General features: G+C 72.4%; 42 protein-coding genes (1 of these 42 running past the window's edge). 28 read left to right on the top strand and 14 right to left on the bottom strand.

The genetic code is table 11. The annotated features are described in order from the left end of the window. From ACH4MY_RS26040 to ACH4MY_RS26015, 6 genes are all read left to right on the top strand, one after another. On the top strand, positions 1-873 hold the 3' portion of the coding sequence (locus ACH4MY_RS26040; protein ID WP_398006133.1) for a DMT family transporter. It extends 306 nt beyond the left edge of the window; the window shows 873 of its 1,179 coding nt (coding positions 307-1,179); its start codon lies beyond the left edge, outside the window; its stop codon occupies positions 871-873. 52 nt (positions 874-925) lie between these two features. Beyond that, the gene (locus tag ACH4MY_RS26035) at positions 926-1,933 is read left to right on the top strand and encodes an SPFH domain-containing protein (RefSeq protein ID WP_398006132.1); all 1,008 of its coding nucleotides are present in this window, start codon (positions 926-928) and stop codon (positions 1,931-1,933) included. Continuing rightward, a complete protein-coding gene (locus tag ACH4MY_RS26030) occupies positions 1,930-2,838 on the top strand; it encodes a hypothetical protein (RefSeq protein WP_398006131.1) in 909 nt (302 codons plus the stop codon). Before ACH4MY_RS26035 ends, ACH4MY_RS26030 begins: the two co-directional genes overlap by 4 nt. A gap of 270 nt (positions 2,839-3,108) precedes the next feature. After that, entirely contained in the window at positions 3,109-3,975 is an 867-nt protein-coding gene (locus tag ACH4MY_RS26025; RefSeq protein WP_398006130.1) for a GNAT family N-acetyltransferase, read from the top strand. A 600-nt stretch (positions 3,976-4,575) separates the two neighbouring features. Next, positions 4,576-6,276, top strand: a complete 1,701-nt coding sequence (locus tag ACH4MY_RS26020) for a S8 family serine peptidase (protein WP_398006307.1) — start codon at positions 4,576-4,578, stop codon at positions 6,274-6,276. Positions 6,277-6,502: 226 nt separating this feature from the next. Next, positions 6,503-9,400 carry an AAA family ATPase gene (locus ACH4MY_RS26015; protein WP_398006129.1) on the top strand — a complete coding sequence of 966 codons (2,898 nt, stop codon included), beginning with the start codon at positions 6,503-6,505 and terminating at the stop codon, positions 9,398-9,400. A gap of 20 nt (positions 9,401-9,420) precedes the next feature. On the opposite strand, the gene ACH4MY_RS26010 is transcribed toward ACH4MY_RS26015, so the two are convergent. Then, entirely contained in the window at positions 9,421-10,245 is an 825-nt protein-coding gene (locus ACH4MY_RS26010) for a caspase domain-containing protein (RefSeq protein ID WP_398006128.1), read from the bottom strand. A 114-nt stretch (positions 10,246-10,359) separates the two neighbouring features. Between ACH4MY_RS26010 and ACH4MY_RS26005 the strand changes: the two genes are divergently transcribed. From ACH4MY_RS26005 to ACH4MY_RS25995, 3 genes are all read left to right on the top strand, one after another. Next, positions 10,360-11,247, top strand: coding sequence for a DNA/RNA non-specific endonuclease (locus ACH4MY_RS26005; RefSeq protein WP_398006127.1), 888 nt, complete (start codon positions 10,360-10,362; stop codon positions 11,245-11,247). Positions 11,248-11,387: 140 nt separating this feature from the next. Beyond that, a complete protein-coding gene (locus ACH4MY_RS26000) occupies positions 11,388-16,796 on the top strand; it encodes a trypsin-like peptidase domain-containing protein (protein WP_398006126.1) in 5,409 nt (1,802 codons plus the stop codon). A 6-nt stretch (positions 16,797-16,802) separates the two neighbouring features. Next, positions 16,803-17,882 carry a trypsin-like serine peptidase gene (locus ACH4MY_RS25995; RefSeq protein WP_398006125.1) on the top strand — a complete coding sequence of 360 codons (1,080 nt, stop codon included), beginning with the start codon at positions 16,803-16,805 and terminating at the stop codon, positions 17,880-17,882. Here ACH4MY_RS25995 and ACH4MY_RS25990 read toward each other — a convergent pair. Beyond that, positions 17,869-18,549, bottom strand: coding sequence for a 1,4-alpha-glucan branching protein (locus ACH4MY_RS25990; RefSeq protein WP_398006124.1), 681 nt, complete (start codon positions 18,547-18,549; stop codon positions 17,869-17,871). The two genes, ACH4MY_RS25995 and ACH4MY_RS25990, sit on opposite strands and share 14 nt — an antisense overlap. Positions 18,550-18,684: 135 nt before the next feature. On the opposite strand from ACH4MY_RS25990, the gene ACH4MY_RS25985 reads away from it, so the two are divergent. Together ACH4MY_RS25985 and ACH4MY_RS25980 are read left to right on the top strand one after the other, a co-directional pair. Further along, complete coding sequence (locus ACH4MY_RS25985; protein ID WP_398006123.1) at positions 18,685-19,923, top strand: serine hydrolase domain-containing protein; 1,239 nt, start codon at positions 18,685-18,687, stop codon at positions 19,921-19,923. An 88-nt stretch (positions 19,924-20,011) separates the two neighbouring features. Further along, a complete protein-coding gene (locus ACH4MY_RS25980) occupies positions 20,012-20,479 on the top strand; it encodes a GreA/GreB family elongation factor (RefSeq protein WP_398006122.1) in 468 nt (155 codons plus the stop codon). Between the two features lie 22 nt (positions 20,480-20,501). On the opposite strand, the gene ACH4MY_RS25975 is transcribed toward ACH4MY_RS25980, so the two are convergent. The 4 genes from ACH4MY_RS25975 to ACH4MY_RS25960 all read right to left on the bottom strand — a co-directional run bounded on the left by ACH4MY_RS25975 (position 20,502) and on the right by ACH4MY_RS25960 (position 24,490). Next, positions 20,502-21,911, bottom strand: coding sequence for a phytoene desaturase family protein (locus tag ACH4MY_RS25975; protein ID WP_398006306.1), 1,410 nt, complete (start codon positions 21,909-21,911; stop codon positions 20,502-20,504). 79 nt (positions 21,912-21,990) lie between these two features. Continuing rightward, entirely contained in the window at positions 21,991-22,626 is a 636-nt protein-coding gene (locus tag ACH4MY_RS25970) for a DUF1345 domain-containing protein (protein WP_398006121.1), read from the bottom strand. 32 nt (positions 22,627-22,658) lie between these two features. Beyond that, the gene (locus tag ACH4MY_RS25965; protein ID WP_398006120.1) at positions 22,659-23,501 is read right to left on the bottom strand and encodes a family 1 encapsulin nanocompartment shell protein; all 843 of its coding nucleotides are present in this window, start codon (positions 23,499-23,501) and stop codon (positions 22,659-22,661) included. 5 nt (positions 23,502-23,506) lie between these two features. Then, positions 23,507-24,490 carry a Dyp-type peroxidase gene (locus ACH4MY_RS25960; RefSeq protein WP_398006119.1) on the bottom strand — a complete coding sequence of 328 codons (984 nt, stop codon included), beginning with the start codon at positions 24,488-24,490 and terminating at the stop codon, positions 23,507-23,509. 260 nt (positions 24,491-24,750) lie between these two features. Between ACH4MY_RS25960 and ACH4MY_RS25955 the strand changes: the two genes are divergently transcribed. Both ACH4MY_RS25955 and fdhD read left to right on the top strand, forming a co-directional pair. After that, entirely contained in the window at positions 24,751-27,081 is a 2,331-nt protein-coding gene (locus tag ACH4MY_RS25955) for an FdhF/YdeP family oxidoreductase (RefSeq protein ID WP_398006118.1), read from the top strand. Positions 27,082-27,287: 206 nt separating this feature from the next. Then, on the top strand, positions 27,288-28,124 hold the full coding sequence (gene fdhD, locus ACH4MY_RS25950; RefSeq protein ID WP_398006117.1) for a formate dehydrogenase accessory sulfurtransferase FdhD: 837 nt from the start codon (positions 27,288-27,290) through the stop codon (positions 28,122-28,124). Between the two features lie 62 nt (positions 28,125-28,186). Here the strand turns inward: fdhD and ACH4MY_RS25945 are convergent, their stop codons facing one another. Next, on the bottom strand, positions 28,187-30,739 hold the full coding sequence (locus tag ACH4MY_RS25945; RefSeq protein WP_398006116.1) for an ATP-dependent Clp protease ATP-binding subunit: 2,553 nt from the start codon (positions 30,737-30,739) through the stop codon (positions 28,187-28,189). 197 nt (positions 30,740-30,936) lie between these two features. On the opposite strand from ACH4MY_RS25945, the gene ACH4MY_RS25940 reads away from it, so the two are divergent. Next, positions 30,937-32,214 carry a YhgE/Pip domain-containing protein gene (locus ACH4MY_RS25940; RefSeq protein ID WP_398006115.1) on the top strand — a complete coding sequence of 426 codons (1,278 nt, stop codon included), beginning with the start codon at positions 30,937-30,939 and terminating at the stop codon, positions 32,212-32,214. A 28-nt stretch (positions 32,215-32,242) separates the two neighbouring features. Here ACH4MY_RS25940 and recQ read toward each other — a convergent pair whose 3' ends face one another. Further along, positions 32,243-34,351 carry a DNA helicase RecQ gene (gene recQ, locus ACH4MY_RS25935; protein WP_398006114.1) on the bottom strand — a complete coding sequence of 703 codons (2,109 nt, stop codon included), beginning with the start codon at positions 34,349-34,351 and terminating at the stop codon, positions 32,243-32,245. Positions 34,352-34,552: 201 nt separating this feature from the next. Here recQ and ACH4MY_RS25930 point away from each other — a divergent pair, with 201 nt between their 5' ends. After that, positions 34,553-34,804, top strand: coding sequence for an EF-hand domain-containing protein (locus tag ACH4MY_RS25930; protein WP_398006113.1), 252 nt, complete (start codon positions 34,553-34,555; stop codon positions 34,802-34,804). Positions 34,805-34,956: 152 nt separating this feature from the next. Here ACH4MY_RS25930 and ACH4MY_RS25925 read toward each other — a convergent pair whose 3' ends face one another. After that, positions 34,957-35,250 carry a hypothetical protein gene (locus ACH4MY_RS25925; RefSeq protein ID WP_398006112.1) on the bottom strand — a complete coding sequence of 98 codons (294 nt, stop codon included), beginning with the start codon at positions 35,248-35,250 and terminating at the stop codon, positions 34,957-34,959. Positions 35,251-35,534: 284 nt separating this feature from the next. Between ACH4MY_RS25925 and ACH4MY_RS25920 the strand changes: the two genes are divergently transcribed. Beyond that, entirely contained in the window at positions 35,535-36,263 is a 729-nt protein-coding gene (locus ACH4MY_RS25920; protein WP_398006111.1) for a YoaK family protein, read from the top strand. Here ACH4MY_RS25920 and ACH4MY_RS25915 read toward each other — a convergent pair. Then, positions 36,253-36,768, bottom strand: a complete 516-nt coding sequence (locus ACH4MY_RS25915; RefSeq protein ID WP_398006305.1) for a carboxymuconolactone decarboxylase family protein — start codon at positions 36,766-36,768, stop codon at positions 36,253-36,255. The two genes, ACH4MY_RS25920 and ACH4MY_RS25915, sit on opposite strands and share 11 nt — an antisense overlap. A gap of 77 nt (positions 36,769-36,845) precedes the next feature. Here ACH4MY_RS25915 and ACH4MY_RS25910 point away from each other — a divergent pair, with 77 nt between their 5' ends. Both ACH4MY_RS25910 and ACH4MY_RS25905 read left to right on the top strand, forming a co-directional pair. Continuing rightward, positions 36,846-37,769, top strand: coding sequence for a pirin family protein (locus tag ACH4MY_RS25910; RefSeq protein ID WP_398006110.1), 924 nt, complete (start codon positions 36,846-36,848; stop codon positions 37,767-37,769). Between the two features lie 58 nt (positions 37,770-37,827). Beyond that, complete coding sequence (locus tag ACH4MY_RS25905; protein ID WP_398006109.1) at positions 37,828-38,184, top strand: GNAT family N-acetyltransferase; 357 nt, start codon at positions 37,828-37,830, stop codon at positions 38,182-38,184. 97 nt (positions 38,185-38,281) lie between these two features. Here the strand turns inward: ACH4MY_RS25905 and ACH4MY_RS25900 are convergent, their stop codons facing one another. Beyond that, entirely contained in the window at positions 38,282-39,079 is a 798-nt protein-coding gene (locus tag ACH4MY_RS25900; RefSeq protein ID WP_398006108.1) for a VOC family protein, read from the bottom strand. 315 nt (positions 39,080-39,394) lie between these two features. After that, positions 39,395-40,738, bottom strand: coding sequence for an ROK family protein (locus tag ACH4MY_RS25895; protein WP_398006107.1), 1,344 nt, complete (start codon positions 40,736-40,738; stop codon positions 39,395-39,397). 134 nt (positions 40,739-40,872) lie between these two features. Here ACH4MY_RS25895 and ACH4MY_RS25890 point away from each other — a divergent pair, with 134 nt between their 5' ends. The 5 genes from ACH4MY_RS25890 (at position 40,873) to ACH4MY_RS25870 (ending at position 46,632) form a co-directional block, all read left to right on the top strand. Next, positions 40,873-42,177, top strand: coding sequence for an ABC transporter substrate-binding protein (locus tag ACH4MY_RS25890; RefSeq protein ID WP_398006106.1), 1,305 nt, complete (start codon positions 40,873-40,875; stop codon positions 42,175-42,177). Positions 42,178-42,188: 11 nt separating this feature from the next. Continuing rightward, on the top strand, positions 42,189-43,181 hold the full coding sequence (locus tag ACH4MY_RS25885) for a carbohydrate ABC transporter permease (RefSeq protein WP_398006105.1): 993 nt from the start codon (positions 42,189-42,191) through the stop codon (positions 43,179-43,181). Between the two features lie 34 nt (positions 43,182-43,215). Continuing rightward, the gene (locus tag ACH4MY_RS25880) at positions 43,216-44,055 is read left to right on the top strand and encodes a carbohydrate ABC transporter permease (protein WP_398006304.1); all 840 of its coding nucleotides are present in this window, start codon (positions 43,216-43,218) and stop codon (positions 44,053-44,055) included. A gap of 35 nt (positions 44,056-44,090) precedes the next feature. Then, the gene (locus tag ACH4MY_RS25875) at positions 44,091-45,482 is read left to right on the top strand and encodes a GH1 family beta-glucosidase (protein ID WP_398006104.1); all 1,392 of its coding nucleotides are present in this window, start codon (positions 44,091-44,093) and stop codon (positions 45,480-45,482) included. A 109-nt stretch (positions 45,483-45,591) separates the two neighbouring features. After that, positions 45,592-46,632, top strand: coding sequence for a phosphotransferase family protein (locus tag ACH4MY_RS25870; RefSeq protein ID WP_398006103.1), 1,041 nt, complete (start codon positions 45,592-45,594; stop codon positions 46,630-46,632). 22 nt (positions 46,633-46,654) lie between these two features. Here the strand turns inward: ACH4MY_RS25870 and ACH4MY_RS25865 are convergent, their stop codons facing one another. Then, positions 46,655-47,695 (bottom strand): LacI family DNA-binding transcriptional regulator, encoded by a 1,041-nt coding sequence (locus ACH4MY_RS25865; RefSeq protein ID WP_398006102.1) that lies wholly within the window; start codon positions 47,693-47,695, stop codon positions 46,655-46,657. 190 nt (positions 47,696-47,885) lie between these two features. Here ACH4MY_RS25865 and ACH4MY_RS25860 point away from each other — a divergent pair, with 190 nt between their 5' ends. From ACH4MY_RS25860 to ACH4MY_RS25845, 4 genes are all read left to right on the top strand, one after another. Beyond that, complete coding sequence (locus tag ACH4MY_RS25860; RefSeq protein WP_398006101.1) at positions 47,886-50,084, top strand: discoidin domain-containing protein; 2,199 nt, start codon at positions 47,886-47,888, stop codon at positions 50,082-50,084. A 121-nt stretch (positions 50,085-50,205) separates the two neighbouring features. After that, positions 50,206-52,398 (top strand): discoidin domain-containing protein, encoded by a 2,193-nt coding sequence (locus tag ACH4MY_RS25855; RefSeq protein ID WP_398006100.1) that lies wholly within the window; start codon positions 50,206-50,208, stop codon positions 52,396-52,398. 27 nt (positions 52,399-52,425) lie between these two features. Next, positions 52,426-53,529 (top strand): DUF1996 domain-containing protein, encoded by a 1,104-nt coding sequence (locus ACH4MY_RS25850; RefSeq protein ID WP_398006099.1) that lies wholly within the window; start codon positions 52,426-52,428, stop codon positions 53,527-53,529. An 82-nt stretch (positions 53,530-53,611) separates the two neighbouring features. Then, positions 53,612-55,033, top strand: coding sequence for a GH1 family beta-glucosidase (locus ACH4MY_RS25845; protein WP_398006098.1), 1,422 nt, complete (start codon positions 53,612-53,614; stop codon positions 55,031-55,033). Positions 55,034-55,060: 27 nt separating this feature from the next. Here the strand turns inward: ACH4MY_RS25845 and ACH4MY_RS25840 are convergent, their stop codons facing one another. Beyond that, positions 55,061-55,981, bottom strand: a complete 921-nt coding sequence (locus ACH4MY_RS25840) for a class I SAM-dependent methyltransferase (protein WP_398006097.1) — start codon at positions 55,979-55,981, stop codon at positions 55,061-55,063. A 379-nt stretch (positions 55,982-56,360) separates the two neighbouring features. Between ACH4MY_RS25840 and ACH4MY_RS25835 the strand changes: the two genes are divergently transcribed. Next, complete coding sequence (locus tag ACH4MY_RS25835) at positions 56,361-57,569, top strand: glycoside hydrolase family 64 protein (protein ID WP_398006096.1); 1,209 nt, start codon at positions 56,361-56,363, stop codon at positions 57,567-57,569. The last annotated feature ends 102 nt before the right edge of the window (positions 57,570-57,671 follow it).

Raw genomic sequence — 57,671 nt, 5'->3', positions numbered from 1 at the left:
ACCCGTACCGAGTGGCGCGGGGCCCTGTGGACCCTGGGCGGTCTCGTCGGACTGGTCGCGGTGACCGGTCCCACGGCGCCCGGCGAGGCGCTCAGCCTGCGCGAGTCCCTGCTCGTCGCCGCGGCGACGGCGCTCCTCATCACCGCGCTCGCCTCGGGCCGGCTGCACGGCCGGGAGCACGGGGCCGCACGCGGCGCCGGGGCGCCCGCGGCCGGCGGGCGGGCCGGCCGCGGGCTCGGCCACGCCACGGCCTCCGGGATCGCCTCGGGTGTGGCGTCGGCGCTCACCCAGACCCTGACGGCCGCGCTCGCGCTCGAACTTCCGGGCCGCGAGCCGAGCTGGTGGCAGACCGCGCTGCTCGCCCTGCTCATCTCGGGCTTCGCGACGGGCGGCCTGCTCCTCTCCCAGGCCGCCTACCGGGGCGGTCTCGCGGCGCCGCTCGCCGTGGTCAACCTGTCCAACCCGGCGGCCGCCGCGGTGATCGGGGTGGCGCTGCTCGGCGAGACCTTCCGGGCGGGTGCGTGGGGCTGGCTGGTCGCGGCCGGCGCCTCGCTGGTCGCGGCGCGGGGTGTGGTCCTGCTGACGAAGGGGGGCTCCCCCGAGACCGCTCCGGCCGCCGAGGCCGCGCCGGTCGCCAAGGCCGCGCCGGTCGCCAAGTCCCTGCCGACGGCCGAGCACATGCCGGTGGCCGTGCCCCTGCCGGTGGTCGAACCGGTGGCGGTGACCGTGCCCCTGCTCCCCGTCGGTCCCGGGGGTCCGGACTCCGCGCGGACGCGTGTCCCCCGGGAGCTTCAGGCGGTGCCGACACCTCGTACCGGGGACCTGGGAGCGCGCGGCCGGGAGCAGGCGATGACCTTGAATTCGTCATCTTGACGACAATCGGACGAACCCCCTATCGTCAACATGACGACAAGGGGGTTTGTTCATGGCAGACATCACCCGGCGGGCCGGCTGGCGCCATCTGCGCTCCGCGCCCACCGCGCACATCCGCCACCAGCGCCGCGGCCGGCTCGTCCACGACGGCGAAGGTCTGAGCTTCTGGTTCCGGCCACGCACCGCGGCCCTCTCCGAAGTCCCGGTCAACGACCGCGAACTGGCGATGGCCTTCCATGCCCGTACCGCCGACTTCCAGGACGTCAGCGTCCAGTCCACCGTCACGTACCGGATCGGCGACCCGGCGGCCGCCGCCACCCGCCTCGACTTCTCCATCGACCCCGACACGGGCGCGTGGCGCGGCACCCCGCTGGAGCAGATCGCCACCCTCCTCACCGAGACCGCCCAGCAGCACGCCCTCGACGTCCTCGCCCGCACCGCGCTCGCCGAGGCGCTCGTCGACGGCGTGGCCGCGGTCCGGGACCGCGTCACGGCCGGGCTCGCGGCCGAACCGCGGCTGCCCGCCACCGGCATCGAGGTCGTCGCGGTCAGGGTCGTGGCGCTCCGCCCCGAACCCGAGGTCGAACGCGCCCTGCGCACCCCCGCCCGCGAGCAGATCCAGCAGGAGGCCGACCGGGCGACGTACGAGCGCCGCGCGGTCGCCGTCGAACGCGAACGCGCCATCGCCGAGAACGAGCTCGCCAGCAAGATCGAGCTGGCCCGGCAGGAGGAGCGGCTCGTCGAGCAGCGCGGCACCAACGCCCGCCGCGAGGCCGAGGAGAACGCCGCCGCCGACGCGGTACGCGCCGAGGCCGAGGCCGTACGGAAGGTCCGCCTCGCGCGGGCCGAGGCGGAGGCGGCGCGCGAGGTCGGCACCGCGCGCGCCGGGGCGCAGTCCGAGTGGCTGCGGGCCCACACGGAGGTGGATCCCGCCACCCTGCACGCCCTCGCGGTGACGCGCGCGGCCGAGAACCTGCCCCGGATCGAGCACCTGACGCTCTCGCCGGACGTGCTGACCGGGCTGCTCGCCAAGCTGGGCGAGGGCGGGGCCAGGCCGTGAGCCTCGCGCCGCGCGCGGTGCTCGTGCACCGGACCACGGAGTACGAGGAGCTGCTCGCCCGGCACGGGACGCACGGCCAGGCCGCGTTCTTCCTCTCCGCGCGCGGCCGCTCGGTGGACGCCGTGCGCGAGCGCCACGAGCGGACCCGCCGGGCGCTGGCCGAGGTGGCGGGCGCGGTGCCGCTGACCTGGCGGCAGACCCGGGTGGAACGTGCCGATCTGGACCGGTTCCTCTTCGGACCGGAGGACGTGGTCCTCGTGGTCGGTCAGGACGGTCTGGTCGCCAACGCGGCGAAGTACCTGACGGGTCAGCCCGTCATCGGGATCGACGCCGACCCCGGGCGCAATCCGGGTGTCCTGGTCCGGCACCGCGCGGACCGCGCGCGACGGCTGCTGCCGTACGCGGTGGAGGCGGGGGCGACGGTCGACGAGCTGACGATGGTCGAGGCCGTCACGGACGACGCGCAGCGACTGCTCGCCCTGAACGAGATCTACGTCGGGCCGCGGGGCCACCAGACGGCCCGGTACACGCTGGAACTCGACACGCCGGAGGTGCCGAGCGGCGCGCCCGAGCCCCAGGCCTCCTCGGGTGTGCTGGTCGGCACCGGTACGGGGGCCACGGGCTGGCTGCGGTCCCTGTGGGAGCAGCGCTCCAGCGCGCTCGCCCTGCCCGCGCCGGCGGACGCCCGGCTCGCCTGGTTCGTCCGGGAGGCCTGGCCGTCGCCGGCGACCGGCACCAGCCGGGTCGAGGGCCTCCTCGACCCGGGCGAGGGCCTGCGTCTCACCGTCGAGTCGGACCGGCTGGTGGCGTTCGGCGACGGCGTCGAGTCGGACGCGCTGGAGCTGACATGGGGTCAGACCGTTCGCCTCACGGTCGCGGGCCCGCGCCTGCGCCTCGTCCACTGAGGGAGCCCTCGCAGGAGCCACCGGGAGACCGGCGAAGGAGCGCCGGGGAACACTCCCCGAACCGGCATCACCCTCGTGGAGGTCGCCGGAGCATGGCCGAAGAGAGCCCTGCGGACGCCGGGGTGCCCGCGGCCGGAATCGATCGGCCGTGGGCGAGAGCGGTCGCGTGCGGCGCTATGCTCAGCGCGCTTTGCCCGGTTTCCCCGGGGATTCCGTCCCGGTTTCACCCCGTTCGAGGATCTGCCTGCTCCGGCTGTCGAAGGAACCCCCATGGCCTCCGCCTCCTCCGGCTCACTGTCCGTCTCGCCCGCCACGGAGCGGGACTGGGGGCTCGTGCGCTCCTGGGCGGCCGAGGAGGGGTGGAACCCCGGACTCTCCGACGCCCCCGCGTTCTTCGCCCAGGACCCCCGCGGCTTCTTCCTCGGCCGGGTCGACGGGGAGCCGGTCTCGGCCATCTCGGTCGTCACCTACGACGACGCGTACGCGTTCCTCGGCTTCTATCTCGTCCGTCCCGAACTCCGCGGCCTCGGCCACGGCCTGGCCACCTGGCGGGCCGCGCTCGCCCACGCGGGCGACCGGTCCGTCGGGCTCGACGGGGTACCGGCGCAGCAGGACAACTACCGGCGCTCCGGCTTCGTGACGGCCTACCGGACGGCGCGGTACGTGGGCGAGGTCCCGGCCCCCGACGGCCCGGTGACGGGTGTGGTGGCCGCCGGGCTCGTCGACCCGGCCGCCCTCGCCGCGTACGACGCCGCCTGCCACCACGCGGACCGGCCGCGCTTCCTCGGCGCCTGGCTCGCCACGCCCGGCCACCGGGCGCTGGTCCGGGTCGTCGACGGCCGTCCGACCGGGTACGGGGTGGTCCGCCCCGCGCAGGACGAGGCGCGGGTCGGGCCGCTGTTCGCGGACACCCCGGCGGACGCGGCCGCCCTGCTCGACGCGCTCGCCGCCGAGGCCCGGGGCTTCGGCTCGGCCCGGATCGCGGTCGACATGCCGGAGTCGAATCCGGTGGCGGCGCGGCTGGCCGAGGAGCGGGGTCTCGAGCCGACGTTCGAGACGGCCCGGATGTACACGGGCCCGGTCCGCCCGGTGGCGCACGAGCGCGTCTACGGGGTCACGACGCTCGAACTCGGCTGAGGTCACGCCGTACGCCTCGGGGTGGGGCCCCCGTCGCCCTCGCTCCGAGAGGTGTGTACCTTTCCCGCTGAGAAGGTACGTACCTGACCGCCGAGCCCCGCGTACTCCTGCCGCTCGGCGCGTGTGTGACGGGGTGCCGACTCCCGTGCCCGCGCACCTGGTCGAACCTCCCCTCACCGACCCCCCGCCGGGCTGTGAGGGGTGACAAGGGTTTTCCCCGTATCGGGTTCACCCCCCCGTTCCCTACTGTCCTCCGCACCGGCAGATATCATCCCCCGAGCGCACCCTGACAGGTGCATGAGGAGGGTGGCATCCGCCGGTGACGGCCTTGACCCGGGCCGTCGCGCCGGTGGCGGCGCACGGGCCCCCCAAGCCCAGGGAATGCCGGTTCGCGACCCCACTTCGCTCCGTGTGTCCCGCGCCGCCGCCACTGCTCCGCAGTTACGTCGTACTCGAAAGGGCCACACCTTGAACGGTTCCAGGCGGAGAGTCATATCCGTGGTCGCGAGCGCCGCGATCCTCGGCGCCGCTGCCACGACCGGGGCGATCGCCGCCGCCCCGGGCGCTGCCACCCCGAAGCCCGCACCGGCTTCGCAGACGATGAGGGCGCTCCCCAGCGCTCCGGTCGAGAAGGTCATCGTCACCTACAAGAGCCAGGCCACCGAGGCCGGCTCCAACACCGCCGCGAAGAGCGACACGGCCGAGAAGGCCGCGAAGACGGGCGAGAAGCTCTCCTTCGAGCGTCGCCTCGCCGGCGGTGGCGCCCTGGTCGACCTGGGCGACAGCGCCACCAAGCAGGACGTGACGGAGGTCATGGACGCGTTCCGCGCCGACCCGTCCGTCGCCTCCGTCGAGCCCGACATCCGTGCCTACGCGATGGCGGTCACGCCGAACGACACCGACTACGCCAAGCAGTGGGACCTCTTCGAGCCCACCGGCGGCATGAACGTTCCGGCGGCCTGGGACAAGACCACCGGCTCCGGCGTCACCGTCGCCGTGATCGACACCGGCTACGCCGCCCACACGGACGTGGCGGCCAACGTCGTCTCCGGGTACGACTTCATCTCGACCTCCGCCGACGCCCGCGACGGCAACGGCCGCGACGCGGACGCCAAGGACGAGGGCGACTGGAACGCCACCGACGGGGAGTGCGGCACCGGCTCCAAGGCCTCCAACTCCTCCTGGCACGGCACCCACGTGGCCGGCACCATCGGCGCCGTCACGAACAACACCAAGGGCATCGCGGGCATCGCGTACAACGCGAAGATCCAGCCCGTGCGGGTGCTCGGCAAGTGCGGCGGCTCGTCCGCCGACATCGCCGACGCCATCACGTGGGCCTCCGGCGGCACCGTGCCGGGCGTCCCCGCCAACCCGAACCCGGCGCGGGTCATCAACATGAGCCTGGGCGGCGCCAGCGCCTCCTGCCCGAGCGTCTACCAGACCGCGATCAACGGCGCCGTCTCGCGCGGCACCACCGTCGTCGTCGCCGCGGGCAACAGCAACGCCAACGCCTCCGGCTTCACCCCCGCCAACTGCGCGAACGTCATCAACGTGGCGTCCACCAGCCGTGAGGGCAACCGGTCGTACTACTCCAACTTCGGCACCATCGTGGACGTGGCCGCGCCCGGCGGCGAGACCCGCCGCGCCACCGACACGCCCGGTACCGTCACCACCCCCGAGAACGGCATCTACTCCACGCTGAACTCGGGCTCGACGACCCAGTCGGCCGAGACCTACAAGCCCTACCAGGGCACCTCGATGGCGGCTCCGCACATCGCCGGCCTCGCCGCCCTGCTGAAGTCGGCCAAGAGCACCCTCACCCCGGCCGAGATCGAGTCCGCGATCAAGGCCAACGCCCGACCGCTGCCCGGCACCTGCACCGGCGGCTGCGGCACCGGCATCGCCGACTCCGCGAAGACGGTGGACGCCGTCACCGGCACCACCACTCCGCCGACCGGCACCGTCTTCACCAACGCGACCGATGTGACGGTCCCGGACAACACGACCGTGTCGTCCTCGATCGCCGTGACGGGCCGCACCGGCAACGCTCCCGCCGCCCTCAAGGTCGGCGTGGACATCAAGCACACCTGGCGCGGGGACCTGGTCATCGACCTGATCGCCCCCGACGGCACGGTGCGCAACCTCAAGGCGTCCTCGTCCTCGGACAGCGCCGACGACGTCGTCACCACGTACACGGTCGACGCGTCGAGCGAGGTCGCCAACGGCACCTGGAAGCTTCAGGTCCGCGATGTGGCCTCGGGTGACACCGGCTACATCAACTCGTGGAGCCTCACCTTCTAACGCACCACGGCTCCACCCTCGAACCACCCCCCACATCAGCATTCTTGCTGGTCAGCGACGCGCTCGTGGTCTACACCACGGGCGCGTTCTGGCGTTTCGACGCACCCTCACGCCGGGGCGCGCTGTCCGTATGCCGGACAAGGGGCCTGGACTCCTCCGGTGGGCTCCGTATTCTCTGCCCACGGGGCCCATGGGCCGGGGGCCCGAGCGGCGGAGGTGGTGGACAGTGACGACAGCTCCGTACCTCGCCCTGCGCCCTGCGGGGGCGGGCGGTCCGCCGGCGCCGGTGGGCCGCGAGGAACTCCTCGCCCGGCTCGAACGCGCCCTCCACACCCGGGGCCGCGCCCTGCTCACCGGACCCGCCGGTGTCGGCAAGACCGAGCTCGCCCTCGCCGAGGCCGCCCGCGCCGAGGCACGCGGCGAGACCGTGCTGTGGCTGGCGACCCTGCCGTCCGACCGCGAGATACCCGGGGCCTCGGCCGCCGCGCTCGTGGCCTCGGTGGCGACGACGCCCGCCTGGCCCGGACTCCGCACCACCCCGCCCGAGACGTCCGGGGTCTTCGACGAGCTGCCGGGACCCCAGCGCACCGCCGTCGCCATGCTCTGCCGCGAGGCGCCGATCGAGGCGGGCGGCTGGGACCCCATCGCCCTGCGGCTCGGCATCGCCCAGATCCTGCGCAACCTCACCTGCCGGGGCCCCGTCCTGCTCGTCGTCGACGGGGTGCAGCACGTCGACGCGGACAGCGCGGACCTGCTGCGCTTCGCCCTCCACCTGGCACCGCCCGCGCTGCGGGTGGTGGCCGTCGAGACCCCGGAACCGTACGGCGAGGCCGGCGAGCCCTACCGCGCGTCCCACCGCCCCGAGGACCCGCACGCCACCCACCTCTGGGTACCGTCCGAGGCGGACGTGCTGCTCGTCCCCCCGCTGCACGCCGACGAGATCGCCGAACTCCTCATCCACCACCGGCTCCCCTCCCGGATGGCCGGCCGCATCCACCGCGCCAGCGGCGGCAACCCGCGGCTCGCACTCGCCGTCGGCCGGTCACTCGCCGACGCCCGGACCCCTGTGCACCACGCGGAGGCGCTGACCCTCTCCGGGCGCGCCCGCGACCTCGCCCGCCAGCTCCTGGGCGCCGCGCCGCCGGCCGTACGCGAGACGCTGCTGCTCGCCGCCCTCGCCCTGCGCCCCTCCTCCACCCTGGTGCGGCGGGCCGGGCGGCCCAACGCCGAGGCGGACCTCGCCGCGGCCGAGCGGGCCGGCCTCGTGTCGCTCGCCGAGGACGGCTCGGTGACCTTCACCGCCGGGCTGCTGCCCTCCACCCTGGTGCACGACGCCTGTTGGGCCGAGCGGAGCGCCGGACACGCGGCCCTCGCGGAGGTCGTGGACGACCCCGTGGAGGCGGTACGGCACAGGGCGCTCGCCACCGACAGCCCGGACGAGGACCTCGCCGCCGAGGTCGCGGCCGCGGCCGACCTCGCCCGGGGGCGCGGAAACAACGCGCTCGCCGCGGAACTGGCCCTGCTCGCCGCCGAGTCGACGCCGGGACGGCACGGGACGCAGCGGATCGCACGGCTCGTCGACGCCGCCGAGGAGGCCGCCCGCGCGGCGCGCGCCGACCTCGCGATGCGGGCCGCCACCGATCTGCTCGCCCGGGACGCGGTGCCGGCCGACCGGGTCAGGGCACGGCTCGCCGTACTCGACACGGCGGGGCAGGGGCTGACCGGACTCGACGAGATGTACGTCCACGCCATGGAGGACTCGGAGGGGGACACCGCCCTGCGGGCCGCCGTACAGCTCCGGCTCGCCATCAAGTACGTCCTCGCCGACGGCGATCCCCATCGCTCCCGCACGGCGGCCGTCGAATCGGCCGCTCTGGCCGCCTCGATGGGCGATCCGCGCACCGCGGCCCAGGCACTGACCGTGCAGGCCCGGATGGAACGGGCCCTCGGTTCACCGGACGCCGAGGCGGTGCTCGCGCAGGCCCGCGCCCTGGAGCTGGCCGAACGTCCCCTCGGCATCCGCAACGCCGCCCAGATCCTGACGATCCGCCACGCCCTCTTCGACGACCGTCTGACGGACGCCCGGGACGAACTGAACGCGCTCCTTCCCCTGGTCCAGCGGCGCGGTTCGGTGGAGGACACGATCGAGCTGTTCTCCACCGTGGCCGCCATCGACTCCCGCAGGGGCGCCTGCGCGGCCGCCCTCGCCCACGCGGGGCAGTCCCTCGCGCTCACCCTGGAGGCGGGCCTCTCCCCCGGCCCCGCCTGGTACACCCTGGCGCTCGCGGAGACGGCCGGCGGCAGCTTCGCCCGGGCGGCGAGCTATGCCCGGCGGAGCGTCCAGGCCTCGGAGGAGGAGGGCGACCGGGTCTTCCTCTCCCGCAGCCGGTACGCGCTCGGCCGGGTCCAGCTGATCAACGGCGACGTGGCCGCCGCCCTGGAGACACTGCGGCGCGTCCAGGCCGACGAGCGCGCCCAGTCGACCGTGGACCCGTCGATGCTGCGCTGGCACGAGGAGCTGGCGGAGGCGCTGCTCGCCCACGACGCCGCGGACGAGGCCCTGGCGCTCCTCGACGAGGTACGGCCGGTGGCCTCCCGGCTGGGACGGACCACGGTCCTGCTCGGCTGCGACCGGGCGTACGCCCTGTGGCTCGCGGCGGAGGGGCGGACCGACGAGGCGGCGGAGCTGCTCACCCGCACGGCCGAGGCCTTCGGGCGGGCCGGGCTGCCCCTGGAGCGGGGGCGGGCGCTGATCGCCCTGGCGCGGGTCGAGCGGCGCAGACGGCGTCGCTCCGCCGCCCAGGGCGCGCTGCAGACGGCGGCCTCGGTGTTCGAGCGGGCCGGTGCCGCTCCGTGGCTGGCGCTGGCGAGCGAGGCTCCGGCGGGCGCCGCGGGAGAGACTCCCGGGACCGCCGCCGGGGGTGAGGAGGCTCTGCCCGCGCTCTCCTCGCTGACGGAGGCGGAGCTGCGGCTCGCCCGGCTCGTGAGCCAGGGCGCCAGCAACCAGGAGGCGGCGGCGAAGCTGTACTTGAGCGTGAAGACGGTCGAGGCGCGGTTGACCCGGATCTACCAGAAGCTCGACGTCCGCTCGCGGGCACAGCTGGCGACGGCCCTCAGGCCGTAGCGGGGGCCGCCGGAGCGGGTTCAGACCGTGAACGGCCGCTGGTCGAGGAAGCCCTGGTCCGGGGTGCCCGTGAGGTAGAGGTTCGGGCTCTGGGTCGGGGGGAGCCGGCGCTGGATCGCCCGGTGGAAGTCGCGGTAGCCGCCCTGGAAGGCGCCTTCGCCCCAGACCTTGAGCAGAGCCTCGGTGAAGGCTCCGTTGACGTCGCCGTCGGCGGCGACCTGGTTGTCCTGGCAGGCCGAGACGAGGAGGGCGTCGGGCCCCGCCCCGTCGGCCGGTGCCGACTCGGCGAGCGAGCCCTTGAGGGTCGCGTAGAAATCCCGGTCGCGCTCGAACAGCCGGCGCTGCTGGGGTTCGGGCATGAAGCGGCCCGTGCCGTCGGCCTCCGGGCCGCCGGGGAGCTCGATGCTGCTGCCGCTGTGGCAGCAGTCGAAGAGGGCCACGATCCGGACGTCGTCGTCGAAGGAGTGGAAGGCCCGCCGGACCTCGTCGTCGAGGAACTGGCGGTCGTAGAAGACGAGGGTCTCGTCCAGGGCGTCCGGCTCGTGGTCGGAGCCGGGGGCGTCGGATCCCGGGACGTCGGGCACCTGCCCGCCGTGGCCCGAGTAGCTGAAGAGCAGGATGTCGCCGGGGCCCAGCCGGGCGGCGGCCTCGCCGAGCACGGCGGTGACGTTGGCGACGGTGCCGTCCGGGGTGAGCAGCACGGTGCTCTCGAATCCGGCGTTGCGGGCGAGCCGGGCCATGTCGCGGGCGTCGTTCTCGCAGGCGACGAGCGTGCCGTCCCAGCCCTCGTAACGGGCGGGGTCGACCCGGTTGAGTCCGACGTGCAGGGCGAGTCCGGTGGCCATGAGGTGCCTCCTGGCGTGCGGCGGGGGAAAAGCGGAGGGGACACCGGGGCGTCTGATCGAGTGGCCTGTGGTCCGGCGCCGAGCGCGACCCTCTCCACGCGGTACTTACATCGTATGAAGCCTTCCGATCCCTCGCCCCCTCCGGACCCGAGCGCCGCCCGCCGTGCCGTGCTCGCCGACCGCACCGGCTACGACGAGGCCTTCCTCGGCCCCCTCGTCCCGCTGCCGCTCCCGGCCCGGGGCACGGTGGAGACGGTGGTCCTGCCGTACACCCATTTCACCGTGGTCTTCCGGCCCGACCGGCGCTTCGCCGCCTCGACGGCCGTGTGCATCGACGGGGGCGCGCTCCAGGAGGACGTCCCCCGCGACGACATCTGGCTGTTCGACCCCCGGCTGCCCGAGGAGCAGCAGGCGGGCGACGAGATCTACCGGAACAACAGCCTCGACCGCGGTCATCTGGTCCGGCGGCTCGACCCGGTCTGGGGACCGACGGCGCTGGCCCTGCGCGCCAATACGGACACCTTCCACTTCACCAACGCCGCCCCCCAGGCGGACGTCTTCAACCAGGGCCGCCAGCTCTGGCAGGGCCTGGAGAACTACCTCCTCGACCACGCCGCCACATACGACCGGAAGCTGACGGTGCTCACCGGACCGGTGCTCCAGGACTCCGACCCGCCGTACCGGGGGATCCAGGTACCGATGCGCTTCTGGAAGGTGGCCGCCTTCCTCCAGGACGGGGCCCTCGCCGCCGCCGCCTACGTCCTCGACCAGAGCCCCGACCTGAGCAGGGACGCCGAGCGGGCCCTGGCCGGGGCGACGGCGGGCGCGCCGCCGCCGCTCGGTCCGTTCCGTACGTACCAGGTGCCGGTCTCGGACGTCGCGGAGATCACCGAGCTGGAGTTCGGGCCGCTGCCGGACGTGGACGTGATGCCGGCGACGCGGGCGCCCGAGGAGCGCTGGCGTCGGCTGGAGTCGTACGGGGACATCGTGCTGCATCCCTGACCCGCCGCCCCGGGCCCCCACCGGGATTGCGACCCTCCCTGCCCGGTGGAACGATGAAAGGGATCGGGCGTCCTGCCCGGTCTTCACGTCCCGGCGCCGGAGCGACCGGCGCTGCGCCAAGAGCGCCGGGCAGGTGCGGTATGCCGCTCACCGAGACCGAGTGGGGGCTCGTCGCCAGTTGGGTGCGGGACCACCTCCTCGACACACCCGAACCACGCGAACAGCTGCTGCGTGCCGGTCTCCCGGCCGACTTCGTGGCGGACCTTCCGCTCACCCCGGACGCCGACCGGAACGCCCTGCTGATGGTCGCCGCCGCCCGCCGGGACATCGCCCACCAGCGCCGGCTGCTCGCCGTCCTCGCCGGACTCGACGCGCTGGCCGCCATCGACGACCCGCACGCCTTCGAACAGGGCGCGGAGGCCCGGAATCTGCTCACCCGGCTGCGGGAGGACGAACGGCTTCGGCGCTCCCCCCGGGATCCCGTCGACAGTCATCTCCTGAAGCACGGCACCGAGGTGTTCCTGGACCGCTCCGAGCTGCGCGAGAAGCTCCGGGGCTTCCTCGCCGACCCGGAGCAGACGGTGCTGATCGTCGACGGCCCCCCGGACAGCGGCCGCTCGTACACCTATGAGCTGATCCGCCATCTCGGCCAGCACCGCGACTTCCGTCCGGTACGGGTGACGCTGTCCCGTACGTCGACGGCGGCACGGCTGATGGAGCGGCTCTCCGCGTTCGTCGCGGGACCGGAGACCGAGGGATTTCCGTTGAATCCCACACGGTTGAACGATCCACTGCCGTCCTTCGAGGACGCCGCGCACCGGATCGTGGCCCGGGCCAGCGCCTCCGAGGACCGCTACTGGCTGGTCCTCGACGACTGCGACCGGCTCGACCCCCACTCGGACGTGTGGGACGCCATCGGCGTCCTGGCCCGGGCGATCTACGAGCACACCCCGGTGCGCGCCGAGACCGTGCCGCGCCTGGTGCTGCTCGGGTACGCCACCACGATGCGCCAACTCCCCTACGAGATCCGCAAGAACGAGTGCCGGGACACCACACGCATCGCGGGTGAGGACGATCTCCGTTCCTTCTTCCGGGAGTTCTTCACCGACACGGTGGCCGCGCCTGGCCAGGATGCGCAGGTCCACGAACTCACGGAAACGGCCGTGGCCGAGGTGCTGCGAGCCGTCGACTCCCCCTCGAACGGCGACAGTTACATGCGCAGGCTGTGCACGGCCGCGGAGGACGTCGTACGGCTCCACCGGGCACTGCCCCCGGAGTCGCCGCCGCCCGGAGAGTCCGCCCATCTGCTGCGAGACGCCCTGCGCGCCAGCCTCACCGCACCCGTCGCCGCCCTGCCCGACCCGCGCCGCTCCTACCGGGAGGCGGCCTGCCTGCTCCAGGAGTTCGACCCCGCGCTGCTGCGTCTGCCCGGCGAGGAGCGGCCCACCGGGCGGGCCGTCCTGGAGCTCGTCGACGACTGCACCGCCCTGCCCTCCCCCGGCGCCACGGTCTGGACGCTCAAGCCCGAGATCCGCGACACCACCCTGGCGGAGCTGGCGGGCCCCGGTGCCGCGCTGCAGGTCCTGGGGACCAACATCGACCTGCGTCCCGAAGGCCCGGGACCGGAACGCACCGCCCTCGCCCTGCTCAGCGGCGCCGGCCTCCCGGTCCCCGGCACCGGCCCACCCGTCACGGACGACGTCGAGGAGCTCTCCGACACCCTTCAGGCCGTGCTCTGGCTCAGCCGGGTACCGGGCACGACCGGCCTGCCCTCCGTCGACGAGATCCAGCACCGCCTGGAGACGGCCCGGCTGCTCCAGCCCATGCACCGGCTGATCCGCGGGACCTTCCACGGCCGCACCGCCGAACTCGCCTCCCTGCACGCGTACATCGCGCTGCCGGAGGAACCGGCTGAGCCGCCGGTGCTCCTCCACGGTGTCGGCGGCATCGGCAAGAGCACCCTCCTCGCCAAGTTCCTCGTCGACGCCCTCGCCGCGGCGCCCGCCGGATTCCCCTTCGCCTACATCGACTTCGCGCGCCCCACGCTCTCCATCCACGAACCCGCCACCGTGATCGCGGAGATGGCCCGCCAGCTCGGCGTCCACCACCCCGCCCTCCACGCCTCCTTCGAGGCGCTCGCCGACGAGTGCGAGCGGACGGCCGCCGTGCAGCGCGGCGAACGCAACGAGCTCGACGAGCTCCACCAGCTGGCCGGCACCCGGGCCACGCTCGCCCGCGACTACTCGTCCGACTTCCACGCCCGTGCCAGCGCCCGCGAACAGGAACTCGCCCACCGGGTCGCGTCCCTGGCCGCCGAGGCCGTCCGCCCGGCCCCCGGCGGGACGGCTCCCCCGCTCGTCGTCGTCGTGGACTCCTTCGAGGAGGCCCAGTACCGGGGCTCCCCCGTCATCGCCCGGATGTGGGCCATCTGGACGGCGCTGCGGGCCGCGTACTCACGCCTGCGGTTCATCGTCTCCGGGCGGGCCCCGATCGACCATCCCGCCCGGGTCCTCACCCCGCGCACGATGGAGATCGGCGAGCTCGACCGCCAGGCGTCCATGGACCTCCTGATGTCCTCCGGGGTCGTGGACGAGGCGCTCGCGGAGGACCTCGCCGACCGGATCGGCGGTCACCCGCTGAGCCTCAAGCTGGCGGCCCGTACGGCGGTCGCCGTGGGCACCGACTCCCCCTCCTTCGGCGGGCTCCTGCGCGGACTGCCGTCCCGGCGGCGGTACTTCGACCGGCAGGTCGACCAGATGCTCATCCAGGGCACCCTGTACGACCGCATCCTCAAGCACATCGCGGAGGACGACGTCCGGGTCCTCGTCCAGGCGGGCCTGGCCCTCCGCTTCATCACCCCCGACCTCCTCCGGGAGGTGCTCGCCGGCCCGGCGGGGCTCCACGTCGAGACCGCGTCGGAGGCCCGCCGCCTGTACGGGCTGCTCACCTCGCGGGTCGACCTGATGGAGTCGGCGGGGCCCGACGCGATCCGGCACCGGGCCGATCTGCGGGCCATCATGCTGCGCCTCTCGGACAGCGCGCGGACCGATCTGATGCGGGCCGTGGACCACAGCGCCGTCGCGTACTACGCGGTGCGCGAGGGATCCAGGAACCGCGCCGAGGAGATCTACCACCGGCTGCGGCTCGGCGAGAACCCCCGCACGGTGGAGGCGCGTTGGGAGCCTGGCGTCGCCGCCTACCTGGGCGGCTCGACCGACCGGGAGATGCCGCACCGCTCGGCCGCCTTCCTCCTCGGCAGGATCGGCGGCCATGTGCCCGACCAGATCATGACCGCGGCGGACCAGGAGGACTGGGAGCGGATCGCCGCGCGCGAGGTCGAGGACCTGCTCACCCAGGGGTACGTGGAGGCCGCGGCGCAGCGGCTCGCCGAGCGGCGTCCGTGGACGCCGTGCAGCCGGCTGCACGCGCTGCTCGCCGAGACCCTCGCCCGCTCCGGCCGGACGGCCGAGGCGCGAGCGAGCGCCGAGCGGGCCGTGAACCGCGCGGCGGAGGCCGGCTGCGCGGAGACCCAGCTCGAACTCTTCCAGCTGTCCGCGCGGCTCGCGCAGGACACGGGCGACTTCGCGGAGGCGGACCGGGACCTCCAGGAGGCGGAGGAGATCGCGGCGGGACTGGGGTTGCGGTTCGAGTCCCTGGGTGTGCTCGTCGCCCGGTCGCGGCTGGCCACCCTCGCGGACGGCGACGCCGCTCCGGCGCGGGAGCGGCTCGCCCGGACGCTGCGCGGAATGCCCGACGCCGACCTGGCACGGCAGCCGTCGCTGGCCCGTACGGCGGCGGCCGCGGCCTGCCCCGCCGACCCCCGGGTCCTGGAACACACGCTGCGGCTGGTCGGTCTACCGGCGGACGAGGAGGCCGTGGTCACCGAGCTGGCCCGCTGGATCGAGACCACCCTCGTCGACGAACCCGGGCTCCGGGAGCCGCTGGCCCGCATTCTGGCGTCGGCCGCCGGAGAGAACACCGCGCTCCCGGGTGACCCGGCCGGCCCGGACCGCGAGCGGATCGAACGGGAGCTGCGGGAGGCACGGCGGCGCGGCACCCTGGACAGCGTCGCCCGGCAGGCCCTCACGCTCCGGGACGGCAGCGGGGACCTGCTGACCGGTGTCGCCTCCGCCATGGACTCGGGCCCGCTGCCGCGCGGTGCGGCGGTCCCGGCGGACGCGGGCGTCGGAGAAGCGTCCACGAGCGGCGGCGCACACGAGGGCGACGGCGACGCCTACGGTGACGGCGCTCCGAACGGGACGGAGCGGGGCTCCTGGCCGGGCGCGCGCCCCCGGCACGGCAGCGCGGGTCTGTGGACCCGCCCGCCGCCGAACGCCGCCGGGGCCGCGCTCCGCAAGGAGCCCTTCCTCCGCCAGCAGGAACTCGTCCGGGTCCGCAACGCCGCCCTGGAGGCGGGGCTCGCGGACCGGGCCCTGCGCTCCGCCCTCCTCAAGGGCGTCCCTGGCTACTTCACGGCCACCCTCGAACCGCTGGACGACCCCCGGGAGCAGGTCCACGCCGATCTGAACGCGATGAACCAGGTGGAGCGGCTGATCGACGGTCTGGTGCCGCTGGAGATCTGGTTGCACAACGCGATCGAGCAGACGCGTGACCCCGGGCCGCGCGCCGTACTGCAGGGCGCACTCGACGTCGTCGCCCGCGCGATCACGGGCGAGGCGGAGCTCCCGGCGGAGATGATGCCCGGGGAGATGAAGGAGGAGGTCATCCTCCAGGACGACACCGTGCCGTACGAGTTCCTGCACGGCGGGATCCGGGCCGGCGCCTCCGTCGCGCTCCTGAGGATCCCCCCGTACGAGTCGGGCGCCCCGCTGCTTCCCTCGTATCCGCACGGCGGCACGGGCTGGATGATCGCCCCCGATCTGCTGATCACCAACCACCACGTGGTGATGGCCCGTTCGTGGGAGTCGGGCGTGCGGCCGTTCGTGAGCGACGAGGATCTGCGTCTCCAGGCGCTCATGTCGCGCTCCCGCTTCGACTTCGTCGAGAACGCGGCGGCGGCGCCGGAGGCGACGGCCGGTGAACTCGCCGCCTGGGACGCCGCCCTCGACTACGCCATCGTGCGGCTCTCCTCCGACCAGGAACGGCGTCCGACGCTCCGGATCGCGACCCGGCCGCTGCTCGTCCGGGAACGGCAGCGCGTACCGGTGAACATCATCCAGCACCCGGGCGGTCTGCCGAAGCGGGTCGCGCTGCGGAACAACCTGGTCTACCGGGCGGACGAGCACGACCTCCTGTACTTCACCGACACCCGCGGCGGCTCGTCCGGCTCCCCGGTCTGCCTCGACGACTGGACGGTGGTGGGACTGCACCGGGGGACGCGGAAGGTGGACGAGGTCGAGTTCCAGGGTGCCCGGACGCGGTTCGTCAACGTCGGCACCCAGATGAGCGGGATCCTGGCCCATCTCCGCGAGTTCCGGCCGGAGTTGTACGAGGAGATCATGGCCGCCCAGTCGGGCCGGCCGGCCCCGGGGCACCCGGTGAACGGGAGCCCGACGAACGGAACGCCGACGAACGGAACGCCGAGGTGAGTGAGCATGCCCAACGGACCAGGGAACGTGTCGCCGGTCGCGACCGCCGCCGAGCAGATCTTCGGCGATCTGAGGGAGGTCGCCGCCCGGGTGCGCGGCCGGCTGGAGGCGGAGATCGCCGAGTCCATGTTCGAACTCCCCGCCGATGTGGCACCGGCGGCGGAGATCTCCCGCTTCGCCCGTGAGGAACGGGCACGTGTCCTGGAGGCCGGGGTCAGCGGCCTGGAGAAGCTGGCCGCGCACCGGGAGGACGAGATCGCCGGGGACGAGTCCTTCGGCGTGGAGGCGATCGTCCTCATGGAGGGCCGTCCGGCGATCCTCGTCCAGCGCCAGGACTTCGCCCCGCAGCAGGACGAGTGGGCGGTCCTGGACGGCCAACGGCCCGCGATCCGCGAGTCCCTGGCCCGGGTCGGCCGGGTGGAGGTCACCGGCCACCCCAGCCTGGACTGGATCGGCACGGCCTTCCTCGTCGGCCCGCGCACGGTGATGACGAACCGTCATGTGGCGGTGGAGTTCAGCCGCTCGGCGGACGGCGACGGCCGCTGGACCTTCGCGTACGGCATGTCGGCCCGGGTCGACCCGGCGGAGGAGCTGCCGGTGGAGGGCGGGCCGCCGGGGGCCTCCGTCCCGTACGAGATCACCGAGGTCATCGGCATCCACCCGGATGCCGACCTGGCCGTCCTGCGGGTCGAGCCGTCGACGGACGACGGCCTGCCCACCCCGCTCGCGGTGGCGGCGGACGCCCCGGCGAGCGTGCCGGGGCGTCCGGTGTACGTGGTCGGCTACCCGGCCTGGGACGGCCGGCGCAACGAACCGGAGTCGATGCGCCGGATCTTCATGGACGTCTACAACGTCAAGCGGCTCCAGCCGGGAGTGGCGACCGAGTGCACCCCGGGCGGACTGGTGATGAAGCACGACTGCTCGACCCTCGGAGGCAACAGCGGCTCACCGGTCCTCGACCTCACCGACCACCGCGTCCTCGGCCTCCACTTCGGCGGCCGGTACCGCACGGGGAACTTCGCCGTCCCGCTCTGGGAGCTGGTGGACGACCCCCTGCTCGCCGCCGCGGAGGTCAACTGGGTGTAGACACCGTGGAGTCGACCGGCCCGAAGGCGGCGAAGAACTCGCCGCGCACGGTGGTTCCCCCGGCGAGCTCCCACGGGGCGGTGACCCCGCCCGCGGCACCCGGGGCCGGGTCCGCGCCGACGCCGAGGACGCGCCGCACCCGCAGGGTCAGCGTCTCGGAGGCACCGGGGGTCCGCACCGTCACGTCGGTGTGGTCGGAGCCCTCCGTGACCCGTACGAGCTCCGCGTCGTCCCCCGTCCCCGCCTCGATCCGCGTGACGTCCACGGCGAGGTCGGGTGTGTCGGTCAGGGACTGGGCCTGCGCCTGCGCCCGGCTGGTGAGAAGCGCGTACAACTGGGCGACGAGCACCGGGTCGTGGGTACCGTCGTAGATCCAGCGCTTGCCGAGGACGCCGTGCTCCGCCGTGCCGATGAGGGCCTTCTCCGCACCGGCCAGGGGGGCCGCCCGGTAGGTCAGGGGGACGAGGTACGAGGCCGCTCCGTCACCCTCCCCGTCGGTCACCGCCATGAACTCGATGCCCACCTCGCCCGCCGGGTCGTCGAGCCGGAAACCACCGGCCCTCACGGGCCGTGCCTCCCCGCCGGTGTGCCACGCCCGCGTGGGCAGCCATCCGGCGAGCAGTTCCAGCTTGGTGGGCTGAAGGGTGGTGCGGTGGATGACGGCCATCGTGCGGGTCTCCCTCTCCTGTGTGTACCGGACATCCGCAACGTAACAGACCCCGGCGCGAGGTCACCGTGCGCGCCGGACCGGCCCGGCCTAGCCTGGAGACGGAGCGTTGTCCCCGGCCGGCAGGAGGCCGCCGTGAGGTACTCACGCACATGCCGCAGGCGCGTCTGCGCGGGAATCGCGGCACTCGGAATCTTCGCCGCCCCGCTGGGCGCGGGAACCGCCCTCGCCGCCGAACCACCCGTCCCCGCCCCGTTCGTGGCCGCCGCACCCGCCGCCCAGGACGACTTCCCCGAGCTCACCCCGGCCGTCGCGGACCGTCTGGACAAGGCCATCCAGGACGTGATGAAGGAGGCGGGCGTCCCCGGTGTGACGGTCGGCCTCTCCGCGCCGGGCAAGGGGACGTACATCCGTTCCTTCGGCGTGGCCGACAAGGCCACCGGGCAGCCGATGAACCCCAACCTGTACATGCGGATCGGCAGCGAGACCAAGACGTTCACCGTGACCGCCCTGCTCGAACTCGTCGACCGGGGCAAGGTGAGCGTGGACGACCCGATCTCGAAGTACGTCGACGGCGTCCCCAACGGCGACCGGATCACCCTGCGCAATCTCGCCTCCATGCGCAGCGGACTGTTCAACTACTCCGCGGACGAAGGGTTCTACAAGGCCTTCACCGCGAACCCCGACCGCCCGTTCACCCCGCGGGAACTGCTCGACTTCGCGTTCAAGCACCCGATCCAGTTCCAGCCCGGGGCCGAGTTCGACTACTGCAACACCAATCTGATCCTGCTCGGCCTCGTGGTGGAGAAGGTCAGCGGCACACCGCTGCACGAGTTCATCCAGAAGAACGTCCTGGACCCGGCGGGCCTGCGTAGCACCGTCTTCCCGACGGACGCCGCCTTCCCCAGCCCGCACGCCCACGGCTACACGATCCAGACCGCCTCGGGCGAGGTCGAGGACGCGACGAACTGGAACCCCTCCTGGGGCTGGGCGGCGGGCGCGATGATCTCGAACCTCCGGGACCTGCGCACCTGGGCCCGCGTGGTCGCCACCGGCACCCTGCTGACCCCCGCTACCCAGGCCGAACGCCTCAGGACCTATCCGACGGTGATCCCCGGCGCCGGATACGGGCTCGGCATCTTCAACATCCAGGGCTGGATCGGCCACAACGGCTCACTGCCCGGCTACGAGTCCCTGACGATCTATCTGCCGGAGTCGAAGGCCACCCTGGTCGTCCTCCTCAACACGGACATGCTGCACGACAACAACGAGCCGAGCACCCTCTTCGGCCAGGCCATCACCCGCATCGTGACCCCGGACCACGTCTTCGACATCCCGGTCACGGCGGCCGCTCCGAGCCCGAGCGAGAGCTGACCCGCGGACGCCACCCCGACCGGCCCTGTCAGTCATGCCGTATTCGGCCTGCGACACGTCATCGTGCCGCCGCACAACGGGAGCAGGAATGACCGGTGGACCCGAGCCCATCAGCGCCGTCGCCCGCGAAGCACTGGAGCGCGAACTCGACGACCTGCGCACCGAACGCGAGGCCGTCGCCGTCACCCTGCGGGACGGGGGCGGCGACCAGACGGGCGACAGCGCCGACCAGGCCGACGAACTCCAACGCGCCACACAACTCGACCGTCTGGACCGCCGCATCGACGAGATCGACGGCCGGCTGCACGAGGCGGCCGCCGCGGGAACTCCCCGTACGGACACGGTCGGCGTGGGCAGCTCCGTGACGGTGCGGTTCGAGGACGGCACGGAGACGACCCTCCAGATCGGCGAGGTGGCGGCGGTGCTCGACGCGACCATGGTCACCGTCGACAGCCCGCTCGGCAGCGCCCTGATCGGCCACCGCGCGGGCGACACCGTCAGCTACGTGGCGCCCGACGGAAGGACCACCGCGATCGTCCTGTCCCTCGGCGGCTAGCCGGCGGGCGGGACGAGAGCCCTCATGTGCGCGAGCCCCGGTGGCGGCGTCGGTCCGGCTGCCACGAGGGGCGCGCGCCGAGCCGGCGCAGCGCGGACGCGGCCGCCCCGGCGCCGCACATGCCGTGGGCGCCGGGGCCGGGCGGGGTGGCGGCAGAGCAGAGGAAGACGCCGGGCAGGCCGGTGGAGTAGGGATCGAGCGCGGGGCGGGCGCCCAGGAGGAGCTGGGGGACCGTCTTGGCGCCGGTGAGGATGTCTCCGCCGGCGAAGTTGGGGTTGGCCGCGGCGAAGTCGGCGGGGCGGGTGATCCGCAGGCCGACGACGCGTTCGCGGACACCGGGGGCGAAGCGTTCGAGCCGGCGCAGGATCGCCTCGGTGGCGTCCCCGTCGTAGCCGTGCGGGACATGGGCGTACGTCCAGACGGGGTGGACGTCTCCGACGGACCGGGAGGGGTCGGCGAGGTACTGCTGGCCGACCAGCACGAAGGGCCGTTCGGGCATCCGCCCCTCCGTCACCTCCCTCTCGGTCCACACGACTTCGGAGAGCGGGCCGCCGAGATGCACGGTCCCCGCCCGGCGCGCCCGCTCGTCCGTCCAGGGCACCCCGCCCTCGACGGCCAGATCGACCTTGAACGCGCCGGGACCCCGTCGGAAGCGCCGGTACGCGGCGGACACCCGGCGCGGCAGCAGGTCGCCGTAGAGACCCGCGACCTGGCCGGGGTCGAGGTCGAGGAGGGCGACGTCGGCGGGCGGGATCTGCCGGCGGTCGGTGATCCGTACGCCGGTGCGGATCGTGGCGCCGTACGTGTGGAGGACGGAGGTCATGGCGCGCGCGAGGGACTGCGACCCGCCCTCGGCGACGGCCCAGCCGGCCGAGTGGCCCGCGATGAGGATGCCGAGCCCCACGGCCGAGCTGAACGGGTCGGTGAGCGGGCGGAACGAGTGCGCCGCCACCCCTGCCCACAGCGCCCGCGCCTGCGGGGTCCGGAAGAGCCGCGCGAGGGCCGCGGCGGGCAGGACGGTCGGCGCTCCGAAGCGGGCGAGCGGCAGCGGGTGCGCCGGGACCCGCAGCAGGGGGCCCATGACGTCCTCGGCGAGCGTGTCCCACCGTCGTACGGAGGGCTCCACCAGGGCCCGGTAGCGGCCGCCGTCGGCGCCGAGTCCGGCGGCGGTCTCCGCCACGGACCGCAGCAGGACGCCTGCCGTGCCGTCGTCGAGGGGGTGGACGCAGTCGATCTCCGGCTGCCGCCAGCGCAGCCCGTGCCGTTCCAGACCGAGCGACCGGAGCGCGGGCGAGGTGACGGCCATCGGGTGGATCGCGGAGCAGTGGTCGTGCAGCAGGCCCGGCAGGACGGCCTCGTGGCTGCGGGTGCCGCCGCCGACCTCGTCCGAGGCCTCCAGGACGGTGACGTCGAGGCCCTCCCGCGCGAGCAGGGCCGCGGCGGCGAGCCCGTTGGGCCCGGCACCGACGACGACGGCGGCGGTCTTGGGCGTCTCCGGACCGGGGCCCGCCTCAGCCTGTGACGATCCCCGTGACGAGGTTGATGGTGGTGGCCAGGATGCTGGCGCCGAACACGTAGGACAGCAGGCAGTGACGGAGGGCGACCGAGCGGATGGTCGTGTCGGAGACGTCGGTGTCGGAGACCTGGTAGGTCATGCCGAGGTTGTAGCTGAAGTAGAGGAAGTCGCTGTAGCGGGGCGGCTCCCGGGAGTTGAAGTCGATCCCGCCGCCGGAGCTCAGGTAGTAGAGGTACGCATAGCGTGTGGCGTACATGAGGTGCAGGGCCGCCCACGCCATGAAGACGCCGCCGAGCGCCGTCGCGGCGGCGGCGTGGCCCAGGTCCGACCTGCCGGCCAGGAGGAGCACGACGATGCCGACGAGGCCGCTCACCGCCGTGGCGACGACGACCAGTTCCTCGACGACGGGCCGGAACTCCTCGCGGCGTACGTTGCGACGGGTGGTGGTGGCGTCCATCGGCCACAGGGCGATCCACCCGGTGACGACGAAGAGTGTCTCCGCCGCGGTGATCCCGGAGAGGACGCCCAGGGGCGTGTGGGTGAACGCGGCGACCACGGCACCGGCCGCCGCGCCGGCCACCGCCGAGACGGCGAGCCGGGGGACGGCGGCGAGCGGCAGCGGACTGTTCATGGCGGCCTCAGGGGTTCCCGTCGCTCCGGCTCTCAGGCTTCCAGGACGACGACGGCCTCGTCCGTGTAGGTCCGGAAGGTCAGCGTCTCCTGGAAGTACAGCTGGACACTGTCCGCGTCGTGCCCCGTGTAGCCGATCGCCAGGTCCTGGCCCAGGAGCAGTTCGAAGTCGCCGCCACGGGTGGAGAGGACGAAGCCGCCGCGGAGGGCCGGTGCCCAGATCGGGGAGCCGTCCAGCATGCGGCCGAGGTGGGCGGCGATCGGGTAGCCGTGGTCGGAGGTCTCGCTGACCGCCCGGTACTCGTCGGCGCCGAGCAGCAGGGCGTACGGTCCGTCGACCCCGGCGAGGCGCAGTTCGGTGAGGGCCCGGCTGACCGCGTCGGGGTAGTCGCGCGGCTCGACGGGCAGCCGTACGACCGGGTTCGAGGATCTGGCGCGCAGTCCGTCGACGCCCGCCGCCTCGTACCCGTCGAAGATCAGCCGGTCCTCGACGAACGCCATGTCGCGGGCCGCGTCCTTGACGGGCTGCCAGTCGGAGTCCTTCGAGCCCCGCTCGACGTCGTCGACGGCGGATCTGTCGACGGTGAACGGCACCCTCAGTTCGACGAGCGGTCGGACCTCGCGCAGGCGCGCGGTGACGCCGGGAGCGGGCGCGGCCATGTCGGTGAGGTGCCCCGTACCGACGGCGGCGAGTTCCGGGCCGCCGGGGGCGGGGACGTCGACGACGCGGCGGCCGGCGACGTTGCGCCGGAAGGTGCGGCGGGCCTCCTCCTCGATCTCGGCCCAGGCGGCGGGGCTGATGGGGGCGAGTTCGCGGTGCAGGTTGTTCGTGTCGGGGCCGTGGTGCGGTTCGTTCGGGGCGTCGGGGGTCGTCATGGGGCTCAGGCTCCTTTCAGGCCACCGATGCCCAGGGAGTCTCCCCGGCGGGCGGCGGGCGGCGGCGCGGCGGGCAGGTCGTCGAGTAGGTCGGCGCTCGGCACGAAGAAGAGGCCGCCGGTCACGGCCCGGGAGAAGTCGAGGAGGCGGTCCGTGGTGCCCGGGGGGTCCCCGAGGAACATGTTGCGGAGCATCTGTTCGGTCACGGCGGGCGTCCGCGCGTACCCGATGAAGTACGTGCCGAACTCGCCGCCGCCGATCCGGCCGAACGGCATGTTCGCGCGGAAGATCTGCCGCTGGACACCGTCCTCGTCGACGACGGTGTTCAGCGCGACGTGCGAGTCCGCCGGTTTGACGTCGTCGGACAGCTCGACGTTGGACGCCTTGCCGCGGCCGACGACGTGTTCCTGCTGCTCGACGGTGAGCGCGTCCCAGGCCGGCATGTCGTGCAGGTACTTCTGCACGACGACGTAGCTGCCGCCCCGGAACCCGGGGTCCTCGTCGCCGATGTGGACGGCGTCCGCCGCCACCGGGCCTCCCGGGTTCTCGCTGCCGTCGACGAAGCCGAGGAGGTCGCGCTCGTCGAAGTACGCGAAGCCGTGGACCTCGTCGACGACGGTCACGGCGGTGCCGAGCCCGTCGACGATCAGCCGGGACAGTTCGAAGCAGAGGTCCATGCGCTGGGCGCGTACGTGGAAGAGGAGGTCACCGGGGGTGGCCGGGGCGCGGTGGTGCGGGCCCCGCAGCGCGGGGAAGGGGTGGAGCTCGCGGGGGCGCTGCCCGCCGACGAGCCGGTCCCAGGCCTCGGAGCCGATTCCCGTGACGCAGGTGAGTCCGGCGTCGGGAATCCGGAAGGACACCGAGCGGATCAGGCCCGACAGGTCCTGGAGTGCCTCCCGCACCACGGTCTCACCGCCGGGGTCGACGGTGACCACCAGGAACACGCCGGCCCGCGAGGGCGGGGCGACGACGGGTTGCACGACGGCCATGGGACTCCCACCGGTAGGCAATGAGCATCACAGAGCAAGAAGACCGGCAAACGAAAGAAAGTGCGGAAATGGGAGAAATCGAAGAAATGGACAGCGTCAGCGTAGGCGCGCATGATCCGGTACGCAGCCCGTGCGGCCTTCCGGAAGCCGCCCCTCGGGGCCGAGTGGCACCCGTTCCGCGGCGGGCATAGCCTGCCGAAGGGGTGGCGTTTCCTCCAGCCATGCCCCATTGATCCGCAGGGTGAAAGGGTGACCCCGCCTTGAGCACCGACCAGGAAGCGCAGGGCGCGCAGGACGCGCAGGAGCCCCCGGAGCCCCGAGTGGGTCCCACCCCGCAGGGCGATCCGGAGTTCCACCCCTATCACCACCCCGCCGCCGGCTGGGGCGCCGCCAGGAGCGTGACCGGCTTCCTCGTCCGCGAGGGGGCACTGGTGGACGGCCCGCGCGCGATCATGCGGATGAACCACGAGAACACCGGCTTCGACTGTCCCGGATGCGCGTGGCCCGACGACACCAAGGGCCTGCACCTGGACATCTGCGAGAACGGGATCAAGCACGTCACGTGGGAGATGACCCGCAAGCGGGTCGACCGCGACTTCTTCGCCGCGCACTCGGTGTCCGAGCTCGCCGAGTGGAGCGACTACGACCTCGAGAACGAGGGCCGGCTGACCGAGCCGATGGTCTACGACCCCGAGTCGGACCACTACGTACCGATCACCTGGAAGGACGCGTTCGAGGTGGTCGGCCGTGCCCTGCGCGGCCTCGACGATCCGAACCGGGCGTCGTTCTACACCTCGGGACGGCTCGGCAACGAGGCCACCTTCCTCTACCAGTTGATGGCCCGCGAGCTGGGCACCAACAACCTGCCCGACTGCTCCAACATGTGCCACGAGGCCAGCGGCCGGGCCCTCCAGGCCTCCCTGGGCACGGGCAAGGGCACCGTCGACCTCAAGGACTGGGAGACCGCCGACGCGCTGTTCATCCTCGGGGTGAACGCCGCCTCCAACGCGCCGCGGATGCTCACCGCGCTCGCCGAGGCCCACCACCGCGGGGCACAGATCGTGCACGTCAACCCGCTCGTCGAAGCGGCCGCCACCCGCACCATCGTCCCGCACGACTTCACGGACATGGCGCTCTTCAAGACGACGAAGACCAGCACCCTGAACCTCCAGCCGCGCATCGGCGGCGACATGGCGCTGCTGCGGGGCATGGCCAAGGCGATCCTGGAGCAGTCCGCGACCGACCCCAAGGCACTCGACCGGGAGTTCGTCGACCGGCACACCTCCGGCTTCGACGAGTACCGCGCGCGGTGCGAGAGCACGCCGTGGGAGGAGATCGAGAGGCAGTCGGGGCTGAGCCGCGCCGACGTCCTCAAGGCCGCGCAGGTGTACGGCGAGGCCGACCGCTCCATCGTCAGCTGGTGTCTCGGCCTCACGCAGCACGAGCACGGCGTCGACACCGTCCGCGAGATCGTCAACCTGCTGCTGCTCCGCGGCAACCTGGGCCGCGAGGGAGCGGGCCCCTCCCCCGTCCGCGGACACAGCAACGTCCAGGGCAACCGCACCTGCGGCATCGACCACCGCCCCGGCGACGCCTTCCTCGACCGGCTCGCCGAGGTCTGCGAGTTCGAGCCGCCCCGCGAGCACGGCATGGACACCGTCCGCACCATCGAGGCGATGGGGCGCGGCGAGATCAAGGTGTTCATCGGCATGGGCGGCAACTTCGCCCTCGCCGCACCCGACACCCCGCTCACCTACGCGGCGCTGCGCACCTGCGACCTCACCGTCCAGGTGAGCACCAAGCTGAACCGCAGTCACATCGTGCACGGGGCGCAGGCCCTGATCCTGCCGTGTCTCGGCCGGACCGAGAAGGACCATCAGCGCAAGGGCGTCCAGAGCACCTCCGTCGAGGACTCGATGAGCATGGTCCATCTGTCCGTCGGCATGAAGCGCCCGGCGTCCCCGCACCTGCTGTCCGAACCGGCGATCGTCGCCGGCATGGCGCGGGCCGCGCTGCCCGACAGCGCCACGCCGTGGGAGTGGTACATCGAGGACTACGACCGTATCCGGGACACCATGGCCAAGGCCCTCGACGGCTTCGAGGACTTCAACCGGCGGGTCCGGCTGCCCCTCGGCTTCCGCATCAAGCAGCCGGCCCGCGAACTGGTCTTCCTCACCCCGTCCGGACGCGCCGAGTTCTCCAGTCCCCCGCTGCCCGACGTCGTGCCCGAGCCGGGCACCCTGGCCCTGGGCACGATGCGGTCCCACGACCAGTGGAACACCACCATCTACTCCGACAACGACCGCTACCGCGGGATCAAGAACCTGCGCACGCTCGTCTTCATGAACCGGGCCGACATGCGCGAACGCGGGATCGAGGACATGGGTCCGGTCGACATCACGAGCACCGCGAAGGACGGCAGCGAGCGGCACCTGAACGGCTACCTCGCGGTGCCGTACGACATCCCCCGGGGCTGCGCCGCCGGCTACATGCCGGAGATGAACGTGCTCTGCGCGCTCGCCGACCACAGCACCCAGAGCGACCAGCCGATCATGAAGCACGTGAAGGTGAGGATCGTCCCGGCCGCCTGACTCCGGGCGTCACGGGCGGCACCCGAGTCACGGGTGTCACTGATGTCGTCCGCGCCGCGAGCGTCACCGGCGAACTTCGCGATCCACGTCGAAGGGAGTCGTCGTCCGCCTCGAACGCGCGTCATGACACAGTCGTACGAGGCCGCCCGCAGAGGCACGACCACCATCACACCGTCGGAGCGGCGCTCCGGGGAGAGGAGCGAACCATGGGACGAGTGACCGTACGGCGGCGCGTGCTGCGCGTGCGGGAGGGTGATGCCTCCTACCGTCCGGACACCCTGGCCGCCGAGGAACCGATGGAGATCCGGGTCGGCGGGCGCCCGCTGACGGTGACCATGCGCACCCCGGGCGACGACTTCGACCTCGCGGTCGGCTTCCTGGTGAGCGAGGGCGTGGTGCACTCCGCCGAGGACGTGGCCGGCATCCGCTACTGCGCGGGCGCCACCGCCGACGGCGGCAACACGTACAACGTGGTCGACGTCGGCCTCGCCCCCGGGGTGGCCGCCCCCGACGCCTCCCTGGAGCGGAACTTCTACACGACCTCCTCGTGCGGTCTGTGCGGGAAGGCGAGCCTGGACGCGGTGCGCACCACGGCCGCCTGGACGGTCGCCGAGGACCCGCTGCGGATCGGGACGGACGTCCTGGCAGCCCTCCCGGACCGGCTGCGGGCGGCCCAGCGGGTGTTCGACAGCACCGGTGGACTGCACGCCGCGGGGCTCTTCTCGGCGGAGGGCGAACTGGTGTGCCTGCGGGAGGACGTGGGCCGGCACAACGCCGTGGACAAGGTCGTCGGGCACGCCCTGCGGTCGGGGCTGCTTCCGCTGCGCGAGTCGGTCCTGATGGTGAGCGGCCGGGCCTCGTTCGAGCTGGTGCAGAAGGCGGTGATGGCGGGAATCCCGCTGCTCGCGGCCGTCTCCGCGCCGTCCTCGCTGGCGGTGGACCTCGCCGCGGAGAGCGGCCTGACCCTGGTCGGCTTCCTGCGCGGCGCGTCGATGAACGTGTACACCGGCGACGACCGGCTGCGCCCGCTGCCGGTGGCCTGAGGAGCGCCGGGCGGGAGCCGTCGGGGCGATGGCCCGCGCTCAGTCGGCTTGCCGCTCATCGGTCACTCCTTGCCGTCGGGGGTGGCGGTCGCCGCGCCGGCCCCCGGGGTCCTCGCGGCGCCGTCGCCCTTGCGGATCGTGCAGTGCAGGGAGTCGTCGATCACGTCGGCGACGATGGTGTCCCCGGGGTCGGCCTCTCCGCCGAGCAGCAGGGAGGCGACGCGGTTGTCGAGTTCCGTCTGGATCGTGCGGCGCAGCGGGCGGGCGCCGAACTCCGGCTGGTAGCCGTGGGCCACGAGGAGCTTCGTGGCCGCCTCGGTGACGTCGAGGGTCAGTCCCTGCGCGTGCACACGGCGCTTGGACCGGTCCAGGAGGTGCTCGACGATCTCCGACAGGTCCTTCTCGGTGAGGCTGTGGAAGACGATGATGTCGTCGATGCGGTTGAGGAACTCGGGCAGGAAGCGGCCGCGCAGGTCCCCCATCAGCTCTTCCTTGAGCTCGGCCGCGTCACCCTCGTGGGCGAGGATGCGATGGGCGCCGATGTTGGACGTCATGATGACGACGCAGTTCCGGAAGTCGACCGTGCGGCCCTGTCCGTCGGTGAGGCGCCCGTCGTCGAGGATCTGGAGCAGGGTGTTGAAGACGTCCGGGTGTGCCTTCTCCACCTCGTCGAAGAGGACCACGCTGTACGGGTTGCGGCGGACCTTCTCCGTGAGCTGACCGGCCTCCTCGTACCCGACGTAGCCGGGCGGCGCTCCGACGAGCCGGGCGACGGTGTGCTTCTCCTGGAACTCGCTCATGTCGAACCGGATCATGCGGTCCTCGTCGCCGAACAGCAGCTCGGCAAGGGTCTTGGCGAGTTCGGTCTTGCCGACACCCGTGGGTCCCAGGAAGAGGAACGAGCCGACGGGGCGGTTCGGGTCCCCCATACCGGCGCGGCTGCGCCGTACGGCCTCGGAGACCGCGGTGACCGCCTCGTCCTGGCCGACGATCCTGGCGTGCATCTCCTCTTCCAGCTTGAGGAGCCTCTCCTTCTCACTGGCGGTGAGCTGGGAGACCGGGATGCCGGTGCGGCGCGAGACGATGTCGGCGATGTCCGCGGCGGTGACCGAGACGACGCCCTCCCTGCGCTCCTCGACGCCCGCGATCTCGCCCTGCACCTCGGCGATCTGCCGCTTCAGGTCCGAGGCCTTCTCGAACTGCTCCGCGGCGACGGCCTGGTCCTTCTCTCGGCGCAGCTTGGCGAGGCGGTCCTCACGGCCGACGACCTCGGTGGAGCGGCCGGCGCTGCGCAGCCGTACGCGCGCGCCCGCCTGGTCCATCAGGTCGATGGCCTTGTCGGGCAGGAAGCGGTCGCCGATGTACCGGTCGGAGAGTTCGGCCGCCGCCGCGAGGGCGCCGTCGGCGAACCGGACCTGGTGGTGGGCCTCGTACGCGTCCCGCAGCCCTTCCAGGATCTGTACGGTCTCCTCGACCGTGGGCTCCGGGATGAGGACGGGCTGGAAGCGGCGTTCCAGGGCGGCGTCCTTCTCGATGTGCTTGCGGTACTCGTCGATCGTGGTCGCTCCGACGACATGGAGCTCGCCGCGGGCGAGGGCGGGCTTGAGCATGTTGCCCGCGTCCATCGAACCCTCGCCGGTCGCGCCCGCTCCGACGACCGTGTGGAGCTCGTCGATGAAGAGGATGATGTCTCCGCCGGCCTCCTGGACGTCCTCGATGACCTTCTTGAGGCGCTCCTCGAACTGTCCGCGGTACTGCGCGCCGGCCACCAGGCCGGACAGGTCGAGGGAGACGACCCGCTTGTCCTTCAGGGTGTCGGGCACCTCTCCCGCGACGATGCGCTGGGCGAGGCCCTCGACGATGGCGGTCTTGCCGACGCCGGGCTCGCCGATGAGCACGGGGTTGTTCTTGGAGCGCCGCGAGAGGATCTCGATGGTCTGCTCGATCTCCTCGGCCCGGCCGACCACCGGGTCGAGCCTTCCCGCCTTCGCCTCGTCCGTCAGGTCCCTGCCGAACTCGTCCAGGGTCGTGGCCGGCTGCTTCGGCTGCTTGCCGGCGGCCGGGGATCCGCCGTCGGGGCCCGCGGTCCGGTCCGTGAGGCCCCGCAGCTTCTTCACGTCGGTGCCGTCGGCGCCGAGGAGCCGGGTGGCTCCCGAGTCGGCGTCGGCGAGGAGCGCCGCGAGGATGTGCTCGGGGCCGATGTACGACACACCCGCCTTCTGCGAGTGGCCGTAGGCGGCGGCCAGGGTGCGCTTCGCCGCCGGGGTGAGTCCGGGCTCCGACGAGGGCTCGCCGGACTCCCGCGGCAGCACCTCGTCGAGCTGGGCCGCGAGCGCCTCGGGGTCCACCCCGACCTGTGAGAGCAGTCTGCGCGAGGGGTCGACCCGGGTCGCCGCCCACAGGAGGTGCTCCGTGTCGAGGTCGGAGGTGCCGTCCTCGACGGCCTTGCGGGTGGCCAGGCCGAGGAGCTCGTGCGAGGACTCGGTCAGGAGGCGCCCGATCGGTACGCGCTGGACGGCCGGGGGCGAGGACGCGGGTGACATTCCGAAGAAGCGGTTCAACATGTCGCTGAAGGGATCGGACGAACCGAAGGATGAACCGAACGCCATCGACATGTCAGCTCCAAAGACGCATGGGGGTCGTTCCCACTCAAACGTGACGTCCGGGGCTCCGCAACCGGAGTGGGGGTCCGGGGTTTTCGCCCCTCGCTTGGCATCGGAGCCGGTCCTCGGGGACCGGTGGGCCGACACGCCCGCCCTCCCGTACGGGCCGCAATCCGCGCCACGACGGCGCGCGCGTCGACGATGACACCATGACGTCCGCGATCCCCCCGAACACCCCCGGCCCGCAGGTCCGCGCCGGGGCCCTCGTCCGGAACCCCAAGCTGTGGCTCGTACCGACCGTCCTGAGCGCACTCGTCGCCGTGGGCCTCTCGCTCCTCTACATGGGCAGCATCCTCAATCCGAACGACAACCTCCACAGGCTGCCCGTCGCCCTGGTCGACGAGGACCGGGGCGACCCGCTGCCCGGACAGCGGGAGAACCTGGGGAAGCAGATCACCGACGCGATCGTCTCCGCCGGTGCGTCGAAGACCGATGTCGACTGGCAGCGGCTCGACCGCGCGGAGGCCCAGGACGCGCTGGCGTCCGGCAAGGTCTTCGGCGCCCTCGTCGTCCCGGTGGACTTCACCGCCTCCGTCGCGGCCCTCACCACGAACCGGGCGACGGTACGGCCGACGCTCACCGTGCTCACCAATCCCGGCGTCGGCAGTCTGGGATCCTCGCTGACGGCGCAGATCAACCAGGGCGCGGCCCATCAGGCCTCCCTGACCATCGGCAAGCAGCTCGCGGCCTCCACCGAGGTCCCGACGACCCGTCTGTTCCTGACGGACCCGGTGGCCGTCACCACCCGCGTCGGCCATCCGATCGGCCGGCACAGCGGCCTGGGTCTGACGGCCTTCTACTACACCCTGCTGCTGGTGCTCGGCGGCTTCATCGGCGGCAACCTCGTCAACGCCGGAGTCGACACCGCGCTCGGCTATGCCGACAGCGAGATCGGCCCCTGGCACTCCCGGCACCCGACGGTGCCCATCAGCCGCACCCAGACGCTCGTCCTGAAGATGCTGATGACGGCGGGCATCTCGCTCCTCACCACCACCCTCGTCATGGTGGCCACGATCGCGGTCCTGGGGATGGACGCCTCGCACCTGCCGATGCTGTGGCTCTTCTCCTACTGCGCGACGGTCGCCGTCGGTCTGGGCGTCCAGGCCATCAACGCCGCGTTCGGCGGGATCGGCCAGCTCGTGTCCATGTTCGTCTTCATCGCGCTCGCCCTCCCCTCCTCCGGTGCGACCGTCCCGCTGGAGGCCACCCCCGGCTTCTATCGCTTCCTGGGCGTCTTCGAGCCGATGCACCAGCTCAGCGCGGGGGTGCGGTCCATCCTGTACTTCGACGCCCGCGCGGACGCCGGCCTGGCCCGCGGCTGGATCATGATCGCGGTCGGCATGACACTCGCCCTGGCGTTCGGCTTCGCCATGACCCACTACTACGACCGCAGGGGGCTGCGCCGCCTCACTCCACAGCCCGCCTGAGGTACGTGGTCCCCCGGGTCCGCCGGGGCTACCGCCAGTCGTCCCAGGGCGGCGGCTCTTCCGTCCCGTCCATGTCGTAGGGCGGCTCTTCGTCGACGTACGGAACGTCGGGCTCGGGAGCGGAGGGCACGGAGTCCCTCGCGGGGACGACGGCCGCGGCGGGAGTGACGCGGGCGGCGGGCGGCGGCACGGCGGCGGCGGACGCGACGACCGGACCGGCACTGGCACCGGCACTGGCACTGGCACTGGCACTGGCACTGGCACTGGCGGAAGCGTCGGCGGGGGCGCCGCACTCGGCGAGGGCTTCGAGGACACCCTCGGCGTACTTGGTGAGCTTGGCCTCGCCGACGCCGCCGATGGTGCCGAGCTCCTCGGCCGTCGCCGGAAGGCGCGTCGCGATCTCCCTCAGTGTGGCGTCGTGGAAGACCACGTAGGCCGGTACGCCCTGCTCACGGGCCGTCGCGGCCCGCCAGGCGCGGAGGGCCTCGAAGACCGGCACGGCGGCCTGCGGCAGGTCGACCGGGACCCGGGCGCCCTTCCCGGAGCGCCCGCCGGACTCCTTGCGGGAGGAGGCGGCCGGCGCCTTCTCCTTCCGCATCGTGACGGTGCGGCGCCCACCGAGCACCTCACCGCTCTCCTCGGTGAGCACGAGCGTGCCGTAGTCGCCCTCCACGGCGAGGAGCCCGAGACCGAGGAGCTGACGCACGACCCCGCGCCACTCCGCGGTGCCCAGGTCCGACCCGACGCCGAAGACCGTGAGTCCGTCGTGGTCGAACTGGATGACCTTGGCGGTCTTCTTGCCCTGCAGGATGTCGATGATCTGGCCGGCGCCGAACTTCTGGCGGCGCTCCTTGGCCAGCCGCCACACGGTGGACAGCAGCTTCTGCGCCGCGACCGTGCCGTCCCAGGACTCGGCGGGCGTCAGACAGGTGTCGCAGTTGCCGCACGGCTTGCCCGACTGACCGAAGTACGCGAGGAGGCGGACACGGCGGCAGTCGACCGTCTCGCAGAGCGCGAGCATGGCGTCGAGGTGCATGCCGAGGGCGCGCCGGTGCTGCTCGTCGCCCTCGGAGCCCTCGATCATCTTGCGCTGCTGGACCACGTCCTGGAGGCCGTACGCCAGCCAGGCCGTGGCCGGTTCGCCGTCACGGCCGGCGCGGCCGGTCTCCTGGTAGTAGCCCTCGACCGACTTCGGCAGGTCGAGGTGGGCGACGAAGCGCACGTCCGGCTTGTCGATGCCCATGCCGAAGGCGATCGTCGCCACCACGACGACCCCGTCCTCCCGCAGGAAGCGGGACTGGTTCGCCGCGCGCGTACGGGCGTCCATGCCCGCGTGGTACGGGACGGCGTCGATGCCGTTCTCCACGAGGAGGGCCGCGGTCTTCTCCACCGAGGCGCGGGAGAGGCAGTAGACGACTCCGGCGTCCCCGTCGTGCTCGGTGCGGATCAGGTCGAGCAGCTGCTTGTGCGGGCTGCTCTTGGGGACGATGCGGTACTGGATGTTCGGCCGGTCGAAGCCCGCGACGAAGTGCTTGGCGTCCTCCAGGCCGAGCCGTGCGGCGATCTCCCGGTGGGTCGCCTCGGTGGCCGTGGCGGTGAGCGCGATCCGCGGCACCTTGGGCCAGCGCTCGTGCAGCATGGAGAGCGCGAGGTAGTCGGGCCGGAAGTCGTGGCCCCACTGGGCGACGCAGTGCGCCTCGTCGATCGCGAAGAGCGACACCGTGCCCCGGTCGAGGAGCCGCTGGGTTCCCTCGGTCCGCAGGCGCTCGGGCGCCAGGTAGAGCAGGTCGAGCTCGTCGGCGAGGAAGGCCTGCTCGACGGCCTGGCGCTCGTACGGATCCTGGGTCGAGTTGAGGAATCCGGCCCGCACCCCGAGGGCCCTGAGCGCGTCCACCTGGTCCTGCATCAGGGCGATGAGCGGGGAGATCACGACGCCCGTGCCGTCTCTGACGAGGGCCGGGATCTGGTAGCAGAGCGACTTCCCGCCGCCGGTCGGCATCAGTACGAGGGCGTCGCCGCCCTCGACGACCTGCTCGATGATCTCCTGCTGCTCGCCTCGGAAGGAGCTGTAACCGAAGACGCGGTGGAGCACCTGCGCTGCCTCGGAGATCACGGCGGAACCGTCGGAAAGGACCATTCGCCCACCCTATCGGCCCCCACGGACACGCCGACCGGACGAAGGCGAGCCTGTGGACAACCCTTGGACGCGCTCGGGCCGGTCCGGCCGGACCGGGCTCGGGCCGGGCCCGAGGCAACGTACGGGGCGCGGCGCGCGTCCTTCTTCACAGGGACGCATCGGCCGACACGACGGCCGAGGCCGCAGGGAACAGGACACATCATGAGCGACAAGGCCCGCACTCTCTTCGACGCGCTCGACCTCGACCATGACGGCACCCTGACGCGCGTCGAGATCATCGACGCCCTCCGGGTCAAGGGCCCGACCCTCGCCGCGCAGGGCGTGATCCCCTTCTGGGGGGTGGGGAACGCCGACGACGCATCGGCCCTGTTCGACCAGGCCGATCAGAACGGGGATCGCGTTCTGTCGTTCGAGGAGTTCGCGACCCTGGTCGACCGACGCTTCGGCTGGTGACGGCGGACCGTCGCCCGAAGGGGGCCGGCGGTACGGGAGCGGTCGGCGGCACGCGGAAAAGAGGGAGAGCCGGCACCGCGCGTGGACGCGCGGTGCCGGCTCTTCCGTCCGCAGGCCTCCGGGGGACGAAGGCTTCGAGGGACCGGCCGGGATCAGGAGATCTCGGGAAGCACCCCGGTGACCGGTGCGGCCAGATCGGTCAGCTGGTGGAGCTGGTTCACCTCGTTCACACGGTTGAGCCCGCCGAGCTGACCCGCGATCCCGGGGAACTGCGCGCGGGACTCCTCGGGGAGTCCGGTCGTGGCGAGGGAGTCGAGCTCGCTGATCGGGCTGATCGGCGGACCGAGCGGGCTGGTGGTGGCGACGGCCTGCGCCGCGGTCGCCCCGAGGCACGAGAAGGCGGCGGCGACGGCGAGGACTGAGGAGATGCGTCGTGTAGAGGTCACACCCTCACAACGGCCCTCCTCGCCGACGGACACGGCCCCGCTCCGCCCGCACCGCCCGAAAGCACCACTGTCCGAAAGCACCACCGACGGAATCCGGCGTGGGAACCCGGCGCAAGGGCCCGGCACGGGAACCCGGCGCGGGGACCCCGCGCAGGGACCCGGCCGGGGCACCGGCGGGCGATTCGGGTGGCAGGGGAGGTCCCCGGCCACGTCCCGGCGTGGCGTCGCGGGTGAGCGGCGGCGCATCGGTGATGCTCCCTCCCTCGGGGAAGGAGCATCCGGGGATGCGCAAGCTGCTGGCCGACGCCGCCCACACGCTGATCCCGCCGCGGGGCGACAGGCACGGGCCGCTGCCGCCGCTCATGCTGGCGCTGACGGTGGTGACGGGTCTGGTGGACGCGGTGAGCTACCTGGGGCTCGGGCAGGTCTTCGTGGCCAACATGACCGGCAACGTGGTGCTCCTCGGTTTCGCCCTGGGGGGTGCCGCGGGCCTGTCCGCGCCCGCCACCGCCGTGTCGACGGCGGCGTTCCTCGTCGGCGCGGCGGCCGGCGGCCGCTTCGGCACCCGCTTCGCCGGGCATCGCGGGCGTCTGCTCGCCTCGGCCATGACCGTGCAGGCGGCGCTCCTCACGGCCTCGCTCGTCACCGCCGTCGTGGCGGACGGCCGGGTGGCCGCCCCGGGCCGGTACACCCTGATCGTGCTGCTCGGGCTCGCCATGGGGCTGCAGAACGCGGTCGCCCGGCGTCTCGGTGTCCCCGATCTGACCACGACCGTGCTGACCCAGACGCTGACGGGCCTCGCCTCGGACCCCGCCCCGGACGGCGGGGCCGGCCTCCGGCGCGGTCGGCGGATCCTGTCGGTGCTGGCGATCCTCCTCGGCGCCCTCGCGGGTGCCCTGCTCCTCCGGGTCGGCCTGCCGCTCGTCCTGGGGGTGGCGCTCGCGCTGCTCGTGGTGGCCGTCGTGGCCACGCGGCGCCTGTCGGCCACCGACGCGGCCTGGGTCAGGCCCTGACGTCCCGTACGGGATGCCGGCTCAGGATCGAGACGCGGTTGAAGGCGTTGATGGCGATCGCCACCCAGATCACCGCGGAGATCTCGTCGTCGTTCAGGACCTCTCGGGCCGTGTCGTAGGCCCGCTCCTGCGCGAGGGAGTCCGCCGGGTCGGTGGTGGCCTCCGCCAGGGCGAGGGCCGCCCGCTCCCGCGGGGTGAAGAGTTCGGTCTCCCGCCAGGCGGGGAGAACGCCGAGGCGCCGGGTCGTCTCCCCGGCCCGGAGCGCCGCCCTGGTGTGCACGTCGAGGCAGTAGGCGCAGCCGTTGATCTGCGACACGCGGAGGTTGACCAGTTCCACCAGGACGCGGTCGAGGCCCGCGTCGGCGGCGGTCGCGCGGACGGCGTCGGCCGTCCCGACCAGCGCCTGGTAGGCGGCGGGGCTCTGCTTGTCGAGGTAGACCCGTCGACCGTCCCGGACCGCTGTCACGTCGCTCACCCTGCACTCCTTCGACCGGCCCGTGCGCATCACGGGCTTCCGAGGCTATGATCATCCATAATTGTTGAAAACAAAACTACAATCTCGGAGTACGAGAGGGGTCGGGCATGGACGACACGGAGGTCCAGGTCCTCGGCGCCCGGGACGTCCCACTGGGCGGCCCGCGCGCCATGACCGTACGGCGCACCCTGCCCCAGCGGTCCCGGACGCTGATCGGAGCATGGTGCTTCGCCGACCACTACGGTCCCGACGAGGTCGCCGAGTCCGGCGGGATGGACGTCGCCCCGCATCCCCACACCGGGCTGCAGACCGTGAGCTGGCTGTTCAGCGGGGAGATCGAGCACCGCGACAGCCTCGGCAGCCACGCCTTCGTACGCCCCGGGGAACTCAACCTCATGACCGGCGGCCACGGCATCAGCCACACCGAGGTCTCCACCCCCGGCACCACGGTCCTCCACGGGGTGCAGCTGTGGGTGGCGCTGCCCGGCGAACACCGGCACGCCGACCGCGACTTCCAGCACCACGCCCCGAAGCCGGTACGGTTCGAGGACGCGGAACTCCGGGTCTTCCTCGGCTCGCTGGCCGGTGAGACCTCCCCCGTCCCCACCTTCACGCCCCTCCTCGGCGCCGAGATCCTCCTCGAACCCGGCGCCACGGTCACCCTCCCCGTCGACCCCGCCTTCGAGCACGGCCTGCTCGTCGACGAGGGAACCGTCCGCCTCGCCGGCGCCTCCCTGCGCCCGGCCGAACTCGGGTACGTCCCCACGGGACACGACACGCTGACCCTGGCGAACGAGTCCGGCCACCGCGCACGGACGGTCCTCCTCGGCGGCACGCCCTTCGACGAGGAGATCGTCATGTGGTGGAACTTCATCGGCCGCGACCACGCGGACATCGTCGAGGCCAGGGAGGCGTGGGAGCGAGCCTCCGAGCGCTTCGGGCACGTCGACGGCTACCCCGGCGCCCGTCTCCCCGCCCCGGCCCTGCCGAACGCCGCCCTCACCCCCCGCGGCAACCCGCCCCGCGCCTGACCCCTCCGCGCACCCGAACCCCGATCACCACCGATCCGAAAGGCAGCCACGGCAGATCATGAGCGAGCAGGAAACCGAGCAGGAGAACACGGCCCCCGTCGTCCGCCGCGTCGACGCCCGCCACCGCTACGAGATCCTCGTCGACGACCGGCGCGCCGGGCTCACGGCGTACCGCGACCGGGACGACCGGCGCGTCTTCTTCCACACCGAGATCGACGACGCCTACGCGGGCCGGGGCCTCGCCTCGACCCTCGTCGAGCAGGCGCTGACCGATGTACGTGCCTCCGGGATGAGGATCGTGCCGGTCTGCCCGTACGTGGCGAAGTTCCTGAAGAAGCACGAGGAGTTCGCCGACATCACCGACCCGGTGACCCCGGAGGTCCTCCAGTGGCTGGACGGGCAGCTGGGCCGCTGAGCCCGGCGGGCCGGGCGCCCGGGGGTGCTCCTCGCCCCGGGCGCCCGGCCGTCCGTCCTCCCCGCCGCCCGGTCCCCCGGGCCCGCCGGTCGCCCGCTCAGCCGGCGGTCGGCGCGAGGACCACGAAGTCGGCGTTCGAAGGGTCGAGACAGACGGCGAGCCGTCCGACGCCCTCCGCGTCGTCCGGCCCCATCTGGAGGGTGCCGCCGCTCGCGGTGACCCTGGCGACCGCGGCGTCGCAGTCGTCGACGGCGAAGACCGGGTGCCAGTACGGCCGTCCGTGCGCGAGGGCGAGGTCCGCCTCGGACACCTGCATGAGGCCGCCGTGCATGCGCTCCTGGGGGAGTCCCGCGGGGGTGATGAGCGTGTACGTACCCCCGCCGCCGGGCAGCTCCATGTCGCCGAACTGCCAGCCGAAGACAGCGCCGTAGAACTCCTTCGCGGCCGCGGCGTCGGTCGCGTACAGCTCGGTCCAGGACAGTGAGCCCGGCTCGTCGGCCAGATCGACGCCCTTGTTCGACCCCGGCTGCCACACGGCGAACTGCCCGCCCAGCGGGTCGCTGTACTGGGCCATCCGGCCCCACTCGTCGAGGTCCGTCGGGGCGACCCGGACCGTGCCGCCCGCCTGCTCGACCGCCCGGGTCGTGGCGTCCGCGTCGGCGACGCTGTAGTAGATCATCCAGGCCGAGCGCGCCCCCTTCTCGGTGAGCCTGCCGAGCCCGGCGACGGTCTTTCCGTCCTTCCGGAACATCCCGCCCTCCATGTCCTCCGACTCCCCCATGGACTCGTACTCCCAGCCGAACACGCCGCCGTAGAAGGCCGCGGCGGCCTTGACGTCGGGGGCCCCGAGGTCGAGCCAGCAGGGGGAGCCGGGTACGAAGTCGGTGGTGATCATGCTGATGCCCTTTCGCAGACGCGGTAGGCCCTCAGGCTCGCACCGGACCCTGCCCCCCGCCCGTCGACGGCTCGCACCACTACTCGCCGGTCATGAACCCCGACGACCTGCGCAAGGGCCTGTCCGCACTCACCCCCGGCGGGTGAGCCGCCCGGCGCCCCGCTCTGCTCCCGGACGGTGGTTCGGGAGCGTTCCCGGGTGCGGGCCCCGAAAGGGGCGCGGCCTCTCGCCCCCCTCCCCCCGGGCCGTACGCGGCAGGGCGCCGGCCGGGGCGGGGGTGTCGCCCACCCGTCCGCGGGCGTCGAGCGGTTCGCCTCAGGGGGACACCCGGTCCTGCAGGGCCGACTGCCAGGCGGGGGCGGGAACGGTCGGCTTGGTCTCGGGGCGACGGCCTCCCTGGGCGAAGAAGTCGACCAGGGGCAGCAGCGCCGCCCCGACGGTGACCGCCTCGGGGCCGAGGGTGCCCATGCCGACGGAGGTACGGCTGGCCGGGTACCGGAGCGCGTACTCCAGCGCGTAGGCCGTCACCGTCTCCAGGAAACGGGTGCCGAGTTGGAGACCGGCCCAGCCGCCCACGAGGATCCGGTCGGGCTGGAAGAGGTTGATCAGGTCGGCGAATCCGGCGCCCAGGTACTCGGCGGTCTCGTCGAGCACGGAGAGCGCGGTCGCGTCCGGGTCCGTCCCCGGGTCGGCGGGGTAGGCGGCGGCGAGCATCGCGGTCAGCGCGGTCTCCTCGTCGGCGCCGGCCGGGGGCTGCCCGCCGGCTTCGCACCACCGCTCGAGGAGCGCCTCGGCTCCCGCGTACGCCTCCAGGCAGCCCTCGGCACCGCAGCGGCAGCGCCGGCCCCGTACCCGTACGGTCAGATGACCCCATTCGAGTGCCCGGCCGGGCCCCGTCGGCTCCGTGAGGACACAGGCCCCGACGCCCGAGCCGAAGAGGACGACGACGGCGCTGCGCGCACCCCGTCCGGCGCCGAACCACATCTCGGCCTGGCCGAGGGTCTTGGCACCGTTGTCGATCCAGTAGGGGACGTCCTCGGGCAGGTCGACGGCGGCGCGGAGCAGGCGTTCGAAGGGGACGGCGTCCCAGCCGATGGTCTGGCCGTGCACGACGGCGCCGTCGCCGGTGTCGCGGGCGACGATGCCGGGGACGCCGACGCCGACCCCGATGAGCCGCTCGGCGGGAACGTCCGCGGTGCGCAGCACCTCCGCGATGCCCTCGCGGAGATGGGCGACGACGAGGTCGACGTCGTAGCGGGCGGTACGGGGTCCGGAGCTGGCCAACGGGCGTTCGGTGCGCGCGAGTTCGGTGAGCGTGAGGTCGAACAGCTCGATCCTTATGCGGGTCTCGCCGATGTCGACCCCGATCATGAAGCCGCTGGCGGGGGTGATGCGCACGAGGGTACGGGGGCGGCCGCCTGCGGAGTCGACGCTGCCGGCCTCCTCGACCAGGCCCTCGGCGACGAGTTCCGCGACCACGTTGCTGACCGAACCGGAGCTGAGGCCGGTCGCGGGTCCGAGCATGAGGCGGCTCATCGGTCCGTCGAAGTACAGCCTGCGCAGCACTGCGGTGCGGTTCTCGCGCCGCAGGTCACGCACCGTGCGGCCACTTCTCGCGTGCACTTTGGTCCCCGTCTCTGAAGTCGTTCGTTGCAACATACCCGCACTACAAGCCTTGACGCGACCTTCTCATGGGGTTTAACTCACATCCTAAATTAAGCCGGTGTTACGGCGGCGCTCCAGCAGCCCACCGCACCGGCGCCCCCCGTCATCCCCGAAAGGGCCCAGGAGCCATGCGCAGATTCAGAGCCGCTGTCACCGGTGCCGTCTCCCTCTCCCTCGCCTTCACCGCCACCGCCTGTGGCGGCGGTGAAGGAAGCGAGGCGTCCCCGAAGACCCTCACCTACTGGGCCTCCAACCAGGGCTCCAGCCTTGAGGTCGACAAGAAGGTCCTGCAGCCCGAGCTCGACCAGTTCGAGAAGGAGACCGGGATCAAGGTCAAGCTGGAGGTGATCCCCTGGTCCGACCTGCTCAACCGGATCCTCACCGCGACCACCTCCGGTCAGGGCCCCGACATCCTCAACATCGGCAACACCTGGAGCGCCTCGCTGCAGTCCACCGGCGCCCTGCTGCCCTGGGACGCGAAGAACCTGGAGGCGATCGGCGGCAAGGACCGCTTCGTCGACTCCGCGCTCGGCTCCACCGGTGTCACCGGCAAGGAGCCGGCCGCCGTCCCCCTCTACTCCATGGCCTACGCGCTCTACTACAACAAGGCGATGTTCAAGGAGGCCGGCATAACCAAGCCGCCGACCACCTGGGACGAGGTGGCCGCCGCCGGCAAGAAGCTCACCAAGAACGGGAAGGCGGGCCTCGGGGTCGAGGGCTCCAACCTCTCCAACAACATCCACCAGGTCTTCGTCCTCGCCAAGCAGCACGGCGCCGACTTCTTCACCGCCGACGGCAAGGCCGACTTCACCTCCGACGGGGCCGTCGCCGCCGTCAAGCAGTACGTCGACCTCATGGCCACGCAGAAGATCGTCGCCCCCGGCAACGCCGAGTACGCCCAGAACCAGTCCCTCAGCGACTTCGCCAAGGACAAGACCGGCATGGTCCTGTGGCAGACGCCGTCGCAGACCTTCGCCTCCCAGGGCATGGGCCCGGAGGAGTGGGGCGTCGCCCCCGCCCCCGTCCCCTCCGGCAAGCCCGGCACCGGCGCGCAGACCAACTCGATGGTCGCCGGCATCAACATGGCCGTCTTCAAGAACACCAAGAACCTCGACGGCGCGCTGAAGTTCGTGAAGTTCATGACCAGCGACGAGGAGCAGATCCTCCTCAACAAGGCCTACGGCTCGGTCCCGCCGGTCAAGAGCGCCCAGAAGGACCCCGTCTTCGCCGACCCGTCGCTCGGCGTCATCCGCGACACCCTCGCCACCAGCGCCGCCGCCCTGCCGCAGGTGCCCGAGGAGTCGCAGTTCGAGACCGTCGTCGGCACCGCGGTGAAGGAGCTGTTCGCGGACGCCGCGGCCGGCCGGCCGGTGACCACGGAGTCCGTGCGGGCCAAGCTCGAAAAGGCCCAGCAGCAGATGCCCAAGAAGTAGGCCGCACCTCCATGACCCAGACCGCCGTCACTCCCCCGAGTGAGCGCGCGGTGCGCAAGGCCACACCCGGAGAGGCACGCGCACCACGCCGCTCCGGGCGTCGCCGCATCGCACTGCCGTACATGCTGCTCCTGCCCGCCCTGCTCCTCGAACTCCTCGTCCATCTCGTCCCGATGCTCATGGGCATCACCATGAGCTTCAAGGAGCTCACCCAGTTCTACATCCGGAACTGGTCGGAGGCACCCTGGTCGGCTCTCGACAACTACAGCGTCGCGATCGACTTCGACGCCCCCGTCGGCCAGGCACTTCTCAAGTCCTTCCTGACGACCTGTCTGTTCACCCTCCTCTCCGTGGGACTGTGCTGGTTCCTCGGGACGGCCGCCGCGATCTTCCTCCAGGAGAACTTCCGGGGCCGCGGCTTCCTGCGGACCCTCTTCCTGGTCCCGTACGCGCTGCCCGTCTACGCCGCCGTCATCACCTGGGCGTTCATGTTCCAGCGGGACAACGGCCTGGTGAACCACGTCCTCCACGACCAGCTCGGCATCGGCGACAGCCCCGCCTTCTGGCTCATCGGGGACAACAGCTTCTGGGCGCTGCTCGTCGTCTCCGTCTGGAAGGGCTGGCCCTTCGCCTTCCTCACCGTCATGGCGGGACTGCAGAACATCCCCCGGGACATGTACGAGGCGGCCGCCCTCGACGGCGCCGGCGTGTGGAAGCAGATCCGGCACATCACTCTGCCGTCGCTGCGCTCCGTCAACCAGGTCCTCGTGCTCGTCCTCTTCCTCTGGACGTTCAACGACTTCAACACGCCGTTCGTGCTCTTCGGCAAGGCGGCGCCCGAAGCCGCCGACCTGATCTCGCTCCACATCTACCAGTCGTCCTTCCAGACGTGGAACTTCGGCACCGGCTCGGCCATGTCCGTGCTGCTCCTGCTGTTCCTCCTCGTCGTCACGGGCGTCTACCTCCTGCTCACCACCCGCGGAAGGAAGACCTCCGATGTCTGAGCACGCATCCCGGCGGGCGGTCCCCCGCTCCCCCATGGCGGCGCCCCGCTCGTTCCTCTGGACACGGCGGATCTTCCTCACCCTGCTCACCGCCTTCGTGGTGCTGCCGGTGTACGTCATGATCTCCAGCTCCCTGAAGCCGCTGGAGGACGTGTCGGGCGAGTTCGAGTGGATCCCCTCCGGGCTCACGATCCGCCCGTACTTCGACATCTGGGAGACCGTCCCGCTCGCCGACTACTTCGTGAACTCGATCGTCGTCGCGGGAGCGGCCACGGTGCTCTCGGTGGCCGTCGCGATCTTCGCCGCGTACGCGGTGAGCCGCTACAGCTTCCGCGGCAAGCGGGTCTTCACGGTGACGGTGCTGTCCACCCAGATGTTCCCCGGCATCCTCTTCCTGCTGCCGCTCTTCCTCATCTACGTCAACATCGGCAATGCCACCGGCATCGCCCTCTTCGGCTCCCGCGAAGGTCTCATCCTCACCTATCTGACCTTCTCGCTGCCGTTCTCCATCTGGATGCTGACCGGCTACTTCGACTCGATCCCGCGCGAACTCGACGAGGCGGCCAAGGTCGACGGCTGCGGTCCGATCAGCGCGCTGTTCCGCGTGATCGTCCCGGCCGCGTCCCCCGGCATCATCGCCGTCGCGGTCTACGCCTTCATGACCGCCTGGGGCGAGGTCCTCTTCGCCTCGGTCATGACCAACGACACCACCCGCACCCTCGCCGTCGGTCTCCAGGGGTACGCCACCCAGAACGACGTCTACTGGAACCAGGTGATGGCCGCCTCCCTCGTGGTGAGCGTCCCCGTGGTCGTCGGCTTCCTGCTCCTCCAGCGCTACCTCGTCGCCGGCCTCACCGCGGGTGCGGTCAAGTGACGTCCTTCTCCACACCGATCACGAAGAGGTTTCCCGTGTCCGAATCCACCGACGCCCGCACCGCGCTCGACCTGGAGGCCTTCCCGCCGAACTTCGCCTGGGGCACGGCGACCTCCGCCTACCAGATCGAGGGCGCCGTCGCCGAGGACGGCAGGGCGCCGTCCATCTGGGACACCTTCTCCCGCGTCCCCGGCGCGATCGACAACGGCGACCACGGCGACACGGCCTGCGACCACTACCACCGCTGGCCCGAGGACATCGCCCTGATGAAGGGCCTCGGCACCGACGCCTACCGGCTGTCCGTCGCCTGGCCGCGCGTCTTCCCCGGCGGCGACGGCCCCGTCAACGCGGCCGGACTCGACTTCTACGACCGGCTGGTCGACGGTCTCCTCGACGCCGGGATCACCCCCTCCGTCACCCTCTACCACTGGGACCTGCCGCAGGCCCTCCAGGACCGGGTCCGGGACAGCCACGGCGGCTGGACCGAGCGCGCCACCGCGGAGCACCTCGCCGCGTACGCCTCCGTCGTCGCGGAGCGCCTGGGCGACCGGGTCACCCAGTGGGCCACGCTCAACGAGCCGCTGTGCTCGGGCTGGATCGGCCACCTGGAGGGCCGTATGGCGCCGGGCCTGACCGACATCACGGCCGCCGTCCGCGCCTCGTACCACCTGCTCCTCGGTCACGGCCTCGCCACCCAGGCCATCCGCGCCGCCGCGCCCGGGGCCCGGATCGGCCTGGTCACCAACCACTCCACCGTCGAGGCCGCCTCCACCCGGCCCGAGGACATCGCCGCCGCGGCCCGCGCGGATGGGCACACCAACCGCTGGTGGCTCGACCCGGTCTACGGCCGCGGCTTCCCGACCGACATGCGCGAGCTGTACGGGGTCGAGCTGCCCGAGCGGCCCGGTGACCTGGAGACCATCGCCGCCCCGCTGGACTGGCACGGCCTCAACTACTACTTCCCGGTCACCGTCGCCGACGACCCGACCGGACCCGTCCCGTACGCCCGCGAGGTGCGCCTGCCCGACGTGCCCCGCAGCGGCATGGACTGGCAGATCGACGCCGGCGGCCTGGAGGCCTTCCTGCTGCGGCTCACCGAGGACTACGGCGTACAGAAGCTGTACGTCACCGAGAACGGCTCGGCCTTCCCCGACACCGTCGGGCCCGACGGCGCGGTCCACGACCCGGAGCGCACCGGCTACCTGGAGCAGCACCTCGCGGCCTGCGCCCGCGCCGTCCGCAAGGGCGCCCCGCTCGCCGGGTACTACGCCTGGTCCCTGCTCGACAACTTCGAGTGGGCCTACGGCTACGACAAGCGCTTCGGTCTCGTCCACGTCGACTACGACACCCAGCGACGGACCGTGAAGACGAGCGGACGCCGGTACGCCGACATCATCCGCGCCCACCGGGAGGCGACGGCCGGCTGACGTGAAAGTCCGTCATGACCGCCGTGAAGGCCGCCCCGCACCGCCGGGGCGGCCTTCCGGAGCCCCGGCAGCACCCACCCTCTCCCCGGCTTCCGCACAGGAGCGACCCATGGCCGCCAGTGCCGTCCCCTCCTCTCCCCCCGGGCCCGACGACGACTCGAGCGACGCCGACGCGCTCGCCGCCGCACGGCTGCGTCACGCCCTCGGCCCGGTGACCGTCGTCCGGGGCACCGCCCTCAGCGGGGGCCTCTACAACTCCGCCCGGCTGCTCGAACTCGGCGACGGGCGGCGCGTGGTCCTCAAGACGGCACCCCCGGCGACCGCCCCCGCCCTCACCCACGAACAGGCGCTCCTCGACACCGAGGCGCTCTTCCACCGTCTCGCCGCCGGGGCGGGCGTCCGGGTTCCCACCGTCCTCCACCACGAGCCCGCCGGCCCCGGGAGCCCCTCCGAGTGGCTCGTCCTCTCCTACCTCGACGGCACCACCTGGGACGCCGCCCGCGACCGGCTCACTCCGGCCGATCGCGCCGCGCTGCGCCGCCGGCTGGGGGCGACCCTGGCCCGGATCGCCACCGTCACCGGTCCCGCGTACGGGTACCCCCGGCCCGGCACCGGTCTGACGGCCGCCGACTGGCCCTCCGCGTTCACCGCCATGCTGCACGCCGTCCTCGCCGACGCGGGCCGGTTCGACGTCACCCTGCCCGTCCCGGCCGCCTTCCTCGCCGAGCTGCCGCTGCGGTTCGGGCCCCGGCTCGCCGAGGTCCGCCGGCCCGCCCTCGTCCACTTCGACGCCTGGGAGGGGAACATCGTCCTCGGCCCCGGCACCGGCCGCTGGCAGCTGAACGGCCTCATCGACGGCGAACGCGCCTTCTTCGGCGACCCCTTGGCAGAACTCGTCGGGCTCGACCCGCTCGGCGCGGCCGAGGACGACCCCGACCTCCTGGCCGGCTACCGCTCCGTCGCTCCCGCGCTCACCCTCGACACCGGCGCACGCGTCCGGCTCGCTCTCTACCGTGTGTACCTCGCCCTGGTGATGCGTGTGGAGTCGGTCCCGCGGGCCTACGGCGGGGAGTTCGCGAGCCGGCTGGACACCTGGTCCGCCGACCGCGTCACGGAGCAGCTCGCCGTACTGGACACCCTGGAGCGGTGAGGTGCGGGCCGTCGGCGGAGGGTCAGGTGGACTCGCGGACGACGAGCACCGGCTCGAAGACCTTCGAGGCGGGATCCGGCGTCCCGGGGTCCGCCCGCGGGCGGCCGCCGGCGAGTTCCTCGACCAGGATTCCGGCCATGGCGGCCGCCATCCGTTCCACCGGCTGGCGCACGGTGGTGAGCTGCGGCCGCGCCTTGCGCGCGGCCACCGAGTCGTCGAAGCCCACCACCGCCACCGTGCCGGGGACGGCCACGCCCTGTTCGCGCAGGTACTGGCAGGCGCCCTGAGCCATCAGGTCGTTCGCCGCGAACACCGCGTCGGTCTCCGGGTGGTCCTTCAGCAGCTTCGCCATGGCGCGCCGGCCGCTGTCGATGGTGAACCGTCCCCGTACGACGGGGACGGAGGTCACCCCGTGGGCCGTGAAGACGTCCCGGAAGCCGTCGAGGCGCTCGCCCGCCGTGGGGGCGCTCACGGGTGCGGCGATGGTGGCCGGGCGCCGCCGGCCGGTGGCCCACAGGTGCTCGGCCGCCAGCCGGGCGCCCGCGGCGTTGTCGAGGTCGACGAAGCCGCACCGCTCCCCGTCGCGGGGGCGGCCGAACAGGACCGTGGGCAGGCCCGCCGCCACGAGCATCGCCGGCAGCGGGTCGTCCTCGTCGAGCGGCACGAGCAGGGCTCCGTCGGCTCCTCCCTGCCGGAGGTACTCGACGAGTTGGGTCCTGGCCTGCTCCGACTCGGCCACCAGCAGCACCGGCTGGATCCCGCGGTCGCGCAGGACCGGCAGGACGCCGTCGACGACCCGCCCGAAGAAGGGGTCGGAGAACACCCGGGCCGCGAAGGCCCTGCCCGTCGCGGAGAGCACGAGTGCGACGGTCCCGGTGCGTCTCGTCACCAGGGAACGGGCTGCCTGGTTGGGTGTGTAGCCGATGCGGGCGATGGCCTCGCGCACGCTCCGCTGGATCTCGGGAGCCACGTTGCGCACGCCGTTGACGACGCGGGACACCGTCGCGCGCGATACCCCCGCCTCACGTGCGACGTCTTCCAGTGTCGGTCCTCGATTCCCCACCTCCGCACCTTAACGGTGCCGAGTGTCCGCTGGGAGAACAGTCCACGCCCGGACCGGCCCCTCCAAGGTCGACACTTAATGAAAGCCAAAAGAAAAGTCATGTCATACGCCTTGACCGTCAACTCGCCCTGCGTGCAAGGTTTCGGAGAGCGCTCTCCCACATTTCCCCCATGTATCCAGAGGAGACCCCATGTCTTCCGTCGGGTCCCCGCCGGTCTTCCGGCGACCCGCCTCAGCCGTTCGACGGGCCACCGTCGGCGCACTCGTCTCGTCGCTGGCCGGCGGTTTGCTCGCACTGGCCCCCGCCACGACGGCACACGCCGCCCCCACCCTGCTCTCCCAGGGCAAGACGGCCACCGCCTCCTCCACGGAAGGGGGCGCCTTCACCGCCGGCGCCGCCGTCGACGGCGACCTCACCGGAACCCGCTGGGCCAGCGCCTGGCAGGACGCCCAGTGGATCCAGGTCGACCTCGGCAGCAGCGCCACGCTCAGCCACGCCGTCCTCAACTGGGAAGCGGCCTACGGCAAGAGCTACGCCATCCAGGCCTCCGAGAACGGCACCGACTGGCGGACCGTCACCACCGTCAGCGCCGGCGACGGAGGCACCGACAACGTCACGCTCTCCGGCACCGGCCGCTACATCCGCATGAACGGCCTCACCCGGGCCACCGGATACGGCTTCTCCCTCTGGGAGTTCCAGGTCTACGGCACCACCGGCGGCGGCACCGGCCCGACGCTCCCCGGCGGCGGCGACCTCGGCCCCAACGTGCACGTCGTCGACCCGTCCACGCCCGGCATCCAGGCCAAGCTGGACCAGGTCTTCCAGGAGCAGGAGTCGGCCCAGTTCGGCAACGGCCGGCACGCCTTCCTCTTCAAGCCCGGCACGTACAACGGGCTCAACGCCCAGATCGGCTTCTACACCCAGATAGCCGGCCTCGGACTCCGCCCCGGCGACACCACCATCAACGGTGACGTGACCGTCGACGCCGGCTGGTTCAACGGCAACGCCACCCAGAACTTCTGGCGCGGCGCGGAGGGCCTCACCCTCAACCCGGTCAACGGCACGGACCGGTGGGCCGTCTCGCAGGCCTCCTCCTTCCGTCGCATGCACGTCAAGGGCGGCCTCAACCTGGCGCCCAACGGCTACGGCTGGGCCAGCGGCGGCTACATCGCCGACTCCAAGATCGACGGCCAGATCGGCAACTACTCCCAGCAGCAGTGGTACACCCGGGAGTCCACCATCGGCGGCTGGTCCAACAGCGTCTGGAACCAGACCTTCTCGGGCGTCGAGGGTGCCCCGGCCACCTCCTTCCCGGAGCCCCGCTACACCACGCTCGACACCACGCCGGTCTCCCGCGAGAAGCCGTACCTCTACCTCGACGGCAACGAGTACAAGGTCTTCGCCCCCGCCAAGCGCGTCAACGCCCGCGGCACCAGCTGGGCCAACGGCGCCCCGCAGGGCGAGTCGATCCCGCTGAGCCAGTTCTACGTGGTCAAGCCGGGCGCCACCGCCGCCACCATCAACCAGGCGCTGGCCCAGGGCCTGCACCTGCTGTTCACGCCGGGCGTCTACCACGTCGACCAGACCATCAACGTGAACCGCGCCAACACCGTCGTGCTCGGCCTCGGCCTCGCCACGATCATCCCGGACAACGGCGTCACCGCGATGAAGGTCGCCGACGTCGACGGCGTCCGCCTCGCCGGCTTCCTGATCGACGCCGGCCCGGTCAACTCGCCGGTCCTGCTGGAGCTCGGACCGCAGAACTCCGCCGCCGACCACGCCGCCAACCCCACCACCGTGCAGGACGTGTACATCCGCGTCGGCGGCGCCGGGGCGGGCAAGGCCACCACCAGCGTGGTCGTGAACAGCGACGACGCCATCATCGACCACACCTGGGTGTGGCGCGCCGACCACGGCGAGGGCGTCGGCTGGGAGACCAACCGGGCCGACTACGGCGTCCGCGTCAACGGCGACGACGTGCTCGCCACCGGTCTGTTCGTCGAGCACTTCAACAAGTACGACGTCGAGTGGTACGGCGAGCGCGGCCGCACGATCTTCTACCAGAACGAGAAGGCGTACGACGCCCCCAACCAGGCCGCCATCCAGAACGGCGCCACGAAGGGGTACGCCGCCTACCGGGTCGACGACTCCGTGAACACCCACGAGGCCTGGGGCCTCGGCAGCTACTGCAACTACAACGTGGATCCGACGATCGTCCAGGACCACGGCTTCAAGGCACCCGTCAAGCCGGGGGTGAAGTTCCACAGCCTGCTCGTGGTGTCCCTCGGCGGAATGGGCCACTACAACCACGTCATCAACGACACCGGGGCCTCCACCATCCCCTCCGGCACCTCCACCGTGCCGTCCACCGTCGTCTCCTTCCCCTGACGGTCCCGCCGGGACGCCCCACCCACCGGGGCGTCCCGGCCCCTCACCCCTTCCGGGCGGCGCCCAGTCCCCACCGCGCCGCCCGGAAGGCGATCCCCTCCCCCTCCGTCCAGGAGCCGCCATGACCACGACCCATGCCCCCACGACACGAAGGCGCGCCCGCGACCGCGCCCGCACGACAGGCTCACTCGTCTCCCTCGGCGCCCTGCTCGCCGCCTCCGTCACCTCCACCGCCCTGCTGACCGCGGCGCCCGCCACCGCCGCCGAGACCCTGCTCTCCCAGGGGAAGACCGCCACCGCCTCCTCCAGCGAGGGCGCCGCCTGGGCCGCCTCCGCCGCGGTCGACGGCGACCTCACCGGCACCCGCTGGGCGAGCCAGTGGAGCGACGCCCAGTGGATCCAGGTCGACCTGGGCAGCAGCGCCGACATCAGCCGCGTCGTCCTGAACTGGGAGGGCGCGTACGGCAAGGCGTACGACATCCAGCTCTCCGACAACGGGACCGACTGGCGCACCGTCAAGTCCGTGACCGCGGGCGACGGAGGCGCCGACGAGCTCGCGGTCACCGGCAAGGGCCGCTACGTGCGCCTCCAGGGCGTCACCCGGGGCACCGGCTACGGCTACTCGCTGTGGGAGTTCCAGGTGTACGGCGGCGGGACCGCGCAGCCGGAGCCCACCGGCGCCGTCCGGGTGAGCGGCACGCAGGGCAACTGGCAGCTGACGGTCGGCGGGCAGCCGTACACCGTCAAGGGTGTCACCTGGGGCCCCGCGATGGCCGACGCCCCCCGTTACATGCCGGACGTGAAGTCCATGGGCGTCAACACCGTCCGCACCTGGGGGACGGACGCCGGCACCAAGCCGCTGCTCGACTCGGCGGCCGCCAACGGCGTCAAGGTGATCAACGGCTTCTGGCTGCAGCCGGGCGGCGGCCCGGGCTCCGGCGGCTGCGTCAACTACGTGACGGACACGGCGTACAAGAGCAACTCGCTCACCGAGTTCGCGAAGTGGGTCGACACCTACAAGTCCCACCCCGCCACCCTCATGTGGAACGTCGGCAACGAGTCGGTCCTCGGTCTGCAGAACTGCTACAGCGGCGCCGAGCTCGAGGCCCAGCGCAACGCGTACACGACCTTCGTGAACGACGTCGCCAAGAAGATCCACTCCATCGACCCCGACCACCCCGTGACCTCCACGGACGCGTGGACCGGCGCCTGGCCGTACTACAAGCGGAACGCGCCCGACCTGGACCTCTACTCGATGAACGCCTACGGCGACATCTGCGGGGTCCGGCAGGACTGGGTGGAGGGCGGCTACACCAAGCCGTACATCATCACCGAGACCGGCCCCGCCGGTGAGTGGGAGACCCCGAAGGACGCCAACGGCGTCCCCGAGGAGCCCACCGACGTCCAGAAGGCCGACGGGTACACCCAGGCCTGGAACTGCGTCACCGGCCACCGCGGCGTCGCCCTCGGCGCGACCGTCTTCCACTACGGCACCGAGCACGACTTCGGCGGCGTCTGGTTCAACCTGCTCCCCGACGGCCTGAAGCGCCTGTCGTACTACGCCCTCAAGAAGGCGTACACCGGCTCCGTCGCGGGCGACAACACCCCGCCGGTCATCAGCGGGATGGCGGTCACCCCCGCCGGATCCGCCCCGGCCGGCGGCGAGTTCACGGTGCGCGCCGACGTCCGCGACCCCGACGGCGACGCCGTCACCACCAAGATCCTCCTGAGCGGCAACTACGCCAACGGCGACAAGCGCCTGATCCACGCCCAGTACCGCTCCCTCGGCAACGGGACCTTCGCGGTCACCGCGCCCGAGAAGCTCGGCGTGTGGAAGGTGTACGTACAGGCCGAGGACGGCCGCGGCAACGTCGGCATCGAGACCAAGTCCGTCAAGGTCGTCGCCCCGCCGGTCGCCGGCACCAACATCGCCCTGAACAAGCCGGCCACCGCCTCCTCCGCCCAGGCCTCCTACGGCGACTGCCCCTGCCCGGCGAGCAACGCGACCGACGGCAACACCACCACCCGCTGGGCCAGCGACTGGAGCGACCCGCAGTGGATCCGGGTCGACCTCGGCTCGGTCCGCTCCTTCAACCGGATCCAGCTGGTCTGGGACCCGGCGTACGCCCGCTCCTACGACGTCCAGGTCTCCGACGACGGCGCGACCTGGCGGACCATGCACTCCACCACGACGGGCAACGGCGACATCGACACCGTCGAGACCGGCGCCACCGCCCGCTACGTCAAGCTCCAGCTCACCGCGCGCGGCACCGGCTGGGGCTACTCGCTCCACGAGTTCGGCATCTACAGCTGACCCCCTGAGGAGAACGAGGAGATCACCATGAGAATCCGCGGCAGGACCCTGTCCGCCTTACTGCTCACCGCCGCCCTGGGCGTCTCCGCCCTGACGGTCGACACCTACACCGCGGCCAGCGCCCACGGGGAGACCACCGCCCCGGCCGCCGCCCACGGGGCGCACGCGGCGGGCGCCGCCACAGGCCACGTCATGGCGGCCTCCGTGCTCCCCTCGGGGGACGACGCCGACGGCGACGGCTACATCCCGGCCGTACCCCAGGTCACCGGTGTGACCCCGTCCACGGCCACCCCGCCCCCGGCCTACCATCACGAGTTCCAGGCCGGCTGCTCCGTCACCCACACCGCGCCGGACGACCCGATCGTCTACCCGGGCCAGTTCGGCAAGTCCCACGACCACACGTTCATGGGCAACACCTCCACCAACGCCGCCAGCACCACCGGCTCGCTCTACGGAGGCAGCACCACCTGCAAGGCACCCGCGGACGCCTCCGCGTACTGGATGCCGTCGCTGTACAAGGGCGACCAGAAGATCCTGCCCGTCGGCCCGCAGGTCATCTACTACAAGTCGGGCGTCACCGACTACCGGAGCGTGCGGCCCTTCCCCAAGGGTCTGCGGTACGTCGTCGGCAACCCGATGCAGACGGCCGAGGAGTTCCGCGCCCACAAGGGGTTCGTCGAGGGCTGGGAATGCGGTGACAGCTTCTTCAACACCGACATCCCGGCGAGCTGTCCGAACCGGCCCGACGTACAGCTCAACCTGCGCATGCAGGCCCCCAGCTGCTGGAACGGCCTGTACCTCGACACCCCCGACCACAAGAGCCACATGGCGTACCCGGTGGTCAAGCCCGGCACCAACGACAACATGTGCCCGGCCTCCCACCCGGTCGCCCTGCCGATGATCGAGTTCAAGATGGCATGGCCGGTCAACGGCGACATGAGCCAGGTCCGCCTGGCCAGTGGCCGCGGCTACTCCTTCCACTACGACTTCTTCAACGCGTGGGAGGAGCGCACCCTCAAGGCCCTCGTCGACCACTGCATCGTCGGCGGCCTGCAGTGCGACACACGGGGCTTCGACCTCTACCGCCCCGAACGCGGTGTCGTGCTCGACGAGAACCACCGCCTGCCCTGATCCCTCTCCCGTACACGGCCCGGACGCCCGCCAGGGCGTCCGGGCCGCTTTCCCGTCCGCCCCTCGACACCAGGAGGACCCCGTGACCGCCCCCGCCCCGTCCCCCACCGCCCGCCACGACGCGCTCATCGACCTCCTCCCCCCGCACTTCCGGTTCGGCGCCGCCACCTCCGCCTTCCAGATCGAGGGAGCCGTCGCCGAGGACGGCCGCACCCCGTCCATCTGGGACACCTTCTGCCGCGTCCCGGGAGCCGTCGACAACGGCGACACCGGCGACCAGGCCTGCGACCACTACCACCGCATGCCGGAGGACGTGGCCCTGCTCGCCGCTCTCGGCCTCGACACGTACCGCTTCTCCGTCTCCTGGTCCCGTGTCCAGCCGCACGGCCGCGGCCCGGCCAACCCCGCGGGACTCGCCTTCTACGACCGTCTCGTCGACGAGCTCCTCGCCCGCGACATCACCCCCTGGCTGACCCTCTACCACTGGGACCTGCCCCAGGAGCTCCAGGACGCGGGCGGCTGGCCGGCCCGCGACACCGCGTACCGCTTCGCCGACTACGCGGAACTCGTCCACGAGCGCCTCGGTGACCGCGTCACCCACTGGACCACCCTCAACGAGCCCTTCTGCTCCGCGATCCTCGGCCATGTCGAAGGCGTCCACGCACCGGGTGGCCGCTCCCTCGCCGACGGGGTGGCGGCCGTGCACCATCTGCACCTGGCCCACGGACTCGCGGTCCGGCGGCTGCGTTCCGCCGCCAACCGCCCGCTCGACCTGGCAGTCACCCATCTCCTCGGCACGAGCAGTCCCGCCACCGACAGCGAGGCCGACCGCGAGGCCGCACGCCGGGCGGACGCCCTCGGGTTCCGCTTCTACCTCGACCCGATCCTGCGCGGCCGGTATCCGCAGGACCTCGTCGACGACCTGGCCGTCCACGGCATCGAGATCCCCGTCCAGGAGGGCGACCTGGAGACGATCGCCGCCCCCATCGACACCCTGGGCGTCAACTACTACCGCTCCATGCGCAGTTCGGGAGTCGACGAGCACGGCGCCACCGCCGACGCCCGAGGCGTCCCCGTCACCCGCAACCTGCCGCACGGCGGACTGCCGGTCACCGGGCTCGGCTGGGAGGTGATGCCGCACGACCTCACCGACCTGCTGCTGCGCATCGCCCGGGACTACCCCGGCACCCCCATGGTGATCACCGAGAGCGGCGCCGCGTACGAGGACCGGCCCGACGCCCACGGCTTCGTCGACGACGCCGACCGCACCGCCTACCTCGCCGCCCATCTGGCCGCCGTGGCCCGGGCCCGCAGCGGCGGGGCCGACGTCCGCGGCTACTTCGCCTGGTCGCTCCTGGACAACTTCGAGTGGGCGTACGGCTACGACAAGCGCTTCGGGCTCGTCCGCGTCGACTACGGCACCCAGCGCCGTACGCCGAAGCGCAGCGCCCTGTGGCTGCGCGACACGGCCCACCGGATCCGCGGCGCCGCCGGGCGGGAGTGACGCGGAAGGCCGGGGAGGGGGATCGGTCTAAGAGCCCTCCCCGGGCTTCCGTCCCCAGGCCGTGAGCATGCCGGCCGACAGGGCGGCGCACGCGTCGGAGTCCAGGTACCGGATCGCCTCGTCGACGGCCGCGTCGTCGACGAGGCCGGTCGCGATCATCGGCGCCCGGCTCCGCTCCCAGGTGTCCGCCCAGAAGCGGCTGATGGGGCTGCCCGGCTGCAGGGGCGGCACGTGGATCTCGGCGGCGACGGGTTCGAGGCCCGCCCCGCGCAGGAGTCGCGGGTACGACGGCACCCAGGAGACATCGGTGCCGATGGTGTCGCGCAAGGCCTGCCACATGGCGCGCATCATCGAGGTGTACGGCGTGCCGGGCGTCGCGTCGGCGGCCGGGCCGTCGGTGGAGCCGCCGGTTGCGCCGTGGACCGGACCGCCGGTCGGGCCGCCGGTTGCGCCGCCGCTCGGGCCACCCGTCAGGCCGCTCGTCAGGTCGACCGCGTCGCTGAGCACCAGCACGCCGCCCGGCTCGACGAGTTCGGCGAGACGGGTGATCAGCCGCTCGCGCTCGGGCAGGTGCATGAGCACGAAGCGCGCGTGGACGAGCCGGAACCGGCCCGGGGCGAAGTCCGGGGCGGTGATGTCGGCCTCCAGCACGTCGAGCCCGGTCACGGGCCGCTCCAGGAGGAACCGTACGTCACGGTCCACGGCGAGCACCCCCGTCACCCCGGCCTCGTCCAGGAGCCGTCGGGAGACCGTGCCGGTGCCGGCGCCGATGTCGAGACACCGCCAGCCGGGGCCCGCTCCGAGGGCACGCAGCCGCGCCATGGTGAGGTCGTCGTAGGCGAGGGCGCCGAAGTCGATGCGCTCTCCCTCGCCCTCCTGTTCGGGCCGGAACACGGCCTCGCCGTAGCGGCCGTCGCCGTGCGCGTCCCCGCGCGGAGCGGTGGTCATGTCGCCACCGGAGCGGCGCCGCGGCACGGGAACCGCGGGTCCTCGAACAGTTTCATGGCCGGTTCTCTTCGCAGGTGGGGAGGGGTCGGGCGGCCCCGTCCCCTCCGGCCGCCTCCCGTCGATCCTGCACCGGCGGACGTCCGGACGGCCGAGGCGCGCCGGGCCTGGGCCGATCGGCCCAAGGGGCGCGGCTCCCCCGCCGGCGACGCCGCCCGGACCGGGGAGCGGTCCGGGACCGGGCATCGACCGCACCGGCCCCAACCATTGACAGGTCCATCTCACCCTCACCATTCTTGAGAGCGCTCTCAGACCGCCCTCACGACCCACCCGCCTCCCTACCCGCCTCCCCATGGGTCCCCCACTTCCCAGGAGCCCCCACATGTCCGCACGCCACAGGCGCTCACGCGCCGTGTTCGTCCCCCTGGCCGCCGCCGCGCTGATCAGCACCGCCGTCGCCGTCGCCGGTCCGTCCGACTCCGTCCAGGCCGCCGTCCCCTCGACGATTCCGCTCACCTTCACGAACAACTCGGGCCGCGGAGACCAGGTCTACATCTACAACCTCGGCACCGAGCTCTCGACGGGACGTCAGGGCTGGGCCGACGCCAACGGCACCTTCCACCCCTGGCCCGCCGGAGGCTCCACCCCCGTCCCCGCGCCCGACGCCGCCATCGTCGGCCCGGCGAACGGCCGGTCGACGACGATCCGGCTGCCGAAGTTCTCGGGACGGGTCTACTTCAGCTACGGGCAGAAGCTGGTCTTCAAGCTGGCCACGGGCGGGCTCGTCCAGCCGGCCGTCCAGAACCCGAGCGACCCCAACAGGAACATCCTCTTCAACTGGTCCGAGTACACGCTCAACGACTCGGGCATCTGGATCAACAGCACCCAGGTCGACATGGTCTCGGTGCCGTACGCCGTCGGCGTGAAGCGCCCCGACGGCTCCGTCGTCAACACCGGACGACTCAAGCCCGGCGGCTACCGCGGCTTCTACGACGCGCTGCGCGGCCAGCCCGGCGGCTGGGCCAACCTGATTCAGACCCGTTCCGACGGAACGGTGCTCCGCGCCCTGGCCCCGGGCCACGGCATCGAGGCCGGCGCGCTGCCCTCGGGGGTGATGAACGACTACATCAACCGCGTATGGAGCAAGTACGCCACGTCGACCCTGACCGTGACGCCCTTCGCGAACCAGCCCTCCGTGAAGTACTACGGCCGGGTCTCGGGCAACGTCATGAACTTCACCAACGGCTCCGGCGCCGTCGTCACCTCCTTCCAGAAGCCCGACTCCGACAGCGTCTTCGGCTGCTACAAGCTCCTCGACGCCCCGAACGACCAGGTGCGTGGCCCCATCTCGCGCACGCTCTGCGCGGGTTACAACCGCTCGACCCTGCTCACCAACCCGAACCAGCCGGACACCTCGTCGGCCGGTTTCTACCAGGACGCGGTGACCAACCACTACGCGCGCAAGATCCACGCCCAGATGGTCGACGGCAAGGCGTACGGCTTCGCCTTCGACGACGTCGGCGCCCACGAGTCGCTGGTGCACGACGGCAACCCGCAGCAGGCGTACGTCACGCTCGACCCGCTCGACTAGGGTCTGTCGTCACATTCCCGTCGTCGCCCGCGGGGCAGACGGGAATGTGACGACAGGCCCTAGAAACCCGGAGTCGTCGGCGACGGCCTCGTGGCCGTCGCC

This window comes from Streptomyces sp. NPDC017246 (assembly GCF_044331325.1).
GTDB lineage: Bacteria > Actinomycetota > Actinomycetes > Streptomycetales > Streptomycetaceae > Streptomyces.
Note: the sequence above shows the minus strand (reverse complement) of the source record. Positions and strands in the feature narration are given on the sequence as shown.

Excerpts from the sequence above, each read along its gene's own strand:
- ACH4MY_RS25920 (WP_398006111.1), top strand. The coding sequence starts at position 35,535 with ATGCGCAAGCTGCTGGCCGACGCCGCCCACACGCTGATCCCGCCGCGG.
- ACH4MY_RS25890 (WP_398006106.1), top strand. The coding sequence starts at position 40,873 with ATGCGCAGATTCAGAGCCGCTGTCACCGGTGCCGTCTCCCTCTCCCTC.
- ACH4MY_RS25965 (WP_398006120.1), bottom strand. The coding sequence starts at position 23,501 with ATGACGACCCCCGACGCCCCGAACGAACCGCACCACGGCCCCGACACG.
- ACH4MY_RS25930 (WP_398006113.1), top strand. The coding sequence starts at position 34,553 with ATGAGCGACAAGGCCCGCACTCTCTTCGACGCGCTCGACCTCGACCAT.
- ACH4MY_RS26005 (WP_398006127.1), top strand. The coding sequence starts at position 10,360 with ATGAAGCCTTCCGATCCCTCGCCCCCTCCGGACCCGAGCGCCGCCCGC.
- ACH4MY_RS25895 (WP_398006107.1), bottom strand. The coding sequence starts at position 40,738 with ATGTTGCAACGAACGACTTCAGAGACGGGGACCAAAGTGCACGCGAGA.
- ACH4MY_RS25995 (WP_398006125.1), top strand. The coding sequence starts at position 16,803 with ATGCCCAACGGACCAGGGAACGTGTCGCCGGTCGCGACCGCCGCCGAG.
- ACH4MY_RS25980 (WP_398006122.1), top strand. The coding sequence starts at position 20,012 with ATGACCGGTGGACCCGAGCCCATCAGCGCCGTCGCCCGCGAAGCACTG.
- recQ (WP_398006114.1), bottom strand. The coding sequence starts at position 34,351 with ATGGTCCTTTCCGACGGTTCCGCCGTGATCTCCGAGGCAGCGCAGGTG.
- ACH4MY_RS26000 (WP_398006126.1), top strand. The coding sequence starts at position 11,388 with ATGCCGCTCACCGAGACCGAGTGGGGGCTCGTCGCCAGTTGGGTGCGG.
- ACH4MY_RS25915 (WP_398006305.1), bottom strand. The coding sequence starts at position 36,768 with ATGCGCACGGGCCGGTCGAAGGAGTGCAGGGTGAGCGACGTGACAGCG.
- ACH4MY_RS25945 (WP_398006116.1), bottom strand. The coding sequence starts at position 30,739 with ATGTCGATGGCGTTCGGTTCATCCTTCGGTTCGTCCGATCCCTTCAGC.
- ACH4MY_RS25860 (WP_398006101.1), top strand. The coding sequence starts at position 47,886 with ATGTCTTCCGTCGGGTCCCCGCCGGTCTTCCGGCGACCCGCCTCAGCC.
- ACH4MY_RS25840 (WP_398006097.1), bottom strand. The coding sequence starts at position 55,981 with ATGACCACCGCTCCGCGCGGGGACGCGCACGGCGACGGCCGCTACGGC.
- ACH4MY_RS26020 (WP_398006307.1), top strand. The coding sequence starts at position 4,576 with ATGAGGGCGCTCCCCAGCGCTCCGGTCGAGAAGGTCATCGTCACCTAC.
- ACH4MY_RS25970 (WP_398006121.1), bottom strand. The coding sequence starts at position 22,626 with ATGAACAGTCCGCTGCCGCTCGCCGCCGTCCCCCGGCTCGCCGTCTCG.
- ACH4MY_RS26035 (WP_398006132.1), top strand. The coding sequence starts at position 926 with ATGGCAGACATCACCCGGCGGGCCGGCTGGCGCCATCTGCGCTCCGCG.
- ACH4MY_RS25910 (WP_398006110.1), top strand. The coding sequence starts at position 36,846 with ATGGACGACACGGAGGTCCAGGTCCTCGGCGCCCGGGACGTCCCACTG.
- ACH4MY_RS25850 (WP_398006099.1), top strand. The coding sequence starts at position 52,426 with ATGAGAATCCGCGGCAGGACCCTGTCCGCCTTACTGCTCACCGCCGCC.
- ACH4MY_RS25880 (WP_398006304.1), top strand. The coding sequence starts at position 43,216 with ATGGCGGCGCCCCGCTCGTTCCTCTGGACACGGCGGATCTTCCTCACC.
- ACH4MY_RS25855 (WP_398006100.1), top strand. The coding sequence starts at position 50,206 with ATGACCACGACCCATGCCCCCACGACACGAAGGCGCGCCCGCGACCGC.
- ACH4MY_RS25905 (WP_398006109.1), top strand. The coding sequence starts at position 37,828 with ATGAGCGAGCAGGAAACCGAGCAGGAGAACACGGCCCCCGTCGTCCGC.
- fdhD (WP_398006117.1), top strand. The coding sequence starts at position 27,288 with ATGGGACGAGTGACCGTACGGCGGCGCGTGCTGCGCGTGCGGGAGGGT.
- ACH4MY_RS25960 (WP_398006119.1), bottom strand. The coding sequence starts at position 24,490 with ATGGCCGTCGTGCAACCCGTCGTCGCCCCGCCCTCGCGGGCCGGCGTG.
- ACH4MY_RS25870 (WP_398006103.1), top strand. The coding sequence starts at position 45,592 with ATGGCCGCCAGTGCCGTCCCCTCCTCTCCCCCCGGGCCCGACGACGAC.
- ACH4MY_RS26025 (WP_398006130.1), top strand. The coding sequence starts at position 3,109 with ATGGCCTCCGCCTCCTCCGGCTCACTGTCCGTCTCGCCCGCCACGGAG.
- ACH4MY_RS25940 (WP_398006115.1), top strand. The coding sequence starts at position 30,937 with ATGACGTCCGCGATCCCCCCGAACACCCCCGGCCCGCAGGTCCGCGCC.
- ACH4MY_RS26010 (WP_398006128.1), bottom strand. The coding sequence starts at position 10,245 with ATGGCCACCGGACTCGCCCTGCACGTCGGACTCAACCGGGTCGACCCC.
- ACH4MY_RS25835 (WP_398006096.1), top strand. The coding sequence starts at position 56,361 with ATGTCCGCACGCCACAGGCGCTCACGCGCCGTGTTCGTCCCCCTGGCC.
- ACH4MY_RS25990 (WP_398006124.1), bottom strand. The coding sequence starts at position 18,549 with ATGGCCGTCATCCACCGCACCACCCTTCAGCCCACCAAGCTGGAACTG.
- ACH4MY_RS25900 (WP_398006108.1), bottom strand. The coding sequence starts at position 39,079 with ATGATCACCACCGACTTCGTACCCGGCTCCCCCTGCTGGCTCGACCTC.
- ACH4MY_RS25885 (WP_398006105.1), top strand. The coding sequence starts at position 42,189 with ATGACCCAGACCGCCGTCACTCCCCCGAGTGAGCGCGCGGTGCGCAAG.